This is a genomic window from Kitasatospora sp. NPDC058046, from assembly GCF_042885595.1.
GTDB lineage: Bacteria > Actinomycetota > Actinomycetes > Streptomycetales > Streptomycetaceae > Kitasatospora.
On record NZ_JBHVRS010000021.1, the window covers coordinates 50,343 to 104,180 of the forward strand.

Genomic DNA, 53,838 nt, shown 5'->3' on the forward strand with positions numbered 1-53,838 from the left:
CCCAAACTTTGTTGGTTTTTTGCCGGGGGGGTCGGGGGTTTTCCCCCGCGCCGGGCGGGGGGGGGGGGTGTGGTATGGGGGGGGGGCCGACTCCCCACTCCCCGGGGCTCCGCGGTGGCAGCCGTCAGCCGTCAGCCGTCAGCCGTCGGCTGTCCGCCGTGCGGCGGTCAGGGCCAGAGGCACTGCGACTGCGGGTCGAAGCAGGTGAGGCCCAGCGAGGACGCCACCTTCGCCACGTGGACGCCGGCCTCCTCCACCATGCTCCAGCGGATCGGGAAGTAGATCAGCGGGCCGCTCGCCTCCCCGATCAGCGGGCCGGTCGACCACGGCGAGGTGTCGTCCTCGTCCTCGGCGAGGTCGGGCCACCGCTCCAGCAGCGCGGCCACGAAGGCCGCGATCCGCTCGGTCGGCGGAAGGTTCTCCTCGTCCGTGCCGAGGTACCGCTCGTACAGGTCGTCGAAGCACCGGCCCGCCGCGGCGTCGTCCGCGGGGCGCTCGCCCTCCCAGACCGCAAGGTCGTAACTCATGGGCGCAGCCTGCCACCCGGCACCGACAACCGCCCCGGAGCCCGTACGCGCAGGCCCGGCCCGCCGGGGGCCGCCGCGACCGCCGTGGGGGAGTGGGAAGTCGGCGGGGCCGACTTTCCACTCCCGGCGGCTCCCCGGTTCCCCGGGGCGGCTGCTCCGTGTGGCCGTCAGCCGGCCGGCTGTGCCCGCTCCAGGGCTTCCCGCAGCCGCCTGACCTCGTCGACCAGTCGTGGCACGTCCTGGCGGGCGGCGGCGATGAAGTCGAGGTCCGCGTCCGTCGCGGGGTCCGGTCCCGTCCGGGTGCGGCCGTCGGTGGTCCGGGTCAGGTGGAACTCGTCGTCCCGCGGCGCGTCGGGGCGCAGTTGGACGAAGCTCGCGCCGCCGATCCCCTGGCGGGTCTCCAGCCGGGCGACCCACGGGCCCGGTGTCGCGGCGCCGGCGCGCAGCTCGATCGCGGACAGTTCTTCCTCGGACAACGGCTCGTCGGACGGCATGCCCGGATCCTGCCCCGGTCCTCCGGGCCTGTCCAGGGCCACCCGGGCTGCCTTGAGCGGGGTGGCCCCGTCCGTTCAGTCCCGCCGGTTCGCCGGTCCGGCCTCGACCCACTGCGGTATCCGCGCCGGTGCCAGGAACTTCTCGTTGAGCACCAGCATCCACGCCAGCGCGATCATGCAGACGATCGGGATCGCGAGCAGCAGCACGATGAAGAGGATCGGGTGCGCGTGGCTGAACGCGTCGCTGTTGATCCCGAAGAGCGTCACGGGACCGGCGATGACGAGGGGCGCCACCAGCCAGCAGAACAGGTAGGTGCGGATCACCTCGCTCATGCGCAGTTCGGCCCGGCCCAGGAACACGTACTGCGTGGTGCTCGTCGAGGAGCCGTGCCGTCCGGAGACGTCGACCGTCTCGCCCTCCTTGACGTAGTAGCGTCCCAGCGGCCGGATCGGCAGCATCAGCATGGTGAACCAGTGGGTGGCGAAGCAGGCCCCCTGGGCGTCCGGCCGCGTCTTGCCCAGCATCGTCCGCCCGAACCCGTTGACCGTGCCCAAGCGCGGTGCCGTGCGCATCGGCATGACCCTGTCCGACATCTGCCCCCCATCCCGGCGACAACCGTTGTGATCCGATCAGCATGCCAGCGCCGTACGACACCCTCCCGGCGGGGTCGCAACACCTCCATCGGATCTCCCCGGTGACGGACGGTCACCTCCCGCCGCCCGGTGGAGCGGGAAGTCGGCGGGGCCGACTTCCCGCGCGCGGGCGGCCCGCCGAAAGGGGCGGGCCAAGGGGGCGCGCAGCCAGTAGACGGGGCGCGCGGCCCGGGGAGGGGGCGCGGGCGGAGGGGGCTCCGCGCTCTCGACGGATAGCTCTTACTGAGAGCTAAAATGAGGGTATGACCGCGACAGGGCCCGAAACGCTCGACGTCGCGCTGGCGGACGAGTTCTCCACCCTCCTCGTCGGCATCCAGCGCCTGGTCCGCCGCCGCCTGCGGCAGGCGACGGACGAACCCCGCCTGCGCGGCGCCCAGGTCGAACTGCTGCGCCTGGTGATGGACAGCCCCGGACTGCGCGTCTCCGAGGCCGCCGAGGAGCTGTGCCTGGCCGGCAACTCCGTGTCCACCCTCGTCAACCAGCTCGTCGCCCGGAACCTGCTGCGCCGCGAGAGCGACCCCGCCGACCGGCGCGCCGCCCTCCTGCACGCCACCCCGGAGGCCGTCGAACGCATCGAGGCCTGGCGCCGGCGCCGCCGCGCGCTGATGGGCGACATCGTCGCCGGCCTGCCGCCGCGCGAGCGCGAGGCCCTGGCCGCCGCCCTGCCCGCCCTGCGGCAGGTCGCCGAGGGCCTGCGCACCCCGCCGGGGGAGGAGGAACGATGACCACCGAGGACACCCGGGGCACTGGGAACGCCGAGGACACCAGGGACACCGGGAACGCCGGGGAAACCAGGGAAGCCGCGGACGCGGTGGCCTGCCGGGGCCTGGAGTACACCTTCCGCCACGGCCGAGGGAAGGCCACCCGGGCCGTCGACCGGATCGACCTCACCGTCCGCACCGGCGAGGTGTTCGGCCTGCTCGGCCCCAACGGCGCGGGCAAGACCACCACCATCCGCGCGATCACCACCCTGCTGCCCGTCGGCGCCGGCATGGTCCGCGTCTTCGGCCACGACGCCACCCGCCACCCCATGCAGGTGCGCCGCCTGCTCGGCTACGTCCCCCAGCAGCTGTCCGCCGACGCCGGGCTGACCGGACGCGAGAACGTCGCCCTGTTCGCCCGCGTCTTCGACGTCCCGCGCCGCGAACGCGCCGCCCGCGTCGACCAGGCGCTGGCCGCCGTCGACCTCACCGAGGCCGCCGAACGCATGGCCGCCACCTACTCCGGCGGCATGGTGCGCCGCCTCGAACTCGCCCAGGCCCTGGTCAGCGCCCCGCGCCTGCTCGTCCTGGACGAACCCACCATCGGCCTGGACCCGATCGCCCGCACCGGCGTGTGGGAACGCGTCGACGCCGTACGCGCCGCCACCGGCATGACCGTCCTGGTCACCACCCACTACATGGACGAGGCCGACCGCCACTGCGACCGCATCGCCCTCATGGACCGCGGCCGCGTCCGCGCGCTCGGCACACCCGCCGAACTCAAGGACCAGGTACGGCGCACCGACCCGGCCCAGGCCGCGCCCAGCCTCGACGACGTCTTCCGCCACTTCGCCGGCCGGCAGCTGGCCGACGCCACCGAAGGAGACTTCAGCGATGTCCGCCGTACCCGCCGCACCGCAGGCCGCGTCGGCTGAACCCCCCGCCCCCCGCCCCGCCGTCGGCCCCGACCTCTCCCTGCTGCTGGTGCCCCCGCGCGCCCGCACCGGCTGGCGCCTGGTGCCCGCCCGCATCGGCGCGATGTGCGCCGTCGAACTGCAGAAGCTGCGCCACGACCGCACCGAGCTCTACACCCGGGCCGTCCAGCCCGCCCTGTGGCTGCTGATCTTCGGCGAGACCTTCACCCGCCTCAAGGCCATCCCCACCGGCGGCATCCCGTACCTGGACTACCTCGCGCCCGGCATCATCGCCCAGTCCGCGATGTTCATCGCGATCTTCTACGGCATCATGATCATCTGGGAGCGGGACTCCGGCGTCCTCACCAAACTGCTCGTCACCCCCACCCCGCGCGCCGCCCTCGTCACCGGCAAGGCCTTCGCCGCCGGGGTGAAGGCACTCCTGCAAGCCGTCGTGGTCGTACTGATCGCCGCCGCCCTCGGCGTCGCCATGACCTGGAACCCGCTGCGACTGCTCGGCGTCGTGGCCGTCGTCCTGCTCGGCTCGGCGTTCTTCTCCTGCCTGTCGATGGCCATCGCCGGCATCGTCCTCACCCGCGACCGCCTGATGGGCATCGGCCAGGCCATCACCATGCCGCTGTTCTTCGGCTCCAACGCCCTCTACCCCGTCGACCTGATGCCCGGCTGGCTCCAGGCCGTCAGCAAGGCCAACCCGCTCAGCTACCAGGTCGACGCCCTGCGCGGCCTGCTCATCGGCACCCCCTCCCACCTGCCCCTGGACTTCGCCGTCCTCGCCCTCGCCACCGTGGCCGGCATCGCCGCCGCCTCCGCCCTGCTCAGGCGCCTGGCACGCTAGCCGACGCCGTCACCACCCTGCGGAAAAACGCGGTGACAGGCGGGGCGCCGCCCCGGGAGACTGCCTTCCAGCAAGCCGACGGCCGGAGGGCGGGGTACCAGTGGCACTGGCGAGGAAGGGCGCGCGGCGCATCGTCGTCGACGGCGTGCAGTACCGCTGGCGCGTGACCCGCCAACACTGGTGCTGCGACTACGAGGGCACCACCCTCGGCTACGCCGCCGAGCACGCCACGCACCCCGGAACGACACTCGTCGTGGACACCGGCCGCCCCACCCTCCGCACCCCCGGGGCGGTGGCGACGGACCTCGTCCTGCCACGCGAAGTCGCCGCGGGCATCCGCACCGCCCGGGCGAACGGCTGGACACCCGCCACCCCCGGCCCGCCCCTCACCCTGCACCTGTCCGCCGCCTGACCGGGAAGGAACGACACGACCCCATGACCCACGCCTTCCCGCAGACGGTGCTCCACACCCCGCGCCTGACCCTGCGCCCCTTCACCGCCGACGACACCGACGACACCCGCGCCGCCTGCTCCGACGACCTCACCCAGCACTGGCTGCCGCTGCCCCGCCCCTACACCCGCGAGGACGCCCACACCTGGTGCACCCGCACCGCCCACGACCTGCGCACCACCGGCGACGGCATCCACTTCGCCGTCACCGAGCGCACGAACGGGCGCCTGGCCGCCACCGTCGGCCTGAAGAAGACCGACTGGCGCTCCCGCAGCTCCGAAGCCGGCTACTGGGTCGCCCCTCGGGGCCTGTCTTCGAACTCGCGTCTGCGGGCCGACGCCGGGGCACGCACCTCGCCGCGTTGTCGTCGGTCGCCAATGCTCCGCAGTGGCTCCCTCCTCCGCCTTGCGATGCACGCACCCCAACGCCGCCCCGCCCGCCCTCCGGGCGGACGACGGGAGTTCGAAGACAGGCCCCAGGCCCGAGGCCGGGGCATCGCCGCCGAAGCCACCCGCGCCCTGGCGCACTGGCTGCTCACCGAGCAGGCCTTCGAACGCCTGGAGCTCAAGGCCGCCACCGCCAACACCGCCTCCCGCCGCACCGCCCTGAACGCCGGCCTGCGCGAGGAGGGCGTGCTGCGCAACGCCGGCTTCACCCACCACGGCCGCACCGACCTCGTCCTGTACTCGCTGGTTCCCGGTGACCTGGGGTTGCCGCCGACGGCCTGACCGGGCCGGCGGCACCGGGTCGGGGCGTCAGGAGGCGGTGCGGCGCACCGGGTGACCGCCGGGGCCGGTGGTGAGCCAGGAGCCGTCGCCGAGCGGCCGCAGGTCGTACGGGTCCGCCGCGTGGGCGTCGAACTCGCCGTGGACGCGGCCGGTGCGGGCGTCGACGCGGTAGTGGCGGAACCAGTCCTCCTCGTCCTCGGTCTCGCCGACGAGGGTGGCCAGGAGGGTGTCCGGGGTGAGGTGGCCGCCGCCCCACTCCAGGAAGACCGTGTCCGGGTCGTGCCCGAAGTCGTCGACGGTGAGGGTGAACACCGTCTCGCCGCCGGGGAAGGCGTGGACGGCGAGGTCCCTCTGGGCGTGGTCGACGGTCAGGAAGCGGTGCCCGTCGGGGGACAGGTCGATGAGGCAGCGGTCGTCCCACGGGTAGCGGAGGAGTTCCAGCCGGCCGCCGGCCAGCGACGCGCGGTAGACGGCGGTGCCGTCCTGCCCCTCGCCCACGTTGAGGAGCATCCCGCCGCTCGCCGGGTGGGCCAGCTGCACGCCGCCGTGCCCGACCGTCTCCAGGTCGGCCCGGGCGAGGACCGCCCCGCTCGCGGCGTCCACGGCGACCCACTGGTCCGGCCGGTCGCGGCCCGCCATGGCGTCGGGCCGGTAGACCCACAACACCCGTCCGTCCGGGGATAGTTCGCAGTCGGGCAGGTGGCCGTGGGCGTTGTCCGCCGCCGGTTCGAAGGGCGTGCGCCAGACCTGCGTGCCGTCGGCCGTCACGCAGACGGCCGCGTGGAGCGTCGTGTAGTAGGCGTGCCGCAGGTCGGCGGCGACGGCGTGGGCGACCACCCCGTCCCCGGGAACCGGCCGGCAGGCCACCGCGGGCGACAGCACGCCCACGGCGCCGGCGGCCGGGGCGTAGGCGCAGACGAGTCCGTCGACGAGCCGGGTGGTGAGCCGGACGGGGTGCGGGGAGGCGGCCATCCCCGGAGGCTACCGAACCCGGGCGGGCGGCCGCCGTCGGCCCCGCCTCCGGCCGCTCCCGGCCGCCTCCGGCCGCTCCCGGCCGGTCAGGGGCGCCACTGCTCCCGGTAGCCGGGGTGGTCGTGGTAGGACTGCGCGAGGACGCGCAGCGCGTACGCGAGGCCGGCGGCGCGGGGGTCCGAAGGGTTCATCGCGATGCCCTCCTGGGCCAGCTGGTCGACCAGGTCGAGCATGGGCAGGTGGCTGTCGAGGAGGGCCTCGGGGCCGAAGACGTGGGCCACGTAGGCGTAGGCGTGGTTGTCTTCCTCGTTGCGTGCGCGCAGGAAGCGCAGGAGGTCGTCCATGGGCCCATCCTGGTGCGTCGCCCCGGCGGGCCGGGAGCCGGGGCCCTTCCGCCCGGAGGGCGCGGGGGCGGCTCGGTGCCGTGTGCCGCGGGCGGGCGGCGGGGCCTGGTCGGTGAACGGGGTTGGCGGCGCGCCGGGTTGCGCGCGTCCCCGGCCGGCCGGGGACGCGGCTGTTCGCGGTGGTCGGGTGGTCCGCGCCCGTCGTCCCGTCGCGGCCGAACTTCCGTTCGTCCTAGGGGAGTTCGTGCGGGAGGGCTGCCGCGCTCGGCGTCGTGGTGCCGTGTTCCACGGGGACGTTGCTTCCTCTCGTGGGGGCGCGCGCGGAGCCGGGCGCCGGCCGGGCTCCGCGCGCGCAGGGGGGAGGGGGTCAGGCGGCGGTGCCCTGCCGGCGGGCGCGGACGCTGGTGACCAGCTGGGCGCGGATGCGGGCGGGGACCTCGGGGGCGAAGCGGGCCAGATAGTGGTTCAGGTGGGTCTCGTCGCCGGTGAGGAACGGCAGGTCGAAGACCAGCAGTTTGCGCACCGCGAGCAGCGGGACGGGGGCGCGCAGCGGCCGGAAGGAGTGGTTCCACAGGCCGGGTTCCTCGCAGACCGGGTGGAACTGGCCGATCATCAGGCCCTGTTCGACGAACTCGTCCTTGGCCTTGCGCTGGAGCTCGTCCAGCACGGTGGAGTCCTCGCGGTCCAGCTGGGGCAGCACCAGCAGGACGGTCAGCAGTTCGCGGTCGGACTCCTCCGCCAGGTCGGCGAGCAACGCGTCGTAGTGGGCGCGCAGTTCGGCCACCAGCGCGGGCAGGTCCCCGCCGGGGGAGGCGCCGGGGGAGGTGTCGGCGACGGCGATGTGGAACAGGCCGCGGCGCAGCGAGGGCTGGGTGTAGGGGCAGACCGGGCCGCTGCGGCCGAGGTCGGGGTGGGCGGTGGTGAGGAAGGCGCGGGCCCAGGCGAGGGTCTCGGCGGCCTCGGGGCTCGCGGCGGCGCGGCCGGCGTCGATGTGCTCGGCGCTGTACACGCGCAGCGCCCCGGTGACGGCGGCGGGAGCGGTGGGGGCGACGGCGGCGGGGGCGGTCATCGGGGCCCCCGCCAGACCGGGGCCAGGCGGGGTCCGCCGCCGGGCAGGGCGAGGGCCTCGCCGAAGCGGGCGAAGCCGCCGCGGGCGAGCAGGCGGGCGCCGGACGGGGAGCTGGTCTCGGCGTAGGCGGCCTGGCCGGCGGTGTCGACCTCGGTGAGGAAGGCGTGCAGCAGGGCCCGCCCGGCGCGGGTGCCGCGGGCGCCGGGGCGTACCCCGACGAAGGCGAGGTAGTGGTGGGAGCGGTGGCGCGGGTGGCGCAGGGTCTGCAGGCGGGTGATGGCGGCCAGGCGGCGGGCCGGTTCGCCGTGGCCGGCGGCGTCGATCGCCTCGGCCAGGGCGGCGGTGGCGGCGCCGTCGCGCGGGCCCGGGGCCTCCCAGCGGCCGGGCGGCAGGAACAGCAGCGCCCCCAGCGGTTCGCCGTCCGCGGTGCCGCCGTCCGTGGCGCCGTCGCCGGCGGCCCGGTGGACGGCCAGCGCGCCCCCGTGGGCCAGGCACTGCTCGACGTGGACGCGGAAGAAGGCGGGCAGGACGCGGGCGCGGTGGTCGGGGTCGGGGAAGGCCCAGAGCATCAGCGCGTCGTCGGCGAAGGCGTCGGCGAGCGCGCGGGCCAGGGCGTCCTCCTCGCCCGGGCGGGCGGGGCGCACGACCGGCCGTACGGCCCTGTCGGCGGGGTCGGGCCCGGCGGGCGGTAAGGCGGTGCCCGCGGCGGCGGGCAGGGCGGTGGCGGTGGTCAACGGGCACTCTCCTCGAACGAGGGGGCGGACGAAGGGGAAGGAGCCGAAGGACTGGACGGAACAGAGGGAGCGGAAGGAGTCGAAGGAGCGGGAGGAGCGGTGGAACCGGTAGCCGAGGCGGCCAGCGCCGCCACCCGCGCGTGCAGCGGCGCCACCCACCCCTCCGCCTCCGGCTTGATCAGCACGCTGCGCAGCACCCGCGCCCCGTCCGCGTCCGCGCGCACGCCCGGGTGGCGGCGGGTGAAGTCGGCGGCGTCCACGCGCAGCACGCTCAGGTAGACGGGGTCGTGCTCGTCGGCCATGCCCTGGCGCAGGACCCGCTCGCTCGCGGCGTCGACCGCCGACAGCGCGGGCGGCCCGGCCGGGGTGGGGAAGTAGGTGACGATGTCCAGCTGCGGCCGCTGGTAGAGCGTCAGCTCCGCGCTGTCCTCGATCCGCCGCGCCCAGGCGAGGGCGGCGCGCCGGCTCGCGGCCAGCCCCGCGCCCAGCCCCCGCGCGGTGAGCGGCAGCAGCTGCAGGGTCAGCCACAGGGCGGCGGCCGAGGCCCCGGCGCGCGAGCACTCCAGGCTGATCTCGCCCAGGTGCAGCTCGGCGTCGGTGAAGTAGGTGTACGGGGAGTCGTGGGCGAAGTGCCGCCCGATGTCCGGGTCGGCGAACAGCACCGCCCCGCAGCCGTACGGCTGGAGGCCGTGCTTGTGCGGGTCGACGGTCACCGAGTCGCAGCCGGCGATCGCCCGCCACGGCGCCGTGTCCACGTCGAGGGCGGCGGCGAGCGCGTCGTCGGAGGCCAGCAGCGCGAAGAACCCGCCGTAGGCGGCGTCCACGTGCACCCGCGCCCCGTAGCGGCGGGCCAGCGGCAGGATCTCGTGCACCGGGTCGACGGCGCCCGCCCCGGTGGTGCCGCAGGTGACCACCACCGTGCCGACCCGCCCGGTGCGCAGCAGCTCCTCCAGCGCCCCGGTGTCCATCCGGCCCTCGGCGTCCGCCGCCACCGCGTGCCCCTGGACGCCCAGCACGTGGCACATCCGGCTGTGGGTGTAGTGGGCCTCGCGGCTGTACGCCACCCCCAGGCCCGGGTGGCTCTGGCGCGCCACGTACAGCGCCTCCAGGTTGGCGATGGTGCCGCTGCTGGTCAGGTGGCCCACGTGCGCGGGCAGCCCGAACATGGCGGCGAGCTGCGCGACGCACTCGCGTTCCATGTCGTTGGTGGCCGGTCCGCCCTCGTAGGCGTGGTTGTTGGGGTTGAAGCGCATCGCCGTCAGGTAGCCCACCACCGCCGCCGGGTGCGGCGGCTTGACCATCTGCCCGGCGTAGCGCGGATGGAAGAACGGGTAGTTGTGCTCCAGGCGCTCGGCGAAGCGCTCGAAGGCGGCCGCGAACGCCGCCTCGTCCACCAGGTGCGAGGGGTGCGGCTCCAGCGGCCCGAACCGCTCGCCCCACCGCTCGGCCACCTCGGCCGCCTTCGGCAGCCAGTACCGCAGGTCCACGCGCAGGCCCTTCCCCTCAAGTCCTTCGACAACGGGGGGCCGACGCGCGGGTGAGCAGCACGCCGGGCCCCTGGCGAGTACGAGCGTTCACCGCGTCCGAGTCCTTGAGCGTTCCTCGACCGCGTCCGCAGCCACCGTGGCCACCGCCCGCAAGGCGCCCGCAACACCCGCAGCTCACCCACCGCACCGCCCGACGGCCCCACCCGCACCGCCCCGGCCCCCGCCGCGGGCACCCCCGCACCGCCCCCCGCACCGCCCCGTACGGCCCCAGCCGGACCCCACCGGGACCCGAGCCGCCGCTGCTGCAATCACCCCCGGACAAGGCCGCCCCACCCCACCCGGGCGAGGCCGGGGGAGCTCACGCGGGAGGAACGACGCGATGGTGACCAGACGCAGGATGATCGGCGCCGCCCTGGCGACCGGGGGAGGAGTCCTGCTCGTGCGCACCACGCTGCGCCCGGCCCCCTCCGCCGCCACCACCGCGGCCGCCGCCGCCAAGGACGCCGGCCACGCCCATCCGGCCGGCGCCGCCGCCCCCGACCCCGGCCCCGACGCCGGCCCCGCGCTCGCGGAGAAGTTCACCACCGCCCTGCCGCTGCCCCCGGTGCTCAGCCCCGTCTCCACCGACGGCGGCGCCGACACCTACGCGGTGACCATGCTGCGCTCCTACGCCCGCGTCCTGCCCGGCCGCCGCACCGAGGTCCTCACCTACAACGGCGCCTTCCCCGGCCCCGTCATCCGCGCCCGCTCCGGGCGCCCGGTGGTCGTCCGCCAGACCAACCTGCTCGACGACCCGGTCTCCGTCCACCTGCACGGCTCCGCCGTCCCCGTCGACAGCGACGGCGGCCCGATGAACCTGCTGGGCGCCGGCGCCACCCGCACCTACACCTACCCCAACGACCAGCCCCACGCGAGCCTGTGGTTCCACGACCACGCCCACCACCTGGAGTCCGAGCACGTCTACCGCGGCCTGGCCGGCACCTACCTGCTCACCGACGCCACCGAGGCCGCCCTGCCGCTGCCCGCCGGCCGCTACGACCTGCCCATCGCCCTGCGCGACGCCCGCTTCGACACCGCCGGCAACCTCGTCTACCGGATGGACGACGCCGAGGGCCGCGCCACCGTCCTCGCCAACGGCCGCCCCTGGCCCAAGGTCGACGTCGCCGCCCGCCGCTACCGCATCCGCCTGCTCAACTCCTCCAACCTGCGCTTCTTCTCCCTGCGCCTGGCCGACGGCGGCCCCATCACCCAGATCGGCTCCGACGGCGGCCTGCTGGAACGCCCCCACACCACCGACACCGTCGACCTGTCACCCGGCGAGCGCGCCGACGTCGTCATCGACTTCTCCCGCTACCGCCCCGGCACCAGCGTCGTGCTCACCAACTCCATGCCGCCCGGCCCCGCCGAACACATCGGCCAGGTCCTGCGCTTCGACGTCGGCCGCCCCGCCCCCGACCCCTCCAGCGTCCCCGACCGGCTGCGCACCCTGCCCCCGCTGGGCCCGGTGGCCCGCGAGCGCACCATCGTGCTGAAGGTCGAGGAGGGCGGCGCGGGCGTGGCCCCGCTCGGCCTGATCGACGGCCGGCAGTACGACCCCGCCCGCGTCGACGCCGCCGTCGCCTTCGGCACCTCGGAGATCTGGACGGTCCACAACGCCAACACCGACATCCCGCACAACTTCCACCTGCACCTGGTGCAGTTCCGCGTCCTGCAGCGCAACGGCGCACCCCCCGGCCCCGAGGAGGGCGGCCTCAAGGACACCGTGCGCCTGATGCCCGGCGAGAGCGTGCGCCTGCAGGCCACCTTCGACTCCTACCGCGGCCGCTACCCCTACCACTGCCACCTGCTGGACCACTCCGCGATGGGCATGATGGCCCAGATGGAGATCGCCTGACACCCCGGTCCCGGGGCCGCCCGCCGACACCGCGCCGGGCACGGGCGGTCCCGGGACCGGGGGAGCGGTCAGGACGCGTGGATGCCCTGCCCCGGCGTCAGGATCCCCGCCGGGTCCCAGCGGCGCTTGGCCCGCGCCACCGTCTCCCACAGCCCCCCGTAGTGGCGCCGCCAGTCCGCCCCCGTCATCCCCGGCACCGCCCCGATCAGGTACCGCTTGCCGCCCAGCTCCACCGCCAGGTCGTACAGCCGCCGGTTGCGCTCCAGCATCGCCGCCGTGTCCGAGCCCGGCCCCGGGAACGCCAGCAGGTCGAAGTGCCAGCCCACCTCCTGCCCGGGCAGCACCGCCAGCGGCGCCCGCACCTTCGAGCGCTGGTACGGGTAGAACAGCAGCAGCCCCGCCCCCAGGTCGGCGGCGGTCAGCACCTCCGCCGCCCGCGCCATGAACGCCCGCGCCGCGGACGCCGGCAGGAACACGCTCAGCCACGGCTTGGGCAGCGCCCACAGCCCCGACGCGCGCAGGTACCCGGCGAAGCCGTCCACCCGGAACGCGTACTCCCGCCAGCTCTGCTCCACCACCTCGCTCGACACCGGGCGCAGCCCCGCCAGCAGCGCCGCCCGGTCCACCGCGCCCCCGGCGTCCGCGAACGCCACCAGCTCCGCCTTGTACCGCCAGCGCGCACCGTCCTCGCTGCGCACCACGTCGCCGACCTGGAGGTCGAAGCGGCGCTCGGCCATGACCTTCTGCTGGTCGGCGAGGTAGGCGTCCAGGTCGTCGTAGTACAGCGAGAAGACGTGGGCGCGTTCGCGGACCTTCACCAGGGCGAGGGTGGCGCGCACGATGACGGCGACCTGGCCGCCGCCGGCCAGCACGGCCTCGAACAGTTCCCGGTTGCGGGTGGGGGAGGCGGTGACCAGTTCGCCGGTGCCGGTGACGACGTCCAGTTCCAGCACGTTGTCGACCTGCATGCCGTGGCGCTGGACGCCGCCGCCGATGCCGCCGACGCTCAGCGTGCCGCCCACGGTCAGGTGCAGGTAGTCGGTGAGCACCGGCGGCACCCAGCCCGCGGCCAGGCCGGCCTCGGTGACCTGCGCCCAGGTGGCCCCGGCCTCGACGACGGCGCGCCCGGGGCGCACGGACAGGACCTTGGACAGGCCGCGGGCGTCGATGGCGACGCCGCCGCGGGGGTTGGCCTGGCCGTAGCTGGAGTGCGACTCCAGGCCGGCCTCGCCGAGCTGGGCGAGGTCGCCGCTCTGGCCGTTGACGGCCACCGGGATGCGGTGGCGGCGGGCGAAGGCGACCAGCTGCTGCACGTCGCGTACCGAGCCGGGGCGCAGGACGGCCCGGGGGGTGGCGGTGACGAGGTGGCCGAAGTCGGTGGCGAAGCGTTCCAGGCCGGCGCCCTGGAGGGTCACCGTGCCGTCCAGGGCGGGCAGTCGGGCGATGTCGGCGCCCGTGGCGGTCCCGGCGCCGGTGTCGGTTTCGGTGGCCCAGGCGGCGGTGGCGGTGTTCCAGCCGATGACGGCGCTGACGGCGCCGGCGCCGGCCGAGGCGAGGAGGGCGCGGCGTGACAGTCCTGACCTGCTCATATCAGAATTTCTCCGATCAGTCGTCAAATAGGGATTGTTGTACCGCAACCATCGGGTGATCACCTACTGCCCCGCACCGTCCAGCTGTTCGCGCAGGGCGGTGAGGCGGTGGAGCACGGCGTTGACGAGCATCGGCCGGTACGGGTCCCGGTCGTTGTCCATCCAGGCGGTGGCCGTCGCGGCCTCCTCCAGCAGGGCCAGCCGGGCCCGGGGCAGGTCGGCCACCAGCGGGGAGCGGACCGCGTCCAGCAGGGCGTGGACGAGCCGGTGGGCGTGGACGCGCGGGTTGACCGCGAACAGCGTGCGGTAGACCCACAGCGCGTCCTCGCCGGACAGGATCCAGTCGTCGTTCAGCAGCAGCCGCACCCGTGCCCTCAGCACCAGGTCCTCGTTCATGTCGCGTGTCCCCCTTCGCCGTTCGTGAGCTGCCTCCCGCCGCGTGCGGGCAGCACGCCGTGCGCGCCTCCCGCCCTGGGCAGGGCGGTGGGCGCGGGGTTCGCGGTGGGATGCGCACGAGTCTGCGGGCGCGGGGCGGGGTGCGGCAAGGCGGAAGAAGGGTGTGCTGCGTCCTACCGGAGCGTTGCCCTGAGCTGGCAGGATGGGGGTCGGCACCCTCCGGGCGCGGTGGCGGACGCTAGCCTGGGCGCCATGTTCGTACTGGAGTTGACGTACACCGCCGCCCTGGAGTCGATCGAGGAGGCGCTGCCGCGGCACATCGCGTGGCTCGAGGAGCACTACGCGGCGGGCACCTTCCTCGCCTCGGGGCGCAAGGTGCCGCGCGACGGCGGGGTGATCCTTGCGGTGGGCGGGGACCGGGCCGGGATCGAGGCGCTGGTGGCCACCGACCCGTTCGTGCGGGCCGGGTTGACGCAGTACCGGGTGACGGAGTTCCTCGCCACCACCACCGCCCCGGAGCTGGCGGCCCACCGCCAGCGGCTGCCCGGCTGAGGCCCTGCGCCCCCGTTGGTCCCCGTCCGTCCGTGGTGCCCCGGGCCGTTCGCGCGGTTCGGGGCACGGTCGCGTTCTGGCTACGATCGGTGAACACGGGGCGAGGACGTATCGCGAGTACCGACTTTCGGCGGGAGAAGACGGATGGCACACGCACGGGCCGGGCAGCCGGCGCAGCCCGGTGACCTGGTGGACGTGGCGCGGCTGGTGACGGCGTACTACGCGCTGAACCCGGATCCGCAGGAGCCCGGGCAGCGGGTGGCGTTCGGGACCTCGGGGCACCGGGGCTCGTCGCTGGACGGGGCCTTCAACGAGGACCACATCGCCGCGACCACGCAGGCGATCTGCGAGTACCGGGCCGAACAGGGCGTCGCGGGGCCGGTGTTCCTGGGCGCGGACACCCACGCCCTGTCCGAGCCGGCCAAGGCCACCGCCCTGGAGGTGCTGGCCGCCAACGGCGTGCACGTGCTGATCGACGCCGCCGACGGCTACACCCCCACCCCGGCGGTCTCGCACGCGATCCTCGCCCACAACCGGCGCAGCCCGCGCGCGCTCGCCGACGGCATCGTGGTCACCCCCTCGCACAACCCGCCGCGCGACGGCGGCTTCAAGTACAACCCGCCCAGCGGCGGGCCGGCCGGCTCGCAGGCCACCAACCGGATCCAGGACCGCGCCAACGAGCTGATCCGCGAGGGCATGCGCGGCGTCAGGAAGGTCCCCTACGCGCGGGCGCTGGCCGCCGCCACCACCGGGCGCCACGACTACCTCACCGCCTACGTCGAGGACCTGCCCTCCGTCCTGGACCTGGACGCGGTGCGGGAGGCGGGCCTGCGCATCGGCGCCGACCCGCTGGGCGGCGCGTCGGTGGCCTACTGGGCGCGCATCGCCGAGACCCACCGCCTGGACCTGACCGTCGTCAACCCGCGGACCGACCCGACCTGGCGGTTCATGACGCTGGACTGGGACGGGAAGATCCGCATGGACTGCTCCTCCCCGGCCGCGATGGCCTCCCTCATCGGCCGCAAGGACGAGTACGCCATCGCCACCGGCAACGACGCCGACGCCGACCGGCACGGCATCGTCACCCCCGACGGCGGCCTGATGAACCCCAACCACTACCTGGCGGTGGCCGTCGACTACCTCTACCGCCACCGCGCCGACTGGCCCGGCGACGCGGGCGTCGGCAAGACCCTGGTCTCCTCCTCGATGCTCGACCGCGTCGCCGCCGACCTCGGCCGCGCCCTGGTGGAGGTCCCGGTCGGCTTCAAGTGGTTCGTCGACGGCCTGCTGGAGGGCTCGATCGGCTTCGGCGGCGAGGAGAGCGCCGGCGCCTCCTTCCTGCGCCGCGACGGCGGGGTGTGGACCACCGACAAGGACGGCATCCTGCTCGCCCTGCTGGCCGCCGAGATCACCGCCGTCACCGGCGAGACCCCCAGCGCCCGCTACCGCGACCTGACCGAGCGCCACGGCGCCCCCTCCTACGCCCGGGTGGACGCCCCCGCCGACCGCGAGCAGAAGGCCCGCCTGGCCCGGCTCTCCCCGGAGCGGGTCGGCGCCGGCGAGATCGCCGGGGAGAAGATCACCGCCGTCCTCGCCAAGGCCCCCGGCAACGGCGCCCTGATCGGCGGCATCAAGGTCTGTACGGAGAACGCCTGGTTCGCGGCCCGGCCCTCGGGCACCGAGGACGTGTACAAGATCTACGCCGAGTCCTTCCACGGCGACGAGCACCTCGCCCGGGTGCAGGACGAGGCCCGCGCCCTGGTCGGCGAGGTCCTGCGGGGCTGAACCCGGTACGCCCGTGCCCCGGTCCGGCGGCCTGCCGGACCGGGGCACGGGCCTCTGCCCGGGCGCAGGTCGTCCCTCAGGCGCGGGACGGCTCCTGCCGCGGGGCCGGGGCCGACGCGCGGGCGGCCCGCTCGTCGCGGGTGGTCGCCGCCGCGACCGCGCACGCGGCCAGCGCCAGCGCCGCCGCCGCGAACGGGAACCAGCGCCCGCCCAGCACCGCGATCGCCGCCGAGCCGGCCACGCCGCCGACCGCCGTCCCCAGGTACAGGGCGCTGCTGTTCAGCGAGATCAGCAGCGGCGCGTTGGCCGGGTCGATCGACGCCAGCCGGTGCGGCAGCGCCACCGACACCGCCCACCCGGCCAGCGGCACCACCACCGCGTAGGCCAGCGCCCCCGGCATGGTGAGCCCCAGCCAGGGCAGCGCGGTGAACGCGGCCGCGGCCACCGCCGAGCCGGTCAGCAGCACCCGCCGCACCCCGAGGCGGTCCACCAGGCGCCCGCCCAGCCAGCTGCCGGCCACCGACATCACGCCGCTGGTCAGCAGGACCAGGCTCAGCCGGTCGGCGTCGCCGCCGGTGGCGCCGGACACCGCGGTGGACAGGTAGATGTAGACGCTCTGGAAGGCGAGGAAGAACACCAGCGTGGTGGCGGCGGCGCCCAGCACCCGGCGCCGGCCCAGCGGCGCCAGGCGCGCCGCGAGGGTGGGGGCGGCGGCGGGGGCGGGCAGGTCGCGCAGCAGCGCCGCCAGGCCGGTGAAGGCGGCCACGCCCAGGGCGGTGACCAGCCACATCGTCATCCGCCAGTCGGCGCGCCCGATCCAGGTGCCCAGCGGCACCCCGAGGGCGGTGGCCACCGTCATGCCGCCGAGCACGGTGGCCAGCGCCCGGCCGCGCCGCTCGGGGGCGACCAGCGTGGTGGCCACCGCGTTGGCGGTCGGCGTGTAGAGGGCGGCGCCGGCCGCCGCCAGCACCCGGGTGGCCAGCAGCAGTTCGTAGGTGGGGGCGAGCGCGCTGAGCGCGTTGGCCGCGCTGAACACGACGAGCGCGGTCAGCAGCAGGCGCCGGCGCGGCCAGCGGGCGGTGAGCGTGGCCAGCACCGGGGCCAGCAGCGCGTAGCCGAGGGCGAAGACGGTGACCAGCTGGCCGGCGGCCGGCACCGACACCCCCAGGTCGGCGGAGATCGGGCCGAGGATGCCGGCGAAGACCATCGAGTCGGTGCCCATGGCGAAGGTGCCGAGGGCGAGCAGGAGCAGACGAACGGGCACGGGAGGGCCCCCCGGGACACAGGAACGGATTGTTGGATAAGCATGCAACAGTTGGACGCTCGTCAAACACTCGGGGATTGGTGGATGATTGTCAAACCATCTGTGTCCCCCCGGCGGCCCGAGGAGCGTGCGCCATGACCGACGACGAGCGGCTTCCCCAGCCCGCCACCGCCGACATCGACCTCGTCACCGTCCTGCACGCCCTGGGCGACCCCGTGCGCATGACCCTGCTGCTCAGCTACGCCGACGACGCCGAGCACTCCTGCGGCCCGCGCGACCTGGGCCTGGACCACCTCCACAAGTCGACCGTCTCCCACCACATGCGGGTGCTGCGCGAGGCCGGCGTCACCACCACCCGCGTCGCCGGGCGCAACCGCTTCGTCAGCCTGCGCCGCGCCGACCTCGACAGCCGCTTCCCCGGGCTGCTCGACGCGCTCCTGGCGGCCCAGGCGGCCCCCGCGCGGTAGGGGCCCGGCTCTGGGGGAGTCGGCTGCCGCCGCGGGCCTATGCCCGCGGTCGTACGGCGCGGCGGGCGCTCCTGCCCCCGGCGGACGCGCCCGGGCGGGGCCCGGCGGCACGGTGGACGGGCACGCCGCCCGCCGACCCGATCGCCGCAGGAGCACGCCCGTGACCAGATCCCAGCCCGGCCTTCCGTCCGGCCGTCCGCTCAGCCGTCGGGGCGTGCTCGGGGCGCTCGCCCTGGGCGCCGCCGGCGCCGTCGCCGGCGGCGGGCCCGTGCGCGCCGACGCAGTACCGGCCGACGCCGCGGGGTGGCCCTGTCTGAGCCTGCCCGCGCCCACCGGCCCCCGCCCCGTGGGCACCGCCCTGCTGTACCTGGACGACCCGGCCCGCACCGACGCCTGGGCCCCCGCGCCGCGCCCGCGCGAACTGCGCGCCCGCCTCTGGTACCCCGCCGCGCCGGGCGCCCGGGGCCCGTACGCGCCGTGGATGAGCCCCGCCGAGACCGCCCACCTGCAGGCCGACTACTTCGCCGTCCCCGGCGCCCGCCTCGCCTGGCCCGCCACCCACGCCCGCCCGGACGCCCCCGCCGACCGCACCCGCCGCCACCCCGTGGTCCTCAACTCCCACGGCTCCGGCGCCGACAGCGCCTTCAACACCGCGCTGGCCGAGGAGCTCGCCTCCCACGGCCACGTCGTCGCCGCCGTCGACCACACCTACGACGCCGGGGAGGTCGAGTTCCCCGGCCACCGCCTGGAGGTGCGCGACAAGGCCCGCGTCCAGGCGATGACCGACGCCGCGATCGTCGCCTACCGCGCCGCCGACGTGCGCTGCCTGCTCGACCGCCTGGCGGCCGGCCCGCTGCCCGCCGGCCTGGACGGCGCCCTCGACCTCGGCGCCGTCGGCATGTTCGGCCACTCCATGGGCGGCGCCACCACCGCCCACGCCCTGCACGAGGACCCGCGCATCCGCGCCGGCGCGGTCCTGGACGGCCCCCTGTTCGGCCCCGCCGCCACCGCCGACCAGACCCGCCCCCTGCTGCTGATGGCCTCCGCCTGGGACAGCCCCGCCCGCGACGCCATGTGGGACACCCTGTGGCCGCACCTGACCGGCTGGCGCCGGCGCCTGACCCTCACCCGCTCCGGCCACCTGTCCTACTGCGACCTTCAACTGCTCGTCCCCCAGGGACAGTCCGTCTTCGCCTGGCCCGCCGACCGGCTGGAGCACTTCCTCGGCGCCGGCGACCCGCAGCGCGCCGTCGCCGCCCAACGCGCCTACCTCACCGCCTACTTCGGCCTCCACCTGCGCGGCATCCCCGCCCCGCTGCTGGACGCCCCCGCGCCGCAGTGGCCCGAGATCCGCTTCGACGCGTGAACCCCCGGTGCCCGCAAGCCCGTTCGGCCCGCTGTGCGCCGCCCCGAGGCCCGGGACCGTGGCGTCTCGCGCCGACACCGCCACCGTCGGGATCGACGGTGGCGGTGTCGGCGCGGGCGCGGGTGCGTCAGTACGGGAGCGGGCGGTTCTCCCGGGCCCACAGCTTCTCGGTCTCGCTCTGCTCCGGGGGCGGGGTGAGGCCGTCGATCATCCACAGGTTCCGCGGCGTCTCGTCGACGTGGAACTCGCAGTACAGGCCGCGGTCGGTGGTGTGGGGCGCGAGGAGGGCGGCGAGCGCCTCGCGGGTGCGCCTGCGCAGGTCCGGGTCCTCGGTGTGGCGGGCGATGTGCTCGACCACGACGCGTACGGCCGCGCCGTGCGGCTGGCCGCCGACGTGGAAGGAGTCGGCGGCGACCTCGTGGAAGATGACCACCACGTAGAACCTCGGCAGTCCGAAGCGGGTGTAGAAGCCCGTGATGTCGGTGGAGAGCTGCTTCTTCTGCCCGGGGTCGTAGGTGCCGGGCGGGTGGTAGACGTGCCACAGGGGCATGGCGGTTCCTCCTGGTCGTCGGTCGGGTCGGGGTTTTTCGTCGGTGGTCGGGCCGGTGGTCCTGCCGGGGTGTCAGCGGCGGCCGAGGACGGCCAGGTCGTCCACGGGGCCCGACAGGGCGGCCTTCAGGGCCCGGGTGGCGTCGTCGACCAGCACCTCGTGGTCGCCGCGCTCGACGCCGTCCAGGACGGCGCGGGCCACCTCGGCGGGCGGGATCTTGTCGACCGGGACGGCCGCGACCATCTCGGTGTCCGCGAAGCCCAGGTGCACGCCGACGACCTGCGTGCCCTGGGCGGCGAGCTCCAGGCGCAGCGAGTTGGTCAGGGACCACAGCGCGGCCTTGGAGGCCCCGTAGGCCCCGGCCCCGGCGCCCCAGGACAGCAGCGAGTGGATGTCGACCAGCGCGCCGCCGCCGCGGGCGGCCAGCACCGGGGCGAAGGCCTGGGCGATGCGCAGCGGGCCGAGCACGTTGGTCTCGAAGGTGTCCCGGATCAGCGCGAGGTCGGCGCTCAGCAGCGGCGCCGGGTACAGGACGCCGGCGTTGTTGAAGACGATGTCGACGTCGTCGGCGCGGGCCGCGAGGGCGGCCACCGAGGCGTCGTCGGTGACGTCCAGCGCGAGGACCTCCACGCGCGGGTCCTCGCTGGTGTCGGGGGTGCGGGCGGTGGCGTAGACCTTCTTCGCGCCGCGGGCCAGCAGCTCCGCGGTGAACGCCCGGCCCAGGCCCCGGCGGCCTCCGGTGACCAGGGCGGTGGAGCCTTCGATCACGGTCATGGTGCATCTCCTCGCTCTCGGGGCGGCACGGGCCGTCGCCGGCGGGTGCCGCAGCATTTAGATTATTACCATCATCTAAAGGGGATGGGAAAGTGGACGCACCAAGTGGAAGCACCGACCGGACGCACCACGCGTCGTACGAGAGGGAAGGAGCCGCGGCATGCCCCGCGTGTCCCGCGCCGAGGCCGAACGCACCCGCAGCCGGGTCGTCGACCACACCGCCCGCCTGATCCGCGAGAAGGGCGCCGACCAGGTCAGCGTCCCCGAGGCGATGGCCGCCGCCGGACTCACCCACGGCGGCTTCTACCGGCACTTCGCCTCCAAGGACGACCTCCTCGCCGAGGCCCTCACCGCCGCCTTCACCGAACGGCGCGACGCCATGGAACAACTCGCCGACCAGCCGCCCGCCCGGCGCACCCCCCGCGCCGAGTTCCTCCACCGCTACCTGTCCGAACTCCACCGCGACCACCCCGGCCACGGCTGCGCCGCCGCCGCCCTCGCCGCCGACGCCGCCCGCACCGAACCCGGCACCCCGCTGCGCACCGCCTACACCGCCGGACTGCGCGACCTCGTCGACGCCCTGGCGGCCCTGCCCGAACCCGCCGAACGGCAGGAGGCGCTCGCCGACCTGTCCACCATGGTCGGAGCACTGCTGCTCGCCCGGGCGAGCCAGGACCCCGACCTGTCCGGGGAGTTCCTGGCCGCCGCCCGCCACCGCCTGGCCGTCGACGACGGGGACGGGGACGGGGACGGAAACGGGGGCGGGGAGCCGGCGACCGCGTAGGGTCCGTACGTACGTGGACCTGGCGAAAGGACGGACCGTGCCGATCAGAGGTGTGCTCTTCGACGTCGACGACACCCTGTTCGACTACTCGGGCTCGGAACGGGCGGGCATCCTCGCCCACCTGCGCCACCTCGACCTGCTGCGCCGCGTCCCCGACCCGCAGACGGCGGTGGCGCTGTGGCGCGAGATCCTGGACGAGCAGTACGCCCGCTTCCTGGCCGGGGAACTCACCTTCACCGGCCAGCAGCGCGAACGCGTCCGCCGCTTCCTCGCCCGCCTCGGCGAGGACACCGCCGCCATGCCCGACGAGGCCGCCACCGCCTGGTTCGCCGGCTACACCGCCCACCGCGACGCCGCCTGGACCGCCTTCCCCGACGCCGCCCCCGTCCTCGCCGCCCTCGCCCCCACCCACCGGCTCGGCATCGTCTCCAACGCCCCGATGGACCAGCAGCGCCCCAAACTCCACGCCACCGGCCTGCTGCACCACTTCGCCGACACCGCCCTCGTCGGCTCCGACCGGCCCGGCGAGGCCAAACCCGCCCCCGCCATCTTCCTGACCGGCTGCGCCCGCCTGGGCCTGCCCCCGCACGAGGTCGCCTACGTCGGCGACAGGTACGACCTGGACGCCCTCGGCGCCCGGGGCGCCGGCCTGCGCCCCTTCTGGCTCGACCGCGCCGCCTCCCGCACCCCGGTCGACGACGGCATCCACGTCCTGCACACCCTGGCCGAACTGCCCGCCGCCCTGCGGACCTGAGCCGGGGCCGCCCGGTCGCGCGGGAAGTCGGCCCGGCCGACTTCCCGCGTCGCGGGGGAGCGGGCGCGCTGCGCCGCTCGCCCCGCGCGCGGGCGTCCCGGTCGGGTGCTCAGTCGCCGAGGCCGAACAGGGCGCGGCAGCCCTCGTCCAGCCCGGTGACGGTGACCGGGGTGCGGGCGTGCCCGGCCCAGGCCTCGGGGGTCAGGCGCAGGCGCTGGGAGACCACCACCCGCCCGTCCAGGACGTCGCGGTCGATGCCGTCGCCGCGGTAGCCGAGCCGGCGCGAGACGGCCAGGGAGGAGTGGTTGTCGGCGAAGGACAGCGACCTCGCCGACCGCGTCCCCAGCTCCGCGAAGGCCAGGTGGAGCATCGCGGCGCGCATCTCGGTGCCCAGGCCCTTGCCCTGGTGCTCCAGGCCGAGCCAGGAGCCCGAGACGATCTCGCGCCGCACGCCGAACTCCTTGGCGCGCATGTCCTGGATGCCCACCGGGCGCCCCTCGTGGAAGGCCACCAGGTTCAGCGCCCAGTCCTGCGCGCTCCAGCGCCCCAGCCGCCGCCAGTGCAACTGCACCACGTGCCGGGCCCGTTCGGCCGGCGGCAGCTCGCCCCACGGCGTCAGGAACGGGCGCTCCTCGGGCGGGTGGACGCCGCGGGCGGCGACGTCGGCCACCTCGGCGAGTTCGTCCTCGGTGGGCAGGCGCAGCTCCAGGCGGGGCGAGGACACGCGCAGCCCCCGCAGAGGCCAGTGGTCGATGATCATCGAGCCAGTGTGCCCAGCCCGCCCGCGCCGCGCACCGCCATTTCCACCTCGCCTTCACGTCCGCCTCCGCCCCGAATCCACCTCCCGGGGGACAGCGGCGGCGACCCGACTTGACGCACCGTCACCTACAGTCGTGCGATGAGCGCACGAAGTGATACTCGGCTGGTCGGAGGACCGCCACCCCCGCACCGCCTGCCCACCCTCACCTCCCTGCGCTTCGCCGCCGCCCTCGCCGTCTTCCTCTTCCACGCCTTCCTCGTCGCCGACCCGCTGCACCCCGGCGCCCCGCTCGGCTTCTTCGCCGACCCCCGCCTCGCCGCCACCCTCGCCCACGCCACCTCCAAGGCGGGCTACGCCGGGGTCTCGTTCTTCTTCGTCCTCAGCGGCTTCGTCCTGACCTGGTCCGCGCGCGAGCGCGAACGCCCCGCCGCGTTCTGGCGCCGGCGCCTGGCCCGGATCTACCCCAGCCACCTGGCGATGTGGGCGGCCGCCGCCCTCCTGTTCGCCTGGGCCGCCCCGGTGCGCACCTGGCTGCCCAACCTCCTGCTCGTCCACGCCTACTCGCCCGACCCGGACATCAACTCGGGGATGAACATGCCCAGTTGGTCGCTGTGCTGCGAGGCCCTGTTCTACCTGCTCTTCCCGCTCCTGCACCGCGCCGTACGGCGCCTGCCCGCACGCGCCCTGCTCCCGGCCCTGGCCGCCGCCCTGCTGGCCGTCGCGGCCGTCGCGGGAGCCGACGCGGTCCTGCTGTCCGACCGGCCCCGGATCCCCCAACTGCCCGTCTCCCTCGACCAGCTGTGGTTCGGCTACCTCTTCCCGCCGGCCCGGCTGCCGGAGTTCGTCCTCGGCATGCTGCTGGCCCGCGCCGTCGCCGCCGACCGCGCCCCGCGCGTCCCCCTGGCCGCCGCAGCCCTCCTGGTGGCGCCCGCCTACGCGCTCGCGCTCGCCGTCCCCTCGCCCTACGACTTCGTCCTGCCGATGGTCCTGCCGCTCGCGCTGGTCATCTGCGCCGCCGCCCAGCACGACCTGCGGCGCGGTGCCGGGGACCCGCCGCCGCGCCGCCCGGCCCAGTGGCTGGGCGCCGTCTCCTTCGGCTTCTACCTCTGCCAGGGCGTCGTCCTCTTCCACGGCCGCCCCCTGCTGTTCGGCGACCGCACCTACCCCGCGCCGCTCGCCGCCCTGCTGACCGTCGCCGCCTTCGGCGCGACCCTGGCCGCCGGCGCCCTCAGCCACGCCCTGGTCGAGCGCCCCGCGGTACGGCGCCTCGCCGGCCGGGCGGCGGGAGCCGGCTGACGGACGGGGGTGCGGGCGAGGGGCGCGCCGTTCAGTCCGTCGGCCAGGCCCGTAGGTCGGCCAGGGTGAGTGTCCGGAAGCGGCCTTCGCCGTCCCCCATGACGAGCAGTTGGAACTGCTCGGGGTCCGACCAGGGGAGCTGCGCGGCGATCCGGGCGAACTCGGCGAACGGCAGGTGGTTCAGGGCGCCGCCGTAGAGGTGGGGAGGCCGCTTCGTGCCGCCCCAGGCGTGCTCCTCGGTGGAGATGTTCCGCAGGCTCCAGCGGCCGGGCAGGTCGGGGCTCAGCGGGGCGAGGCGCGCGTTGAGCTCGGCGACGACGTCGTCGTCGTCCGCCCAGCCGCCGGGGCTGAGCAGGATGGTCGTGATCGCTGACATGCCCCCATGATCGCCGCGACCACGGCAGGCTCCGGCGGACGGGCCGTCAGCGGCCGGTGGCGGGGCGGTCGGGGGCGTCGAGGGCGGCGACCTCGCGCACCGCGTCGGCGATGGCGCGGAAGTCCTTCTTCAGGATCGCGCCGTGGTTGCTGGGCACCTTCGCGCTGATCAGGATGTGCGGGTTGCGCGCGGTGACCGCCGGCAGGGCCGCGCGGATCAGCTCCTGCTCGTCGCCCTTGCTGCCCAGCGAGGTCCCCGAGGCGATCACGTACCGGGTCGGGACGGTGATGGCGTCCAGCACCGGGCCCAGTGCGGCGGCGCTGCCGATCCTGCCGAGTTCGATGTTGGACTCCGACATCTGCCGGTGGGTCATCCGCGGGGTCAGGCCGGTGGGGCGGGCCAGTGCCATGAGCGGCGCCCACCGCCGGAACTGCGTGCGGATGCGCCGCTCCAGCTCCTCGGTCAGCCAGTCGTAGGGCAGCGCGCCGTCCACCAGGACCGCGCCGACGGCGCGGCCCGGGTTGCGCGAGGCCCAGTGCGCGGCGACGAACGCCCCGTAGGACCAGCCCACCAGCAGCGCCCGCCGCACGCCGCGGGCCGCGAGGACGGCGTCGACGTCCCGGACGGCGGCCTCGAAGGAGTAGTCCGCGGAGCGCTTCGACGTCCGGCCGCGGGCCCGCTCGTCGTAGGTGATGTGCCGTAGGCCGGGACCGAGGTCGGCGAGGACGCGCCGCCAGTAGCCCTGGGTGGCGAACTGGCCGTTGAGGTAGAGCACGGGCAGGCCGGGGCCGCCGGTGTCGGTGGCGGCCAGGGCGGTGTCGTCGACCGGCACCAGGCCGGTCCACGGGGTCGGGCCGGTCGCGGGCGCGGTGCTGTTCGTCATGGTGTCCCCCTTGGACGGGTGTCGGGCCCCGGGACGGGGTCAGAGGCTGCGGGCGGTGATGTCGCCGTGGGAGGTGGTGGCGCGGATGTCGAGCACGGTGGCGCCGTCGTTGCGCAGGGAGTTGGCGACGCGGCCGTGGCCGGTGCCGGCGTCCAGGGCGGCGCAGACCCCGGCGGCGGCGCCGACGGTGATGCTCCCGGACTGGGTGCTCAGCTCGACGGTGCCCCGGTGGGCCTCGGTGACGCGGATGTCGCCCCGGGTGGTGCTGATCCGGGCGGACCCGCCGAGGCGGCCGACCTCGACGTCGCCGTCGACGGCGCTCAGGTGCAGGCTCGCCGCCTCGTCGACCTTGGTGTGGCGGTACGCGCCGTCGAAGGCGACGTCGCCCAGGCGGCCGACGACGCGCAGTTCGGCGGCCGCGGCCTTGCCCCGTACGGCGGAGCCGGCCGGCAGCTGGACGGTGACCTCCAGGGAGCCGGTGGGGCCGAGCAGCTGGCCGCCGGACGCGGAGGTGACGATCCGCAGGACGCCGTCCTCGTAGGTGACGGCGGTCTGCTCGGCGGCCCGGACGTCGCGGCCCTTGCCGGGCTCGGCGGCCCGGACCTCGACGGTGGTGTCGACGCGCTCGGCGGCGATGAACCGCACGCGCCCGCCGGGGATGTCCAGGACGACGGTGACCGGGGCGGGGGTGGCGAACTTCTGCATGCTGCGCTCCTGTGCGGTTTCGTTCCATCGGTGTTTCCGATATTGGAAACGCTACGTTGCTTTCAAGATCTCGGCAACTAGTTCGTTGCGTCAAAGTAGCGTCATGGCAGGTGGATGGCGGGAAACTGTTGCAACGGACGCACGGGTAACGCAACGGACGCCACCCCGATCATTGCAATGGTCTGAAGGTGAACGCTAAGGTGGGGGCTGACCGGGAACCACACGGCCGACCGGGAACCACACGGCCACCACCACCGAGGAGAACGCGATGCCGGGAGGCAGGCTCACCCAGCAGGAACGCCGGCAGATCGCCCTGGGGCTGGCCGACAGCCTCCCCTACGCCGAGATCGCCCGACGCCTGGAACGCCCCACCTCGACCGTCACCCGCGAGGTCATGCGCAACGGCGGCCCCGTCGCCTACCGCGCCGACCTCGCCCACCGCGCCACCGAACACCGCGCCCAGCGCCGCCGCCCCGCCCCCACGGCCGGCCCACGGCCCGGCACCCACCCCCACGGCCGCGACGACGAGGCCGTGGCCGCCTACGAGGAACAGCTCACCACCGTCCTCATGGGCTCCGGCCTCAACCGGATGGGCGCCCGCGTGGTCACCTGCCTGTCCACCACCGACGCCGGCAGCCTCACCGCCGCCGAACTCGCCCAACGCCTCCAGGTCAGCCCCGCCTCCATCTCCAAGGCGATCGCCTTCCTGGAGAGCCAGAGCCTGGTACGCCGCGAACGCGACGAACGCCGCCGCGACCGCTACATCGTCGACGACGAGCTCTACTACCAGGCCGTCATCGCCAGCGCCCGCGCCAACGACAGGGTCATCGAGACCGCCCGCCAGGGCGTCGCCGTCCTCGGCCCCGGCACCCCCGCCGCCGTCCGCCTGGAGAACATCGCCCGCTTCCTCGACTTCATCAGCGAAAGCATCGTCCGCGCCGCCGAACAGGCCCGCGAAGTCCTCCACACCAAACCCGCGACGACCACCACCGGGGACGAGGCCCCGGAGTAGGACGTCGACCGCACTCCGGGGCCGTGAAGGGTCAGGCCGCCCGGCGCAGCGCGGCCTTCTCGATCGTCCGGACCCGCCGCCACGTGTACACCCACGCGTCGATGTCCCGCACCCCGCAGATCTGCAGGAAGTGCCGCACCTTCTCCATCTGGGGAAGGGACGTCGCGTTGAGCATGTCGGAGATCGTGCTGCGCCGCAGGACCTTGCCGTAGGTCGTATGCCGCTGCTGGTGCAGCCGCGCGCTGCGCTCCTCCAGCCGGCGCAGTGACGGCTCGCCGGCCCAGACCCTGACGTCCTCCAGGCCCGCGACGAACTCCTTCACGGTGGAGAACAGCACGGGATCGGGCTCGCCGGCGGCCGGGACCGGCACGCGCCAGTCAGGGGCGGGCGGCGTCCTGGTCGACGTCCGTGCACGGGCGTGGAGTTCCGCCATCGCCTCCCCGTGCAGGAGCAGCGCGCGCTGCTGGGCGCGAGCACCCGCGTCCATCGCGCTCAGCAGCGCCAACAGCTCCGCCTCCGAGCACAGAACACGCCCGCGGATGATCCCGTGCACGAGGGAGGCGTCCATGCCGGTCCTGTGTGCGAGCGCTTCCATGGACCGCACGGAAGCGGAGTGATGGTGTTTCTGCAGCTCGTGCGCGAGCTCCTCGCGCGCGCTCATCGCCGCCCCCGCACGGCCGTTCCGGAGGCCTCGACGGCGGCGGTGACGATGACGGTCACCAGCGCCTCGACGGCGTACCCGAGAACGATCAGGGCGATGACGCCGGCCAGCGCGACCGCGAGGAACGCGGCGGACAGCGCGGCCCGCCGCAGGCCGGAGCCCTCGGCGGGCGGGGCGGCGGACGGCGGCGTGCGCCGTACCGCGCATCGGAGTTCGAGCAGCACAGTGGTCCCTTCTGAACCCTCAACCCGGACGTGGGGATTGCCGTCCCCTGGGCCACCCGGCGGGTGGTTGGGCCAGATCATGCGCGGGCCGCGAGGCGCCGCGCAAGTTCCCGCCGTCAGCCGCAACCGGGCTTCGAAGACGGTGACTTGACCCGCTGTCGGGACGAGTTCGGACACGCGGGCGCCGGCAGTGCGGCGCGGTGTCCGAAGCCGTCCGAGACCGTCCGGGCGCCCTCGGGCGGGCTGCCGGGAGCACGCCTGCTCAGGGCGGTCCGGCGTCCGGGAGTGTCCGAAGTCGTCCGGACGGCTTGGTCGCGGCGCCGCCGGCTGCCACAGTGCAACCCGAGAGCCCTTCCCCTCAATCCGGACGGTCTCCCCGGGCGGAGCGCTGTTGCCGCAGCCCCGCCGTGACGCGGATCACATCGGAGAAGGCCTGCCCCCGTCCCGGGAGCAGGCCTTCTCCTCGTCCCCGCCCACCGGTCAGGGCGTCAGGGTGTCAGGAGCAGCCGCCCGCGCAGGCCTCCGGCCTCCAGGCGGCGGTGGGCGTCGGCGGCGCGGTCCAGGGGGAGGGTGTCGGCGACGCGCAGGGTGAGGCGGCCGTCGGCGGCGAGGTCGGACAGGCGGGCGAGGGCGGGGCCGTCGGCGGTGATCCACACGTTGGCGACCCGGATGCCGCGCAGGGGCACCGGGGCGCTGCCGGCCGCGACCGCGACGAAGGCGCCGCGGCCGCGTACCGCGCCCAGGGCCCGTACGCCCAGCAGGGCGGCGTCGACGGCGCCGTCGACCCCGCCGGGCACCGACTCCCGTACGGCGGCGGCCACATCGGGTGCCGTACGCGGCACGAACCACTCGGCGCCCAGGTCGCGCACCAGCGGCTCGTCGTCCTGCCCGGCGAGCGCGACCACCCGCAGGCCGCGCAGGGCGGCCAGTTCGACGGCGAAGCCGCCGACGCCGCCCGCCGCCCCGGTGACCAGGACGGTGGAGCCGGCCGGCAGGTCGAGCAGGTCCAGGGCCTGCAGCGCGGTGAGGCCGTTGAGCGGCAGGGTCGCGGCCTGGGCGAGGGTGGCGCCGGCCGGGGCGGGGGCGAGGGCGTCCGCGTCCAGGACGACGTGCTCGGCGTAGGTGCCGAGGTCGGTGTCCAGGCGGTCGCGCAGGCCCACCACCCGCTGGCCGAGCGAGAATCGGGTCACCTCAGGTCCCACCGCGTCCACCGTCCCGGCCACGTCCCAGCCGATGCCGGTCACCGCGCGCGGGGCCATCAGCCCGGCCCCGGCGAGCACCCCGGAGCGGGTGACCGCGTCCACCGGGTTGACCCCGGCCGCCGCCACCCGCACCCGCACCTGCCCGCGGCCCGGCCGCGGCAGCGCCACCTCCACCAGCTCCAGCACCTCGGGACCGCCGAACTCCCGCACCACCACGGCACGCATCACGACACCCACCCCTCACGAATCGGCAACTCCACCCAACCTAAGGAGAGTTACTCTCCATGGGGAAGGACGCACCCGAAGGTGCGTACCGCACGGAAAGGAGAGTGGGCCGATGCCCACCACGACCGCCGCCCGGCGCCGCGCCGCCGAGGCCGCCGCCTACGACGCCTACCTCGCCTGGTGCCCGGCCCGCCAACTCCTGGACCGGATCGGCGACAAGTGGGTCAGCCTGCTCGTCTCCGCCCTCGCCGACGGGCCGCTGCGCTACAGCGACCTGCGCCGGCGCCTGGCCGGGGTGAGCGAGAAGATGCTCACCCAGACCCTGCGCGCCCTGGAACGCGACGGCCTGGTCAGCCGCACCGTCACCGCCGGGGTGCCCGCCCGCGTCGACTACGAGCTCACCGGGCTCGGGCGCGACCTGCTGCCGCTCGTCCGGCAGATCAAGGACTGGGCGGAGAGCCACATGCCCCAGGTGCTGGCGGCCCGCGCCGCGTACGACGAGGACCACCGGACACCGGACTGACCCGGGGAGACCGGGGACGGTCCGGGCGCAACCTCCGGCGGGGCGGCTCGTTGGGCGTACGGGTCGAACCGACCGGCCGGGGGCGGCAGTACGCCCCGGCCCTGACGGATGGGGACGTTCATGACCGACACCGACACCGCCGCGGACTCCGCGGTCCGCAGCGGCAGCCCGGACTCCGCGGTGGACCGGGTCGCCGACTTCTTCGGCGCCTACGTCGATGCCGTCTCCGACGGCACCGACGACCTGGGCACCGAACTGCGCGCCCACTACCTCACCGAGGACTTCCGACAGCGGCTGGCGGCCTGGGAGGAGGCCAACCACGCCGACGGCGTGCTGCGCGCCCAGGACGTGCCCACCCGCTGGGAGGTGCGCTACCACGACTCCGGCGCCGGGCACCTGTTCACCACCGTCACGCTGACCTGGGGCACCGGCCCCGACGCCGGGCACACCCGGCTGGCGGTGCAGAGCGACCTGGGCACCAAGCTGATCTCGGACATCGAGGAGGGCTGACCCGCCGTCACGCCGCCCCCGGGGGTCACGCCAGGGCTGCGGCCAGGCGCTCGGGCAGGGTGGCGTACGGGCGGCACTCGACCACGGGCAGCGCGTGGGCGCGGGCCTGGTCGGCGAGCCAGGTGCTGTAGCGGGCGCTGACGGCGGCGCGCTCGGGCTGCGGGCCGCTGTCGGGCTCGCGGTCGGCGTAGTTGGCGCCGATGCTCCGCGGGTCGTCCTCGTGCAGGAAGACCGCGCGCACCCGCCGGCCCTGCTCGGCGGCCTCGGCGGCGGCGCGGGCGGCGGCGGCCGGGGTGAGGTAGTCGCCCTCCACGATCGCGGGCACGTCCACGGTGAGCCGGTTGCGCACGACGCCGAGCAGCGCGTCGTCCAGGGCGCGGGCGGTGGCGATCTGGAGTTCCAGGACGCGGTCGGCGCCCAGCGCGTCCGGGTCGGGCACGGCGGAGAAGTGGTGCAGGCCGGGGTGGCTGTCCGCGTTGGTGGCGGCCTGGAGGGCGGCCACGACGTCGTCGAACTCGACGACGAACGCGCCGTGTCGAACGCGCAGGAGGTCGGCGGCGCGGCTCTTGCCGAGGCCGGAGGCCCCGCCGATCAGCAGGACGTCCCACGGGATTTCGTCGGTATGCATACCGGCACGGTAAGCGGTTCGGGGTGCGGGTGGGCTCCGGGGGTGGGGGAGGCGGCCGAGGCGCGCCTCCCGGCCCGGCCCCCGGCGCCCGGAAGCCGGCCCCGGCCCGGTCCGTGGTCCGCCGCCCGCACCCCCGGTGCGGGCGGCGGCAGCGAACGGCCGGCAACGGACGGGCCCGTACGGCGGCGCCCGGGTCCGGTCAGGCCCCGTCGCGGCGGGCGGAGCGGCGCACCGCCCAGGGCAGGCCGAACCACAGCACGGCGAAGATCAGCGCGATGCCGCAGGTGATCGGCACCGCGAGCGCCGTGCCGAGGACGACGTCCAGGACCAGCAGCACGGCGCCGGTCAGCGCGGAGGCGAGCAGCAGCAGGCCCACCTGGGCGACGCGGATGGAGACGGCGACGATCCGCTCCTTGCCCGGGTGGCGGTACAGCCCGCGGTGCAGGGCGACGGGGGTGGCCAGGACGGCCGCGGCGACGACCGACAGCAGCAGGGTGGTGACGTAGACGTCCTGCTGGGCGTCGGTGAGCTGGGCGAAGCGCGGGGTGAAGGCGACGCCGAGCAGGAACGCGAAGACGATCTGCACGCCGGTCTGGAGCACCCGCAGCTCCTGCAGCATCGCCACCAGGCGCCGGTCGGCGCGCACGGCCGGGTTCCCCCAGCCGGGCGGGGGAGCGGAGTCGGACCGGTGGCCGGGCGAGGGGGAGTCCGGGGGAGGTGCACTGGTCATGCGTCAGCTTCCCACGGCCCGGCGTCAGGCCCCGCGCGTCGCACCGGGGTCCGCGCCCCCGGTGCCGTCCAGGCGCTGCTGCCAGACGGTGAGCAACCCCTGCAGGGCGCCCGCCTCCTCGGGGCTCAGGTGGGCCAGCAGCCGGTGCTCGTTGCGCATGTGCGCCGTGAACGCCTCGTCGATCAGGCGCCGGCCGGCCTCGGTGAGCGCGACCACGCGCCCGCGCCGGTCGTCGGCGGCCGGGCGCCGGGTGACCAGCCCGGCGCGCTCCAGGCGGTCGATCCGCTTGGTCATCGCCCCGGTGGTCACCATCGTGTGCGCGGCCAGCTCGCCCGGGGCCCGCTCGTACGGGGCGCCGGCCCGGCGCAGCGCGGCGAGCACGTCGAACTCGCCCTCGCCCAGGCCGTAGCGCTGGTAGACGAGGGTCAGCTCGGCGGTCAGGCGGGCGGCGAGGCGGTGCAGGCGCCCGATGACGGCCTGCGGGGAGACGTCCAGGTCGGGGCGTTCGCGCCGCCACTCGGCCTGGACCCGGGCGACGTGGTCCGCGGCGTCGGTGGGGTCCGCGTGGTCGGCGTGCTGTCCGTGTCCCTGTCCCTGTCCGTGCTCCATGGGCGCCATCCTACCCCCGATAGCTTCCTGGGAAGCTATATTGTCTTCCATGGAAGCCAATACGCGGTGGGTCCTGCTCACCGCCCTCGCCCCCGTCGCCTGGGGCGCCAACTACTGGGTCACCCACGCCCACCTGCCCGCCGACCACCCCCTGTGGGGCGCCGCCCTGCGCGCCCTGCCCGCCGGCCTGCTGCTCCTCGCCCTCGCCCGCCGCCGCCCGCACGGCGCCTGGTGGTGGCGCAGCGCGCTGCTCGGCCTGCTCAACACCGCCGTCTTCTTCGTCCTGCTCTACCTCGCCTCCCAACTGCTGCCCACCAGCGCCGCCGCCACCGTCATGGCCGCCTCCCCGCTGACCATGCTGCTCACCGCCTGGGCCCTGGCCGGCTCGCGCCCGCGCCGCGCGCACCTGGCGGGGGCGGTGGTGGGCCTGGCCGGCGTCGCGCTGGCCCTGGCCGGACCGGGGGAGGGCATCGGCTGGGCCGGGCTGGCCGCCTCGGCGGCCGCGATGCTGGTCTCCTCCGTCGGCTACGTGCTGGCCGCCCGCTGGCGCGAGGGCGCCGACCCGCTCGCCGCCACCGCCTGGCAGCTGACCGCGGGCGGCCTGGTGCTGCTGCCGCTCGCCGCCGCCGTCGAGGGCCCGCCCCCGCCGGTGGACGCGCCCACCCTGCTCGCCTTCGGCTACACCACCGTGATCGCCACCGCGCTCGCCTTCGCCTGCTGGTTCGCCGGACTGCGCCACCTGCCGGCCGGCACCGTGGGCCTGCTCGGACTGCTCAACCCGCTCACCGGCGTGCTGCTGGGCACGGCGCTGGACGGCGACGCCTTCGGGCCGCGCCAGGGCGCGGGGCTGGCGCTGGTCGTGGCGGGCATCCTGCTCGGGCGGCCGCGCGCCGAACCCGCTGTCCGTCCCGCCGCCGAGTCCGCTGCCGAGTCCGTCGCCGAGTCCGCTGCCGGGCGGGCCCGCCCGGCAGTGGACCGGGGCCTTGATCTCAAGTCGACTTGAGGTCCTAGCCTCCGTGGTGCGCGGCCGGACCGGGTCGCGCCGCGCACGGCGACCCCGAGGAGCCAGGGCCATGACCACCGACACCACCGCCACCGACACCATCGCCGCGAACCTCGCCGCGCTCGAACAGCGGGTCCGGGTCCTCACCGACCGCGCCGAGATCACCGGCCTCATCGACGGCTACCTGCTCAGCCTCGACACGGTGCCCCGCGACGGCGGGCGGTTCGACGAGGCCTGGGCGCGGCGCTACTTCACCCCCGACGTGCGGATCACCACGCCGGTGGGGGACCACGAGGGCATCGACGGGCTGGCCGAGTCCGAGCAGGTGACCCTCGGGAAGTTCGAGCGGACCCAGCACGTGGGCGCCAACCACATGATCGACCTGGACGGGGACCGGGCCGCGGTGCGCTGGAACGCCGTCATGGCGCACGTCCACCTCGCCTCCACCCAGCGGGCGCGCGGCGAGGAGCCCGGCGGCCACTTCGACGTCGGCGGCACGTTCACCGGCGAGGCGGTGCGCACCCCCGACGGCTGGCGCCTGCGGAGCCTGGACGTGCGGGCCGTGTGGACGAGCGGCAGGGGCCCGCTCGTCCTGACCCCGAAGGCCGGGGCGACCCTGCGCGACCTCGCCGGCGGAGCGTGACGGCGGCCCCGGGACACCGACCGGGGCGCCACTTGGGCCGGGGCCCCGCCGCTTGCCCGCCGGGCGGATCACGTGATCTGCTGGCGCGAGCATCGCGTGCCGGTGACGGACCGCGTCAGGCATGGAGGTGCGCGACCGAAGGGACCGCCACCCGTGGCCTCCCCCTCCACCGGCCGTACGGCCGCCCTCAGCCTGCAACTCTCCCGCGCGCACCAGGACTTGCGCCGCCGCCTCGCCGACCTGCGCGCGAACCTCGGCCGGCCCCGCCCGGACGGCGGCGACGACCGGCTCCTCGCCCACTGCCTGGCCTTCTGCACCGCCCTGACCAACCACCACCAGGGCGAGGACGACGGCCTGTTCGCCCAACTCCTGCGCGAACGCCCCGACCTGGCGCCGACCATCGCCAACCTCGTCGAGGACCACGGCTTCATCACCGGCATCCTCACCCGGGTGCGCGACCTCGCCGACCAGGCCGCCGGACGGCCCGACGCCGACCTGGAGGCGATCGGACGCGAACTCGACGGGCTCGCCGCCATCATGGACTCCCACTTCGGCTACGAGGAACGGGCCATCGGCGCCGCCCTGGACGCCGGGGTGCGCGACGACGGCTGGTCCGAACCGGTCCTGCGCTTCCGCGCGCCGCGGGACCCGGCACCGTAAGACCCGCGCACCGTAGAACCCCGCGCACCGTAAAACCCGTCGCACCGTCCGGCCCGCCTTCCCTACACTCGCCACGCGGCCGCGCCCCGACGCGCGGCCCGAACGCGACGACCGTGACGTACGAGACGGGGAGAGGGGGCGGGCGGCCATGCCGAAGCAGAGTGCCGCCGCCCCCTCTCCCGCGTCGCGGTACGAGGTGATCCTGGTGTCCCGCCTCTCCCGGTGCCCGCTGCGCGGCCGGCACCGGAGCAGTGCCGCCACCGTCTGACACCGGCCCGTCCGGCCGTAAGCCCACCCTGTGGCAACGAACCCGACGGTCCGTCGGCACCGCCGAATCGCGCGCCCACCCACCAGCAGGACCGCCTCGAAAGGCACCCGGGCCATGCGCACCCACACCACCACCGCGAGCACCACCACCACAAGCAGCATCGCCGCCGTCCGCAACCTCGGCATCCTCGCCCACGTCGACGCCGGCAAGACCACCGTCACCGAGCGGATCCTCTACCTCACCGGCACCACCCACAAGCGCGGCGAGGTCCACGACGGCACCACCGTCACCGACTTCGACCCCCAGGAACGCGACCGCGGCATCACCATCTTCGCCGCCGCCGTCAGCTGCGCCTGGGCCGGGCACCGGATCAACCTCATCGACACCCCCGGCCACGTCGACTTCGCCGACGAGGTCGAGCGCTCCCTGCGCGTCCTGGACGGCGCGGTGGCGGTGTTCGACGCGGTCGCCGGCGTCGAGCCGCAGAGCGAGTCGGTGTGGCGCCAGGCCGAACGACACGGCGTGCCGCGCATCGCCTTCGTCAACAAGCTCGACCGGGCCGGCGCCGACCTGGACGCCGCCGTCGACTCCATCCGCGAACGCCTCCACCCGCGCCCGCTGGCCGTCCAACTGCCCATCGGAGCCGAGGAGTCGTTCACCGGCGTCGTCGACCTCGTCCATCTGCGCGCCCTCACCTGGTACGAGGACGGCGCCATGGCGCACGGCCCGGTGCCCGCCCACCTCGAAGGCCCGGCCGCCGAACGCCGCCGCGCCCTGGAGGAGGCCGTCGCCGAACTGCACCCCCGGGCCCTGGAGGAGTTCTGCGCCCACGGAACCGTCGGCGCCGCCACCCTCACCGCAGCCCTGCGCGACCTCACCCGCACCGGCGAGGCCGTCGTGGTGCTGTGCGGCTCCGCCTACCGCAACCGCGGCATCGAACCGCTCCTGGACGCCGCCGTCGCCTACCTGCCCTCCCCGCTCGACGTCCCGCCCACCCGCTCCGCCGACCGTACCCAGCAGCGCGACCCCGACCCCGAACAGCCCCTGACCGCCCTGGCGTTCAAGGTCACGGCCGCCCCCACCGGGCGCCTCACCCACCTGCGCCTGTACGCCGGCACCCTCCACAAGGGAGCCACCGTGCTCGACACCGCCACCGGCCGCCGCGAACGCGTCGCCCGCATCCTCACCGTCCTGGCCGACCGCCACACCGAGACCGACCACGCCCGCGCCGGCGACATCGTCGCCGTCGTCGGCCCCAAGCACACCCGCGTCGGCGCCACCCTGTGCGACCCCGACCACCCGATCCTCCTGGAGGCCCCCGTGAGCGCCGAACCGGTCGTCACCGTCGCCGTCGAGGCCCGCCGCGCCACCGACACCGACAAGCTGGCCGCCGCCCTCGCCCGCCTCGCCGAGGAGGACCCCTCGCTGCGCGTGGCCACCGACCCCGAGACCGGCCAGCGCACCCTGTCCGGCCTGGGCGAACTGCACCTGGAGGTCGCGGTGGAGAAGGTCCGGCGCGACAGCGGGATCGAGGCGGTCGTCGGCCGCCCGCGCGTCGCCCTGCGCGAGGCCCTCGTCGAGGGCGTCACCGGCTTCGTCCACCGCCACGCCAAACAGGACGGCGGCGCCGGCCAGTTCGCCCACCTCGTCCTCGACGTCCACCCCCTGCCGGACGGCGCCGAAGCGGAGTTCGCCTTCGCCTCCACCGTCACCGGCGGCCGGGTGCCGCGCGAGTACGTGCAGGCCGTCGAGGCGGGCTGCCGCGACGCCCTGGCCGAAGGACCGCTCGGCGGACACCCGGTCACCGGCGTCGCCGTCACCCTCACCGACGGGGCCACCCACCCCAAGGACTCCTCCGAGCTCGCCTTCCGCACCGCCGCCCGCCTCGGCCTGCGCGAGGCCCTGCGCGCCTCGCGGATGCACCTGCTGGAACCGGTCGCGGAGGTGACGGTCACCGTGCCCGAGGACGCGCTGGGCACCGTCCTCGGCGACCTCGCCGCCCGCCGCGGCCACGTCCGCTCCACCGACCCCGGCCCCGTCGCCACCGCCCGGGTGGGCGCGCTGGTCCCGCTCGCCGAACTGTTCGGCTACGCGGGCCGCCTGCGCGGCCGCACCCAGGGCCGCGGCACCTTCACCACCCGCCCGGCCGGCTACGCCCCCGCGCCCACGCCCGCCGGCTGAGCCCGCCGCCCGGCCCCGCCGTCCCCGCGGCGGGGCCGGGCCCGCCTTCCCGCGGCGGGGCCGGCCCCGTTACAGCGCCCCGGCGTCGGCCGCCGCCCACGCCGACGGGTACAGCGGACGCCAGCCCAGCTCCCGGCGCGCCGCCGCCGTCGACACCTGCCCCTCCCACGGGTCGAACGGGGCGTCCGGCGAACCGCCGGGGTGGACCCGCCCGTTGAGCGCGTACAGGTCCCAGGCCGTCAGCGGCGCGTCGTCGCCGACGTTGTACGCGCGCCCCTCGACGCCGGGCACCGTCACCGCGCGCCACAGCGCCCGCGCCACGTCCGCGTGGTGCACCACCGCCAGGCGCTGGTGCGCGGGCCAGTGCGCCGCCCAGTTCAGCGACTGCGCCAGGTGCGGATCGCCGTCCCCGTACACGAACGCCAACCGGGCCACCACCAGCGGCAGTTCGTCCCCGAGCGCGCGCAGCCCCTCCTCCGCCCGCGCCTTGGACGCCGCGTACACCCCCCACGCCGGATCCGACGCCGTCCGGTCGCCCTCCACGGCGGGGCGGCCCAGCCCCCGCCCGTACACCAGGTTGGTACTGGTGTGGACGAACCGCGCGACCCCGGCCTTCGCCGCCTCCCTCCCCAGTGCCACCGCCGCGTCCCGGTTGACCGCCCACGCCGTCTCGTCCGGCACCCCGCGCAGCGCCGCCGCCACGTTCAGCACCACGTCGGCCCCGTCCAACGCCCGTGCCCGGTCGCCCTGTTCGCACAGGTCGCCGACCACCACCTCCACCCCGTCCAGGCCCCGCGCCCTCGCCGCGTCGCGCACCAGCACCCGCACCGAGGAGCCCTCCGCCCCCGCCCACCGCACCAGCCGCGGCACCAGCCGGCTGCCCACCGAACCCGTCGCGCCCGTCACCAGGATCTTCGCCATCGCCCGTCTCCTCCAGGGAGTCGCTTCCTCCGACGCCCACCACCCTGCCCGCGGCGCGAGGGGCGCGGCAGAGACCTCCCGATCCAGGGACCGCCGATCCCTGGCTGGGGCCACGGGGTGCCCGGGCGGGCTCCCGGCCGCCGACACCCGCCGACGCCCGCACCGACCGCCGACGCCCGCACCGACCGCCGACGCCCGCACCGACCGCCGGGAGCCAGGTCAGCGGACGGCGGGCTCCCGCGGGCCGGGGCGGCCGTCACCGTAGGCGCCGGCCATGGGGGAGGAGCCGGTGGTGAGGAAGTCGTGGATCGCCACCAGGTAGACGGCGCGCTCCACGGTGCCCTCGCCACCCGTGTCGAGGGCGTCGAACGCGGCGGCGGCCCCCTCCGGCGGGTTGCCGCTCGCCGCGCGCAGCCGGGCGAACTCCCCTCGGGTCACACGCCCGTCGCCGTCGCCGTCGGCGAGGTCGAACAGCGAGCCGAGCGCAGGCCGACAGGTCTCCTCGAAGGCCTCGTGACCGGCCCAGGCGCGGTACTCCTCGAAGGTGACGCCGCCGTCCCCGTCGCCGTCCATCTGCCGGAAGACCTCCTCGTGGGTCGCGCGGGCCGCGGCCACCAGCGGGTCGTGCGGGCCGCGCCCGAAGGCCGAGGCCGCCCGGTCGACCCGGGCGAGGTACTCGTCGTGGGAGATCACGCCGTCGCCGTCGGTGTCCAGCATCGCGAAGATACGGCGCTTCGCCTCGTCCGACATCCCGTCACCATCCGTTCTCACAGCGGAAGTTCTGCCGGTCCACGCTACCGGCGGGACGCGCGCGGGCCGGGAAGGCGCGGCACGGGAGCCCGGCGTCCCGGCAGCCGGGGACCGGCGATCCCTGGCTGCGCCGCGCCCCGGCGGGCCATGCTGGGGGCATGATCGACCGAACGGCGCTGGCCGACTTCCTCACCCGGGCCCGGGCCCGGCTCACCCCCGCCGACCTCGGGCTGCCACCCGGGGCGCGGCGCCGCACACCCGGACTGCGCAGGGAGGAGGTGGCACAGGTCGCCGGGCTGTCCGTCGACTACTACGCGCGCCTGGAACAGCGCCGCGGCCCCCAGCCCTCACCGCAGCTGCTCGCCGCCCTGGCCCGGGCCCTGCGGCTGAGCGAGGACGAACGCGACCACCTGTTCCGCCTCGCCGGACACGAGCCCCCGCGCCGGCACGGCCCGCTCGGCCACGTGCGCCCCGGACTGCTGCTCATCCTCGACCGGCTGCACGACACGCCCGCCCAGGTGGTCTCCGACCTCGGCGACGTCCTCGCGCAGAACGCCATGTCGGCCGCCCTGTTCGGGGACCACACCGCCCTGGCGCCCGAGCGCCGCAACCTCCTGCTGCGCTGGTTCACCGACCCCGGCACCCGCACGCTGTTCCCCGCCGAGGACCACGAGGACCTCGCCCGCGCCCACGTCGCCGCCCTGCGCGCCGCCCGCACCGCCCGCCCCGGCGACCGCCGCGCCGCCGAACTCCTCGACGAACTCCTCGCCGACAGCAGCGAGTTCACCGCCCACTGGGAACGCCACGAGGTCGCCCGGCGGCGCAGCGGCCGCAAACGGCTCCTGCACCCGGTGGTGGGGCCGCTGGACCTGGAGTGCGAGGTGCTGGCCGCCGGCGGCGAGGACCAGCTGCTGCTGGTGCACACCGCCGCGCCCGGCAGCGACTCCGCCTCCCGCCTGGAACTGCTGCGCGTCGTCGGAGCCCCCGCCCCCGCCTGACGCCCGCACCGGCATCGGAAGGCCCCGCTGCGCGACGAGGCGGGCCGGGGCCCGTAGGCTGGGCCGGGCCGTGACGGCACAGACCGTCACCAGAGCGCACAAAGCGACCGACCGACAGATCGACCGATCGCCAGAGACCGACAGAAGCGGGCAGGCAGGGGCACATGCAGTTCGACGACCAGGGCGACCTCGACACCTCGCAGGTGGACGACCGGCGCGGCATCCCGGGCGGGAAGGTCGCCATCGGCGGCGGGGCCGTGGGCCTGCTCGCGGTGCTGTTCGCGGTCGTCCTCGGCGTCGACCCGCAGCTGCTGGGCCTGTCCTCCGGCTCCGGCTCCTCCAACTCCTCCACCGGCACCCGCACCGCCGGCGAGGTGCAGCAGGCCTGCAAGACCGGCGCCGACGCCAACAAGCGCCAGGACTGCCGGATCGTGGCCGTCACCAACAGCCTCCAGGAGTTCTGGCGCACCGAGCTGCCGCGCGCCGCCAAGATCCCGTACAAGAACGCCGAGACGGTGCTGTTCACCGGCCAGGTCTCCACCGCCTGCGGGCCGGCGACCTCGGCGGTGGGCCCGTTCTACTGCCCCGGCGACAAGAAGGCCTACTTCGACCTGGGCTTCTTCAACGAGCTGTCCGCCCGCTTCGGCGCCAAGGGCGGCCCGTTCGCCGAGTCCTACGTCGTCGCCCACGAGTACGGCCACCACATCCAGACCCTCACCGGCGCCATGCAGAAGGTCGGCAACGACCGCCAGGGCGCCGCCAGCGGCTCGGTCCGCCTGGAGCTGCAGGCCGACTGCTACGCCGGGGTGTGGGCGCACCACGCCACCACCACCCCGCAGGCCTCCACCGGCCGTCCGCTGATCGCCTCGCTCACCGACCAGGACATCGCCCAGGGCCTGGACGCGGCCGCCGCGGTCGGCGACGACCGCATCCAGCAGCAGGCCACCGGCCGGATCAACCCGGAGGCCTGGACGCACGGCTCCGCCGAGCAGCGCAAGGCCTGGTTCACCACCGGCTACCGCGGCGGCGACTTCGCCCAGTGCGACACCTTCTCGGCCGCCAAGCTGTAGCACCACCGCCCGCGAGGACCGGCCGCGACGTCCGCCCGCGGGGCCCGTCGTCAGAAGCCCCGCTGCGCCTGCCCGCTCCGCGCCCAGTCCCAGCCCGCGATCGCCTCGCGCAGCCGGCGGGCGCCGGCGGGCAGGCGCGTGTCCGAGGCCCAGAACAGGGTCAGGGAGCGCCGGCAGTCGGGGTCGTCGACGCCGACCCACACCAGCGGCAGGCGGGTGGCGGTGCGCCGGGAGAGCGCGGGCACCAGGCCGATGCCCAGGCCCGCGCTGATCAGCTCGGCGATGGCGCCGGCCTCGTCGCTCTCGCAGACGATCCGCGGCTCCAGGCCGCGGGCGGCGAACAGCCGCTCCAGCAGGCGGCGCTGCCAGTGCCCGGGGCGGGCGGCGATGAACGGCTGGTCGGCGAGGTCGTCGACGCCGACCGCGGTGCGCCCGGCCAGCGGGTGGCCGGGGGCGACGGCCAGCCCCACCTCCTCGTCCAGCAGCAGCACCGACTCCAGGCCCTCGGCGGTGATCGGCTGGGAGACGACGGCGAGGTCGACGTCCTGGGCCCGCAGCCGCCGGGCCGTCTCCCGCGCGGGCAGCTGGTGCAGTTCGACCTCCACCCCCGGGTGGCCGCGCTTGAACGCGGCCAGCGGCCCGCTGAAGGCCAGGAAGGTCTCCGAGGCCAGCCGCACCGTGCCCAGCCCCTGCCCGGCGGCCTCCGCCACCGCCCGCCGGCCCGCCTCCAGCTCGCCGAGCGAACGCTCGACGTAGCCGCGGAACAGCTGCCCGGCCGCGTTCAGCCGCAGCCGCCCGCCGCGCTCGAACAGCGGGGTGCCCAGCTCGGCCTCCAGCCGGGCGATGGAGCGGCTCAACGACGGCTGGGCGACGCGCAGTTCCTCCGCCGCCCGGCTCAGGTGCTCCAGCCGCGCCACCGCCAGGAACTGCGCGAGCGTGTTCAGGTCCACGAAAGCCCCCATGCCCCAGCGGTCATAACGCCATAGCGATATTGATCTTAGACAGGATAGCCGGGCAGACATAGCGTCAGGGACGGGCCGCACGCCGCCCGCAGCGGTGCGCCGGCCCGGACGCCCTGTACGAGGAAGGACCCCGCGCCATGGCCACCGCCGCCCACCAGACCCCACCGGAGCCCGAGGCCCGGCCCGCCACAGGGGAGCGGACCGGGCCTCGGGCGGGGACCGACCCGGGGGAGCGGACCGGGCCCGCCGGACGGACCCTGCGCACCGTGGCCGCCGTCCACACCGCCGCCGCCTTCGGCCAGCCCGTCTTCGCCGGCGTCTACCTCAGCGGCGACTACGACGCCCTGGGCTGGCACACCGTCGGCGCCAACGCCGTCACCGCCCTCGGCTACCTGCAGCTGGTCGCCGCCCTCGTGGTGTGGATCCGGCTGCGCCGCTCCTGGCCGGCGGCCGCCACCCTCGCCGCGGTCGCGGCCGAGACCGCGCAGTACGTCGCCGGAACGGAAGGCGCCCTGTGGCTGCACCTGCCGCTGGGCGTGGCGACCATCGCCGGCCTCGCCGTGCTCACCATCGCCCTGTGGCGCACCCCGCTGCCCCCGCGCCGGCCCCTCCGCCGGGAGGACGACGACCGTGCCTGAACCCCACGTCAACCTGACGCGCCGTCAAATCCTCGGCATCGGCGGAGCGTTCGGCCTGCTCACCACCGCCTCGCTGGCCGGCGCCGCCACCCTCGCCCGCCGCCCCGCCACCACCGGCGCCGAACTGCGCACCGCCGCCGCCCTGCCGCCCCCCTACCAGGTGCCGCTGCCGCTGCCCGCCGTCGCCAGGCCCGTCTCCACCGACGGCGGCACCGACCGCTACGAGATCGTCCAGCGCGAGACCAGCGCCGAGATCCTGCCCGGCCTGCGCACCCCGCTGTGGACGTACGGCGGCTCCTTCCCCGGCCCCACCATCGAGGCCCGCCGCGGCCGGCCCGTCACCGTCACCCACCGCAACGAACTGCCGGTGCCCACCGTCGTCCACCTGCACGGCGGCCGCACCCCCGCGGACTCCGACGGCTACCCCACCGACCTCGTCCTGCCCGCCGCCTGGCCCCAGACCCCCCAGACCATGCCCGGCATGCCCGGCATGGACGGCGCGGGCGGCCACGGCGGCGGCACGGGTACGGGCATGGCCGACCCCCGCGCCGTCACCAGCCGCCTGCGACGCGACTACACCTTCCCCAACGACCAGCGCCCCACCCTGCTCTGGTACCACGACCACCGCATGGACTTCACCGCCCCCGCCCTCTGGCGCGGCCTCGCCGGCCTGCACATCGTGCGCGACGACGCCGAGGACGCCCTCGGCCTGCCCGCCGGCCCCCACGAGATCCCCCTGATGATCACCGACCGCGCCTTCACCGCCGACGGCGCCCTGACCTACCCCTCCCTCGACCCCGCCCTGCGCGACCGCCCCGGCGTCACCGAACCCCACCTCGCCGGCGTCCTCGGCGACGTCGTCCTCGTCAACGGCGCCCCCTGGCCCGTCCACGAGACCGACGCCGCCCGCCACCGCCTGCGCCTGCTCAACGCCTCCAACGCCCGCCACTACGAACTCGAAGCCCGCACCGAGGACGGCCGCCGCCTCGACCTCGTCCAGATCGGCGCCGACCAGGGCCTGCTCACCGCCCCCGTCACCCACCGGAGCCTGCCCGTCGCCCCCGCCGAACGCTACGACCTCGTCGTCGACTTCGCCGCCGCCCCCGTCGGCTCCCTGGTCCGGATCGTCAACCGCCTCGGCACCGGCCGCACCCGCGACGTCATGGCCTTCCGCATCGCCCGCCCCGCCCCCGCCGACGACAGCCGCATCCCGCCCCGCCTCGCCACCGACCTGCCCGACTGGCGGCGCGAAGACGCCGTCCGCACACGGGACTTCGCCTTCCGCGCCGGCCGCATGAACGGCGGCCACGGCTGGCTCATCGGCGGCCGCCCCTTCGACCCCGCCCGCACCGACGTCACCGTCCCCCTCGGCGACACCGAGATCTGGCGCCTGATCGCCGACGTCCACCACCCCGTCCACCTCCACCTCGTGGGCTTCCGCGTCCTCACCCGCGGCGGCCGACCCCCACTGCCCCACGACGCCGGCCTCAAGGACACCGTCTCGCTGCGCCCGGGGGAGTCCGCGGAGATCATCACCCGCTTCGACGGCTACCGCGGCCGCTACCTCTTCCACTGCCACAACGCCGAGCACGAGGACATGGGAATGATGGCCAACCTGGAAGTCGTCTGATCCCTTTCACCCCTGTTCGAGGGGATCCGCCGGAACTGCCGGACCTTCACGGCTCTCGCACCGGATGATCACTCTGCTGCCGGAATCCCGACCCCCGCCGTACCGGGCGGTCCACTCCAATTCCCTTCGCACACCCCCCGAGCAGCGAAAGGCCACCACCCCCATGACCCGCCCCGACGACCACCCCACGCCCGACCGGATGCTGCGCGAGGCCGCCTCCCGCCTGGACCGGCGCCGCTTCCTCACCGTCACCTCGGCCGCCGCCGCGCTCGCCTTCAGCGTCAACCTGCCCTCCGCGCACGCCGCCGACAACGAGATCGCCCCGCGCGCCATCGGCGACGATCCCTTTACCCTCGGCGTGGCCTCCGGCGACGCCACCTCCGACGCCGTCGTGCTCTGGACCCGCCTGGCCCCCCGCCCGCTGGAGCCCGGCGCCGGCCTGCCGCCCACCGGCTCCGTCCGGGTCGGCTGGGAGATCGCCCGCGACGAGAAGTTCCGCCGCGTCGAGCGCCGCGGCACCGCCCGCGCCCACGCCGAGTTCAACTACGCCGTCCACGTCGACGTCGACGGCCTCGACGCCGCCCGCACCTACTGGTACCGCTTCACCGTCGGCACCTGGGCCAGCCCCGTCGGACGCACCCGCACCGCCCCGCCGCGCGGCCGCAAGCTCGACAGCGCCCGCATCGCCTTCGTCTCCTGCCAGGCCTACGAGGACGGCTACTTCACCGCCTTCCGCCACCTCGCGGGCGAGGACCTGGACGCCGTCTTCCACGTCGGCGACTACATCTACGAGTACGGCATCGACGCCGCCGGCGGCGACCGCAAGTACACCGACCGCACCCTCGCCGCCCACTTCAACCACGAGACCACCACCCTCGAGGACTACCGGCTGCGCTACTCCCTCTACAAGAACGACCCCGACCTCCAGGCCGCCCACGCCGCCCACCCCTGGTACGTCACCTGGGACGACCACGAGGTCGAGAACAACTACGCCGCCGGCATCCCCGAGAAGAACCAGGACCCGGCCCCCTTCGTCGCCCGCCGCGCCGCCGCCTACCGCGCCTACTGGGAGAACCAGCCGCTGCGCATGCCCCAGCCCCGCGGCACCGAACTGACCCTCTACCGGCGCGTCCACTACGGCCAGCTGGCCCAGTTCGACATCCTCGACACCCGCCAGTACCGCGACGACCAGGCCAACGGCGACGGCTGGCAGTACCCCACCCCCGAGTCCGACGACCCCAAGCGCACCCTCATGGGCGCCACCCAGGAACGCTGGTTCGCCGACGGCCTGCGCCACTCCAAGGCCACCTGGAACGTCATCCCCCAGCAGGTCGTCTTCTCCCGCCGCAAGAACACCACCGCCGAGCGCTCCAAGCTCTCCATGGACGCCTGGGACGGCTACCCCGCCGCCCGCGAGCGCTTCCTGAAGGCCGTCGACCAGTCCGGCGTCAAGAACCTGGTGCTGCTTACCGGCGACGTTCACGTGGCCTACGCCCTGGACGTCAAGCGCGACTTCAACGACCCCAACTCCCGCACGGTGGGCGTGGAGTTCGTCGGCACCTCGATCAGCAGCGACGGCGACGGCGAGGAGAAGCCGTCCAACTGGGGCAACCTCATGGCGGCCAACCCGCACATGAAGTTCTACGACGGGCGCCGCGGCTACACCGTGCTCACCCTGGACCGCCACCGGGCCCGCGCCGACTACCGCGTCGTCTCCCACATCACCCGCCCCGGCGGCACCCTGTCCACCGCCGCCTCCTTCACCACCGAGGCCGGCAACCCGGGCATCCGCCCGGCCTGACAGGGTCCTTGGCCTCCCGGTCCCGCCGCCTTGAGGGAGGCGGCGGGGCCGGGTGCCGCTCAGGCGGCCGGGGCCGTGCAGGCGGGCCGGGTGCTGCTCAGGCGCCCCGGACGAGGCGTTCGACGACGGCCGCGGCCTGCTGCGGGTGCTCCTCCAGCCAGGCGTCCAGGTGGCGTCGGACGGCCTCGGCGACGCAGGCGCGCACGGCGGTGTTGCCGAGCACGTCCAGAGTGGAGCCGTGGAACTCGGGCTCGTCGAGCTTCACCGACACGACCGCCGTCAGGCCCGCCCAGGCCTGCCCGGCACTCAGGCCGGGTTCCGCCGGGGCCGGCCGGAGCCGCTTGCGCGCGTACGCGTCGAGCGCGGCCGCCACCCCGTCGCGGAAGCCGAGTTCATGGGTGCCGCCGCGCGGGGTGGGCCGGCTGTTGGCGAAGCTCCGGACCCGCTCCTCGCCGCCGGCGCGCCAGCGCAGGGCCACCTCCACCGTCCCCGCCATCCGCGGGTCCTCGCCCTCGAAGGCGAGGGTGCCCGTGGCGGCGGGCGCCGCGTCCCGGTTGTCGAGGAATGCGACGAAGTCCCGTACCCCGCCGGGGGAGTGGAACCGCTCGGACCTGGGCTCGCCGGGCCCGCGCCGGTCGGTCAGTGAGATGTCCAACTCGCGGTTGAGGAAGGCCAGTTCACGGAATCGGTCCGCCAGGTCGTCGAAGGAGAACTCCGTCGTCCCGAAGACCTCGGCATCCGGCCAGAAGGTGAGGACGGTCCCGCTGCCGGTCGCCGGGACCGCGTCGGTGAGCGGGGTGACGGCCGTGCCGCGCGCGTACTCCCGTTCCCAGCGCACCCCCTCGCGCCGCACCTCGGCCGTCATCCGGCCCGACAGGGCGTTGACGGCGGCCGGGCCCGCGGCCCAGTGCCCGAGCGCCAGGTCGCTGCGGCCGCGACCGGGCCCCGCTCCGGCGTTCAGACGGGTCAGCAGGGTGTCGAGGTCGGGCTCACCGGTGCCCTCCGCCCCGCGGACGGGGACGCCCGGGCCGTCGTCGGCGACGCGCACGCCACCGTCGGAGGTGAGGGTGATGTCGACGCGGCCGGCGCGCCCGGCCAGGACCTCCCTCACCGCCCGGTCGGCGACCTCGAACACCAGCTGGCGCAGGCCGCGCTCACCGGTCGAGCCGATGTACATCCCCGGCCGTTTCCGCACGGCTTCCAGGCCCTCCCACACCTGGATGCGGGCGGCCTCGTACCCGGTCTTCTCCTCGTTCACGATGTCCCCTCCGAAGGTGTCCGGCAGAGCTCCACAGCCTAGGCGAATTTCGGCATAACGCCAGGTCAGAGCCTGTTTGCCGAGGCCGCAGGCGGGCGTGTGAGCGCCTGCCCGCGGGCGCCCGCCGCAGGGGTCCCGGACGCCCGCCGGAGCGCGGCCCCGCCCCCGCCGGGGCCGCGTACGGGGCCGTTCCAAGCGCTCCCGAGGTCCCCTGATCCAAGTTTTTCGCGCCCTGTCCGCCGGCGCGCCCCGCCCGCCGGCGGACCCCGGCAAGCCGGTGTACCTGCGGCCCGCCATCGTCGGCCTGCTCGTCCCGGCGGTCCTGATCCCGCTGATCGTCGTCATGGCCAAGCGCGACCCCGAGTTCGCCAAGGCCGGCGACTGCATCCACAACAACAACCCGATCGCCGCCGCCCTGCCCGGCGTCGTCGACAGCAACCCCGACATCGACGTGGTCCCCTGCTCCGACCCGAAGGCCGAGGCCCGCGTCGTCGGCCGCGAGAACGACACCACCGACGGCGAGAACGCCTGCCGCAAGTACCCCACCGCCGACGGCTACTTCACCTCCAAGCACGGCAGCGACAAGTACACCCTCTGCCTGCAGAGCCTGGAGACCCCCAAGCAGCCGAAGCCGACCACCATCTTCGGCCCCGTCAACCCGTAGCGAGGCCCGCCCCGGGTCCCTCGCCGTACTCGGCCGGCCGATCCTTCGCCGAACGGCCCGGCGCCGGGCCGTTCGCTGTCACCGGGGGCGGTGGGCAGGGGAGTCGGGGGTGTATGTTCGCACCCAGCCGTCCAGAAGGGCGAAGGCCATGGGGATCTCCACGCACGCGATGGTGCCGCCGCTCCTGCTGGCCGCACTGGTCCTGCTCGCCGTCAGACTGGCCCGACGGCACCGCGCCGGTGCGCCCGTAGCGCTGCTGCCGCGCTCGCTGCCGGCCCGCGCCGTCGCAGCGGCCGTCATCGCCCTGGTGATGCTCTCCGGAGCGCTGACCGGAGACCCCTGGCCGGCGGTCGTCCCCGCCCTCACGCTCGGCGGCCTGACCGGCGCCCTCGTGGACCTCCGCTACGGCTCCCCGCGCTGACGCCCGCCCGCGGCGCTGCCCGGGCGGTTCGTCAGGAGGCGGACGGCTCGATCTCCCCGGCGAAGACGATGACCTGGTCGATGAGGCTCCGCCGCAGGTGGACGACGTCCGTCCCCGCCAGGCGGGGGCCTCCGTCCGGCGTGGTGAAGACCCACTGGTAGCGGGCCCACTCGCCGGGCATGTCCACCGCCGAGCAGCGCGTCATCGTGCCGGTTCCCGCCGGGTGGCGCCGGATGTCCAGCACGAACTGCTCGACCGCCGCGATTCCCTCGCTGCGGCCCAACGGCCCCCAGAAGACCACGTCGGAGGTCAGGGCCTGGGAGAGCAGGGCCGTCACATAGGTGTCGTCCGAGGCGTTGAACGCGGAGATGAACGTGTCGATCGCGGAGCGTGCCGTCTCTTCCTGCATACCCCAGTAATACCAGCCGCTGCGCGTACGGATCAGGAAGAGGGCGAGCGCCAAGGACGGCAGCACCCACGCGGCACCCCGTGCCGCCCGGGCTTCCGCCCTCGATCCGCACGCCGCCGCCCCGGTGTCGAAACCGGGGTGGCGCTGGACCCAGTGGGTGACCAACCGGCTTTCCGCGGAGGACTCGGCGGTCCGTCCCGTGATGGGACCGCATGCGCCGCACGCCCGCCGGAACCGCGCCACCGGGCTCCCCGCCCGCGCAAATCCCCGGTGGGGAGCGGTACATGGCCTCCAGGGTGTTCGCCGAGGGGTTCCGGCACGGGGCGGAGCGGCACACGCCTCCGGGCTCAGCGGCAGGTGGCAAGGCCGCCCGGGTGCGGGCCGGCCGCCCGGGCGGCCCGCAGCGCCGCCCTGGCACGGGCCGCGCCGGGGCGGGTGGCCGCCTCGCCGCCGCCGACCGCGACGGGGCGGGGGGCGAGGCCCGCGCAGGGGCCGCAGATGCCGGGTTCGGGCACCGGGTCGTGGCACGCCGCGCACTCGGCGTACCGAAGTGCCCCGGTCCGTACGGTGCTTGGGGCGGGCGGCAGCTTGTGCTCCAGGCGGTGGCGGAGGACGGCGACCGCCGAGTGCATCGGGGCGGGCAGGCCCGGCAGCAGGGCCTGGGCGAGGTCGGCGGCGGTGCTGCCGCGTTCCAGCCACCGGGCGACGAGGGGAGCGAGTGCGCGGGCTTCGGCCTCGCCCAGGCGCAGGCGCGGTTCGGGGCGGATCACCCGGAACAGCGTGGCGACCGCCTCGCGGAGCTGCTCGTCGGACTGCCCGTCCGCCCGCCCGTCGGGCGGTTCGACGGGCGGTTCGGCGGGGAGGGTGGGTTCTTGGTGCCGGTCCTTTGAAAGGGTGTCAGCGCGGCCGGTGCTCGCTTCACCGGGGACCGGGCGGGTGGTACTCGGCGCTGCGGCCCGAGGGACGTCGTAGACGTGGGTCTCGGTGATGATCGTGCCGTCGGGCAGGCGGATCTTCTCGACCCGGTAGTACCCGGCGTCGGCCAGCTCCTTCAGGGCCCTGCGGATCGCGCCGCGCCCCTGGGGGCTGGTGTCGGCCATGTGTCGGCCGTCCTCGCGCCAGCCGTCGGGCCGGGAGAGGAGGTCCGCGAGCAGGCCGCGGGCGGTGTAGGAGAGCCGTCGGTACTGGAGTACGGCGTTGGGCAGCACGGTGAAGTCGCGCACGTGGGCGCTACGATGGACGCGCATCGGGAGTGTCAGCTCCTGTTGCCGGACCCCGGGGTGTTAGCGCACCGCCGGGGTCGCCTGTTTTCGGTTGGATTACGGAACGTACCACAACGGTCACGCACAGAACGGGCGTTCGCGACAACTGCCCTGACGGGGGCCCTTCGTCACCCGGCGTCAGCCGGGGGTGCCCGGGCGGTGGACGGTGAGGTCGCCGTAGGAGCGCAGGGCGCCGGCCGGGTCGCCGGGCTTGTCCCGCAGGACGACGTCCAGGAAGGCGAGGGTGGCCGCGGCGACGGTGCGCGGGCCCCCGGTGCGGCCCAGGGTGCCGACGAGCGAGGGCACGGGCGGCAGGTACAGGGGGCCGTCCATGAAGGTGAGGTGGGCGGCGCCGGGGACGGTGAGCCGGTAGCTCGGCGCGGTGCTGGAGTCGAGCGCCTCGGTGAGGCGGGGCAGGTAGCGCGGGTCGCTGTCCGGGGTGATGGCCTGGGTGAGCGCGAGCGTCGGCCGGTCGAGGGCGGGCGCGGTGGGGCCGTGGGGGTAGCCGTCCAGGTCGACGACGGCGGCGAAGCGGCGGTCCTGCCGGGCCGCCTGCAGGGCGGCGGCGCCGCCCATGGAGTGGCCGGTCACCGCGACCCGGCCGGTGTCCAGGCGTCCGGTCAGCGGGTCGGCGATCCCGCCGCGCTCCAGCGCGTCCAGCTGGGTGAGGACGAAGCCGAGGTCGCCGGCCCGGACGGCCGTCCAGCCGGCCGCCAGCTCGTCGTCCCTGTCCCGGTCGCCGCTGGAGGCGGTCTCGGTGCCGATCGTCCGGCCGTCGGCGAGGACGACGGCGGCGGAGTCGTACGGGTGGTCGAGGGCGGCCACCACGTAGCCGTGGCTGGCCAGTTCCTCCGCCCACGCGGTGTTCTGGGTGCGCACCCCGCCCGACCCGGGGGAGAACAGCACGACCGGGAACCGCTCGCCGCCGCCGGCCACCGGGGCGTCGAAGACCGAACGGCTGCGGGCGCGCGGGACACCGTCGACCAGGAAGCCCGGCAGGCCGACGCCCCGGGCGAGGGCCCCGGAGACGGTGCGCGCCTCCTGCGCGGTGCGTCCGAGGTACTGGGCCCGCTGCGCGCCCGCGGGGATCTCCCCTGCGGGGTACCAGAGTTGGACCACGACGGTGCGCAGGTCGTTCGGGTCGGCGGTGAAGGTCTCGGGGCGGTGCGGGTCGGTCCACTGCACCACGCGGGTGCCGACCGCGAAGCCGCCCAACGGCTCGGGGAACACGGGGACGGGAAAGGCCCAGGCGGCCACCGGGCCCGTGGCGATCAGGCCGACGCAGGCCGCCGACCCCGGCAGCGCCAGCCACCAGCGGGCCCGCCACGCCGGCCGTCCGGTACGGCGGCGCAGCGGTCGCAGCAGGGGAGCGAGGGCGAACGGCGAGGCGAGGGCGGCGCCCGCCAGGACCGGCAGCAGCTGCCAGCGGACGCCCGCCGCGCCCAGCGCGATCGCGCACGGCACGAGGACCGCCCCCGCCGCGATCGTGGCGCGCGGGCGGGCGGCGGGGGGAAGCCAGCGTGCCGTCACCAGCGCGAGGGCGGCCAGCAGGGCGAGGATTTCCAGGGGGGACATGGGCAGTCCCGGGATGATCTCGGTCACCTGGCCATGCTCGGCGCCGGGCGCGCGCCGCCGCATCGGCCACCGGTCGCCGCCGCGTGCCACCAGGGGTGCGGTCCGCGGCGGTCCGGGTACGACCGCGGTGGCAGCCGGGCGGGCCGGAGCGGCGGGCGCGCTGCGACCACGGGAGGTGGCGGGACTCCTCCTGCGGTCGTATGCCGGCGCGGGGCGATCAGACGGTGGGCTCATGCGCCGCGCGGGGCCGGCGGCCTACCGTGACAGGGCCGCGGTACGTGCCGGGGCGGCGGCACGCACCCGGGGCCGCGCAGGCGTACGGTCCCCGTGCCCGACGTGCCCGACGTGCCGGACGTGCCGGACGTGCCGGACGTGCCGGACCCGGGGCCGCCTTGACGCCGAATCGACAGGGACGTGCGATGACCGAGGCGGCCGCCGAACCCGGCCACGCCCACCGGAACCAGGCGCCGGTGCGCGTCCGCGTGCGGGCCCGGTGGGCGAGGACAGCCGCACGGCTGACCGGCTACGCCGACCTCGCCTGCGCACGAGCCGCACGAGCCGCACGAGCCGCGCGACCGCTGAGAGTCGCCGCGCGCTGGCGCTCCCGGCTGCCGCCCACCGCGTGGGACGCCCTGCTGGCGACGCTCCTGCTCCTCAACGTCGCGACCACCCGCGCGCCGCACGAGCTGTCGGTGGCCGCGGCCCTCACCGCCGCCCTCACGCTGCCCCTGCTGTGGCGGCGCCGGGCCCCGCGCACGGTGTTCGCCGCCGTGGCGGCCGCGGCCCTCGTCCAATGGCTGGCCGATGTCCAACTGCCCGCCGACGTCGCCCTGTTGGTGGCCCTCTACACGGTGGCGGCGAACTCGGGCCGGCGCGGCACGCTCGTCGCCGGCGCCGCCGTGGAGGCCGGGGCAGTGCTGGCCTGCCTGCGCTGGTCGACGGACGGCGCGTTCCTGACCCCCTTCGTCGCGGTCACCGCGCTGGCCGTCGCCGCCGCCGTCCTCGGCGTGAACGTGCGCACCACGCGCGCCTACCTCGCCGCCCTGGAGGAGCGGGCCGCACGCCTGGAACACGAACAGGAACAGCAGGCGCGACTGGCCGTCGCCGAGGAACGGGCGCGCATCACCCGGGAGATGCACGACATCGTCACCCACAACCTGTCCGTCATGGTCGCGCTCACCGACGCCGCCGTCTACGCCCAGCACCGGTCGCCCGACAAGGCCACCACCGCGATGCTCCAGATCTCCGAGACCGGCCGGCAGGCCCTGACCGACATGCGCCGCTCGCTGGGCGTCCTGCGCACCGACGAACCCGACGCGCGGCGCCACCCGTTGCCCGGCATCGCCCAACTGGCCGCCCTCGCCGACCAGATGGGCGCCGCCGGGCTGCCCACCGGCCTCGACGTCCACGGCGGCCACGCCCACATCCCCGCCACCGCCCAACTCACCGTCTACCGCCTGGTACAGGAAGCCTTGACCAACACCCTCAAGCACGCACCCGCCGGCACCCGCGCGACGGTCCGGATCCACTGCGCGGCCGCGACCGTCACCGTGGACGTCACCGACACCGGCCCCCACCCGCCCCAGCCCGCCGCCGCCACCGCTGCCGTCGTCGTGCCGCCCGGCCACGGCATCCCCGGCATGCGCGAACGCTCGGCCGCCTACGGGGGCACACTGCACGCCGGACCGCTTCCCGACGGCGGCTGGCGGGTCCACACCCGCCTCCACCTCGACAGCGCCGGAGCGCCGCCCGCATGACGATCCGCATCCTGATCGCCGACGACGAAGCACTCCTCCGGATGGCCTTCAGCACCGTCCTGGAAGCCCAGCCCGACATGGCACCGGTCGGCGAAGCCGCCGACGGCGCCCAGGCCGTACGCCTCGCCCGCGAACTGCGCCCCGACGTCGTCCTCATGGACGTCCGGATGCCCGGAACCGACGGCATCGAGGCGACCGGGCAGCTCATCGCGGCCTCCCCGCAGAGCAGAGTGCTCATCCTCACCACCTTCGACCTGGACGAGTACGCCTTCGCCGGACTCAACGCCGGAGCCTCCGGCTTCCTGCTGAAGAACGCCCGCCCCGAGGAACTCCTCACCGCGATCCGCAACGTCGCCGCGGGCGACGCCGTACTCTCCCCGCGGATCACCCGCCGCCTCCTGGACAACCTCCGCCCGCACATCCCCGACGGCCGCGACCCCGACCACGACGAGCGGCTGAACCGGCTCAGCACCCGCGAACGCGAGGTACTCGTCCAGGTCGGCCGCGGCCTGTCCAA

At 75.4% G+C, this 53,838-nt stretch carries 59 protein-coding genes (1 of these 59 cut by a window edge); 29 read left to right on the plus strand and 30 right to left on the minus strand.

The genetic code is table 11. The features are described from left to right. Positions 1-167 precede the first annotated feature (167 nt). From ACFVU7_RS33405 to ACFVU7_RS33415, 3 genes are all read right to left on the minus strand, one after another. Complete coding sequence (locus ACFVU7_RS33405) at positions 168-527, minus strand: hypothetical protein (protein WP_388048807.1); 360 nt, start codon at positions 525-527, stop codon at positions 168-170. A 167-nt stretch (positions 528-694) separates the two neighbouring features. Beyond that, positions 695-1,021 (minus strand): hypothetical protein, encoded by a 327-nt coding sequence (locus ACFVU7_RS33410; RefSeq protein WP_117485396.1) that lies wholly within the window; start codon positions 1,019-1,021, stop codon positions 695-697. Between the two features lie 75 nt (positions 1,022-1,096). Next, positions 1,097-1,594 (minus strand): hypothetical protein, encoded by a 498-nt coding sequence (locus tag ACFVU7_RS33415; protein ID WP_388048809.1) that lies wholly within the window; start codon positions 1,592-1,594, stop codon positions 1,097-1,099. 323 nt (positions 1,595-1,917) lie between these two features. Here ACFVU7_RS33415 and ACFVU7_RS33420 point away from each other — a divergent pair, with 323 nt between their 5' ends. The 5 genes from ACFVU7_RS33420 (at position 1,918) to ACFVU7_RS33440 (ending at position 5,325) form a co-directional block, all read left to right on the plus strand. Then, positions 1,918-2,400 (plus strand): MarR family winged helix-turn-helix transcriptional regulator, encoded by a 483-nt coding sequence (locus ACFVU7_RS33420; protein ID WP_049656635.1) that lies wholly within the window; start codon positions 1,918-1,920, stop codon positions 2,398-2,400. Then, positions 2,397-3,311, plus strand: coding sequence for an ABC transporter ATP-binding protein (locus ACFVU7_RS33425; protein ID WP_388048810.1), 915 nt, complete (start codon positions 2,397-2,399; stop codon positions 3,309-3,311). The genes ACFVU7_RS33420 and ACFVU7_RS33425 overlap by 4 nt, the downstream gene beginning before the upstream one ends. Next, positions 3,271-4,146, plus strand: a complete 876-nt coding sequence (locus ACFVU7_RS33430; RefSeq protein WP_388048812.1) for an ABC transporter permease — start codon at positions 3,271-3,273, stop codon at positions 4,144-4,146. The genes ACFVU7_RS33425 and ACFVU7_RS33430 overlap by 41 nt, the downstream gene beginning before the upstream one ends. Before the next feature lie 100 nt (positions 4,147-4,246). After that, positions 4,247-4,558, plus strand: a complete 312-nt coding sequence (locus ACFVU7_RS33435; protein ID WP_049656642.1) for a hypothetical protein — start codon at positions 4,247-4,249, stop codon at positions 4,556-4,558. A 23-nt stretch (positions 4,559-4,581) separates the two neighbouring features. Beyond that, entirely contained in the window at positions 4,582-5,325 is a 744-nt protein-coding gene (locus ACFVU7_RS33440) for a GNAT family N-acetyltransferase (RefSeq protein ID WP_388048814.1), read from the plus strand. Positions 5,326-5,352: 27 nt separating this feature from the next. Here ACFVU7_RS33440 and ACFVU7_RS33445 read toward each other — a convergent pair whose 3' ends face one another. The 5 genes from ACFVU7_RS33445 to ACFVU7_RS33465 all read right to left on the minus strand — a co-directional run bounded on the left by ACFVU7_RS33445 (position 5,353) and on the right by ACFVU7_RS33465 (position 9,931). Beyond that, positions 5,353-6,297, minus strand: coding sequence for a hypothetical protein (locus ACFVU7_RS33445; RefSeq protein WP_388048816.1), 945 nt, complete (start codon positions 6,295-6,297; stop codon positions 5,353-5,355). An 86-nt stretch (positions 6,298-6,383) separates the two neighbouring features. Beyond that, entirely contained in the window at positions 6,384-6,641 is a 258-nt protein-coding gene (locus ACFVU7_RS33450; RefSeq protein ID WP_049656647.1) for a DUF6221 family protein, read from the minus strand. Positions 6,642-7,008: 367 nt separating this feature from the next. After that, positions 7,009-7,710: a DUF6875 domain-containing protein gene (locus ACFVU7_RS33455; protein ID WP_074006289.1), complete on the minus strand. Its 702-nt coding sequence runs from the start codon at positions 7,708-7,710 to the stop codon at positions 7,009-7,011. Continuing rightward, positions 7,707-8,444, minus strand: coding sequence for a hypothetical protein (locus tag ACFVU7_RS33460; protein WP_388048818.1), 738 nt, complete (start codon positions 8,442-8,444; stop codon positions 7,707-7,709). The genes ACFVU7_RS33455 and ACFVU7_RS33460 overlap by 4 nt, the downstream gene beginning before the upstream one ends. Next, entirely contained in the window at positions 8,441-9,931 is a 1,491-nt protein-coding gene (locus ACFVU7_RS33465; RefSeq protein ID WP_388048819.1) for a pyridoxal phosphate-dependent decarboxylase family protein, read from the minus strand. Before ACFVU7_RS33465 ends, ACFVU7_RS33460 begins: the two co-directional genes overlap by 4 nt. Positions 9,932-10,310: 379 nt before the next feature. Between ACFVU7_RS33465 and ACFVU7_RS33470 the strand changes: the two genes are divergently transcribed. Beyond that, positions 10,311-11,825, plus strand: coding sequence for a multicopper oxidase family protein (locus ACFVU7_RS33470; RefSeq protein ID WP_388048821.1), 1,515 nt, complete (start codon positions 10,311-10,313; stop codon positions 11,823-11,825). Between the two features lie 68 nt (positions 11,826-11,893). Here ACFVU7_RS33470 and ACFVU7_RS33475 read toward each other — a convergent pair whose 3' ends face one another. Then, positions 11,894-13,414, minus strand: a complete 1,521-nt coding sequence (locus ACFVU7_RS33475) for an FAD-binding protein (RefSeq protein WP_375874235.1) — start codon at positions 13,412-13,414, stop codon at positions 11,894-11,896. 63 nt (positions 13,415-13,477) lie between these two features. After that, positions 13,478-13,810, minus strand: coding sequence for a hypothetical protein (locus ACFVU7_RS33480; protein WP_074006292.1), 333 nt, complete (start codon positions 13,808-13,810; stop codon positions 13,478-13,480). 252 nt (positions 13,811-14,062) lie between these two features. On the opposite strand from ACFVU7_RS33480, the gene ACFVU7_RS33485 reads away from it, so the two are divergent. Both ACFVU7_RS33485 and pgm read left to right on the plus strand, forming a co-directional pair. Further along, complete coding sequence (locus tag ACFVU7_RS33485) at positions 14,063-14,362, plus strand: YciI family protein (protein ID WP_388048823.1); 300 nt, start codon at positions 14,063-14,065, stop codon at positions 14,360-14,362. Positions 14,363-14,506: 144 nt separating this feature from the next. After that, positions 14,507-16,147, plus strand: coding sequence for a phosphoglucomutase (alpha-D-glucose-1,6-bisphosphate-dependent) (pgm, locus tag ACFVU7_RS33490; protein ID WP_049656775.1), 1,641 nt, complete (start codon positions 14,507-14,509; stop codon positions 16,145-16,147). A 76-nt stretch (positions 16,148-16,223) separates the two neighbouring features. On the opposite strand, the gene ACFVU7_RS33495 is transcribed toward pgm, so the two are convergent. Beyond that, positions 16,224-17,411: an MFS transporter gene (locus ACFVU7_RS33495; protein ID WP_388048824.1), complete on the minus strand. Its 1,188-nt coding sequence runs from the start codon at positions 17,409-17,411 to the stop codon at positions 16,224-16,226. 134 nt (positions 17,412-17,545) lie between these two features. Between ACFVU7_RS33495 and ACFVU7_RS33500 the strand changes: the two genes are divergently transcribed. Both ACFVU7_RS33500 and ACFVU7_RS33505 read left to right on the plus strand, forming a co-directional pair. Beyond that, on the plus strand, positions 17,546-17,878 hold the full coding sequence (locus ACFVU7_RS33500) for a helix-turn-helix transcriptional regulator (RefSeq protein WP_049661305.1): 333 nt from the start codon (positions 17,546-17,548) through the stop codon (positions 17,876-17,878). Positions 17,879-18,038: 160 nt separating this feature from the next. After that, positions 18,039-19,244 (plus strand): alpha/beta hydrolase family protein, encoded by a 1,206-nt coding sequence (locus ACFVU7_RS33505; protein WP_388048825.1) that lies wholly within the window; start codon positions 18,039-18,041, stop codon positions 19,242-19,244. 127 nt (positions 19,245-19,371) lie between these two features. On the opposite strand, the gene ACFVU7_RS33510 is transcribed toward ACFVU7_RS33505, so the two are convergent. Both ACFVU7_RS33510 and ACFVU7_RS33515 read right to left on the minus strand, forming a co-directional pair. Continuing rightward, on the minus strand, positions 19,372-19,794 hold the full coding sequence (locus ACFVU7_RS33510) for a tautomerase family protein (RefSeq protein ID WP_388048827.1): 423 nt from the start codon (positions 19,792-19,794) through the stop codon (positions 19,372-19,374). Between the two features lie 72 nt (positions 19,795-19,866). Continuing rightward, complete coding sequence (locus ACFVU7_RS33515) at positions 19,867-20,568, minus strand: SDR family oxidoreductase (protein ID WP_388048829.1); 702 nt, start codon at positions 20,566-20,568, stop codon at positions 19,867-19,869. 160 nt (positions 20,569-20,728) lie between these two features. Between ACFVU7_RS33515 and ACFVU7_RS33520 the strand changes: the two genes are divergently transcribed. Beyond that, on the plus strand, positions 20,729-21,352 hold the full coding sequence (locus ACFVU7_RS33520; protein WP_380744477.1) for a TetR/AcrR family transcriptional regulator: 624 nt from the start codon (positions 20,729-20,731) through the stop codon (positions 21,350-21,352). Positions 21,353-21,389: 37 nt separating this feature from the next. After that, positions 21,390-22,106: an HAD family hydrolase gene (locus tag ACFVU7_RS33525; RefSeq protein ID WP_074006296.1), complete on the plus strand. Its 717-nt coding sequence runs from the start codon at positions 21,390-21,392 to the stop codon at positions 22,104-22,106. 109 nt (positions 22,107-22,215) lie between these two features. Here ACFVU7_RS33525 and ACFVU7_RS33530 read toward each other — a convergent pair whose 3' ends face one another. Beyond that, the gene (locus tag ACFVU7_RS33530) at positions 22,216-22,866 is read right to left on the minus strand and encodes a GNAT family N-acetyltransferase (protein ID WP_388048831.1); all 651 of its coding nucleotides are present in this window, start codon (positions 22,864-22,866) and stop codon (positions 22,216-22,218) included. 138 nt (positions 22,867-23,004) lie between these two features. Between ACFVU7_RS33530 and ACFVU7_RS33535 the strand changes: the two genes are divergently transcribed. Beyond that, positions 23,005-24,162 carry an acyltransferase family protein gene (locus tag ACFVU7_RS33535; protein ID WP_388048833.1) on the plus strand — a complete coding sequence of 386 codons (1,158 nt, stop codon included), beginning with the start codon at positions 23,005-23,007 and terminating at the stop codon, positions 24,160-24,162. 31 nt (positions 24,163-24,193) lie between these two features. On the opposite strand, the gene ACFVU7_RS33540 is transcribed toward ACFVU7_RS33535, so the two are convergent. The 3 genes from ACFVU7_RS33540 to ACFVU7_RS33550 are packed head-to-tail and all read right to left on the minus strand — an operon-like array spanning position 24,194 to position 26,126. Further along, complete coding sequence (locus tag ACFVU7_RS33540) at positions 24,194-24,538, minus strand: hypothetical protein (RefSeq protein ID WP_388048834.1); 345 nt, start codon at positions 24,536-24,538, stop codon at positions 24,194-24,196. Between the two features lie 46 nt (positions 24,539-24,584). Next, complete coding sequence (locus ACFVU7_RS33545; RefSeq protein ID WP_388048836.1) at positions 24,585-25,421, minus strand: alpha/beta fold hydrolase; 837 nt, start codon at positions 25,419-25,421, stop codon at positions 24,585-24,587. A gap of 39 nt (positions 25,422-25,460) precedes the next feature. Then, the gene (locus ACFVU7_RS33550; RefSeq protein WP_388048838.1) at positions 25,461-26,126 is read right to left on the minus strand and encodes a DUF4097 family beta strand repeat-containing protein; all 666 of its coding nucleotides are present in this window, start codon (positions 26,124-26,126) and stop codon (positions 25,461-25,463) included. 268 nt (positions 26,127-26,394) lie between these two features. On the opposite strand from ACFVU7_RS33550, the gene ACFVU7_RS33555 reads away from it, so the two are divergent. Continuing rightward, positions 26,395-27,138: a helix-turn-helix domain-containing protein gene (locus tag ACFVU7_RS33555; protein ID WP_074006302.1), complete on the plus strand. Its 744-nt coding sequence runs from the start codon at positions 26,395-26,397 to the stop codon at positions 27,136-27,138. Between the two features lie 31 nt (positions 27,139-27,169). Here the strand turns inward: ACFVU7_RS33555 and ACFVU7_RS33560 are convergent, their stop codons facing one another. The 3 genes from ACFVU7_RS33560 to ACFVU7_RS33570 form a co-directional block, all read right to left on the minus strand. Further along, the gene (locus tag ACFVU7_RS33560; RefSeq protein ID WP_388048839.1) at positions 27,170-27,733 is read right to left on the minus strand and encodes a hypothetical protein; all 564 of its coding nucleotides are present in this window, start codon (positions 27,731-27,733) and stop codon (positions 27,170-27,172) included. Between the two features lie 62 nt (positions 27,734-27,795). Further along, positions 27,796-28,023 carry a hypothetical protein gene (locus tag ACFVU7_RS33565; RefSeq protein ID WP_388048841.1) on the minus strand — a complete coding sequence of 76 codons (228 nt, stop codon included), beginning with the start codon at positions 28,021-28,023 and terminating at the stop codon, positions 27,796-27,798. A gap of 488 nt (positions 28,024-28,511) precedes the next feature. Further along, a complete protein-coding gene (locus ACFVU7_RS33570) occupies positions 28,512-29,450 on the minus strand; it encodes an NADP-dependent oxidoreductase (protein WP_388049026.1) in 939 nt (312 codons plus the stop codon). A 112-nt stretch (positions 29,451-29,562) separates the two neighbouring features. Here ACFVU7_RS33570 and ACFVU7_RS33575 point away from each other — a divergent pair, with 112 nt between their 5' ends. Together ACFVU7_RS33575 and ACFVU7_RS33580 are read left to right on the plus strand one after the other, a co-directional pair. Continuing rightward, positions 29,563-29,973: a helix-turn-helix domain-containing protein gene (locus tag ACFVU7_RS33575; protein ID WP_049660434.1), complete on the plus strand. Its 411-nt coding sequence runs from the start codon at positions 29,563-29,565 to the stop codon at positions 29,971-29,973. Between the two features lie 120 nt (positions 29,974-30,093). Next, positions 30,094-30,483, plus strand: a complete 390-nt coding sequence (locus tag ACFVU7_RS33580) for a hypothetical protein (RefSeq protein ID WP_117485352.1) — start codon at positions 30,094-30,096, stop codon at positions 30,481-30,483. Positions 30,484-30,508: 25 nt separating this feature from the next. Here the strand turns inward: ACFVU7_RS33580 and ACFVU7_RS33585 are convergent, their stop codons facing one another. The 3 genes from ACFVU7_RS33585 to ACFVU7_RS33595 form a co-directional block, all read right to left on the minus strand. Further along, entirely contained in the window at positions 30,509-31,111 is a 603-nt protein-coding gene (locus ACFVU7_RS33585; protein WP_388048843.1) for an AAA family ATPase, read from the minus strand. A 199-nt stretch (positions 31,112-31,310) separates the two neighbouring features. Further along, positions 31,311-31,841, minus strand: a complete 531-nt coding sequence (locus ACFVU7_RS33590) for a DUF6328 family protein (protein WP_198959520.1) — start codon at positions 31,839-31,841, stop codon at positions 31,311-31,313. A gap of 24 nt (positions 31,842-31,865) precedes the next feature. Continuing rightward, complete coding sequence (locus tag ACFVU7_RS33595) at positions 31,866-32,450, minus strand: MarR family winged helix-turn-helix transcriptional regulator (RefSeq protein ID WP_079272912.1); 585 nt, start codon at positions 32,448-32,450, stop codon at positions 31,866-31,868. A 49-nt stretch (positions 32,451-32,499) separates the two neighbouring features. On the opposite strand from ACFVU7_RS33595, the gene ACFVU7_RS33600 reads away from it, so the two are divergent. The 4 genes from ACFVU7_RS33600 to fusA all read left to right on the plus strand — a co-directional run bounded on the left by ACFVU7_RS33600 (position 32,500) and on the right by fusA (position 37,205). Then, complete coding sequence (locus ACFVU7_RS33600; RefSeq protein ID WP_388048845.1) at positions 32,500-33,453, plus strand: DMT family transporter; 954 nt, start codon at positions 32,500-32,502, stop codon at positions 33,451-33,453. A 70-nt stretch (positions 33,454-33,523) separates the two neighbouring features. Beyond that, a complete protein-coding gene (locus ACFVU7_RS33605; RefSeq protein WP_388048847.1) occupies positions 33,524-34,096 on the plus strand; it encodes a nuclear transport factor 2 family protein in 573 nt (190 codons plus the stop codon). A gap of 153 nt (positions 34,097-34,249) precedes the next feature. Continuing rightward, on the plus strand, positions 34,250-34,756 hold the full coding sequence (locus ACFVU7_RS33610) for a hemerythrin domain-containing protein (protein WP_388048848.1): 507 nt from the start codon (positions 34,250-34,252) through the stop codon (positions 34,754-34,756). A 382-nt stretch (positions 34,757-35,138) separates the two neighbouring features. Further along, positions 35,139-37,205 (plus strand): elongation factor G, encoded by a 2,067-nt coding sequence (gene fusA / locus ACFVU7_RS33615; protein WP_388048850.1) that lies wholly within the window; start codon positions 35,139-35,141, stop codon positions 37,203-37,205. A 69-nt stretch (positions 37,206-37,274) separates the two neighbouring features. Here the strand turns inward: fusA and ACFVU7_RS33620 are convergent, their stop codons facing one another. Further along, complete coding sequence (locus ACFVU7_RS33620; RefSeq protein ID WP_388048852.1) at positions 37,275-38,126, minus strand: NAD-dependent epimerase/dehydratase family protein; 852 nt, start codon at positions 38,124-38,126, stop codon at positions 37,275-37,277. Between the two features lie 219 nt (positions 38,127-38,345). Beyond that, positions 38,346-38,876 carry an EF-hand domain-containing protein gene (locus tag ACFVU7_RS33625; RefSeq protein ID WP_375874256.1) on the minus strand — a complete coding sequence of 177 codons (531 nt, stop codon included), beginning with the start codon at positions 38,874-38,876 and terminating at the stop codon, positions 38,346-38,348. A 161-nt stretch (positions 38,877-39,037) separates the two neighbouring features. On the opposite strand from ACFVU7_RS33625, the gene ACFVU7_RS33630 reads away from it, so the two are divergent. Further along, positions 39,038-39,874 carry a helix-turn-helix transcriptional regulator gene (locus ACFVU7_RS33630; RefSeq protein WP_388049029.1) on the plus strand — a complete coding sequence of 279 codons (837 nt, stop codon included), beginning with the start codon at positions 39,038-39,040 and terminating at the stop codon, positions 39,872-39,874. A gap of 164 nt (positions 39,875-40,038) precedes the next feature. Continuing rightward, the gene (locus tag ACFVU7_RS33635; protein ID WP_049655538.1) at positions 40,039-40,944 is read left to right on the plus strand and encodes a neutral zinc metallopeptidase; all 906 of its coding nucleotides are present in this window, start codon (positions 40,039-40,041) and stop codon (positions 40,942-40,944) included. A gap of 50 nt (positions 40,945-40,994) precedes the next feature. Here the strand turns inward: ACFVU7_RS33635 and ACFVU7_RS33640 are convergent, their stop codons facing one another. Continuing rightward, positions 40,995-41,894 (minus strand): LysR family transcriptional regulator, encoded by a 900-nt coding sequence (locus tag ACFVU7_RS33640; protein ID WP_049655544.1) that lies wholly within the window; start codon positions 41,892-41,894, stop codon positions 40,995-40,997. Positions 41,895-42,043: 149 nt separating this feature from the next. Here ACFVU7_RS33640 and ACFVU7_RS33645 point away from each other — a divergent pair, with 149 nt between their 5' ends. From ACFVU7_RS33645 to ACFVU7_RS33655, 3 genes are all read left to right on the plus strand, one after another. Beyond that, the gene (locus tag ACFVU7_RS33645) at positions 42,044-42,544 is read left to right on the plus strand and encodes a hypothetical protein (RefSeq protein WP_388048854.1); all 501 of its coding nucleotides are present in this window, start codon (positions 42,044-42,046) and stop codon (positions 42,542-42,544) included. Beyond that, a complete protein-coding gene (locus tag ACFVU7_RS33650; RefSeq protein ID WP_388048856.1) occupies positions 42,537-44,174 on the plus strand; it encodes a multicopper oxidase family protein in 1,638 nt (545 codons plus the stop codon). Before ACFVU7_RS33645 ends, ACFVU7_RS33650 begins: the two co-directional genes overlap by 8 nt. A gap of 163 nt (positions 44,175-44,337) precedes the next feature. Beyond that, positions 44,338-45,975 (plus strand): alkaline phosphatase D family protein, encoded by a 1,638-nt coding sequence (locus ACFVU7_RS33655; protein WP_375874260.1) that lies wholly within the window; start codon positions 44,338-44,340, stop codon positions 45,973-45,975. Between the two features lie 97 nt (positions 45,976-46,072). Here ACFVU7_RS33655 and ACFVU7_RS33660 read toward each other — a convergent pair whose 3' ends face one another. Then, positions 46,073-47,233 carry a DNA gyrase subunit B gene (locus tag ACFVU7_RS33660; RefSeq protein ID WP_380779643.1) on the minus strand — a complete coding sequence of 387 codons (1,161 nt, stop codon included), beginning with the start codon at positions 47,231-47,233 and terminating at the stop codon, positions 46,073-46,075. A gap of 277 nt (positions 47,234-47,510) precedes the next feature. Here ACFVU7_RS33660 and ACFVU7_RS33665 point away from each other — a divergent pair, with 277 nt between their 5' ends. Further along, positions 47,511-47,897 (plus strand): hypothetical protein, encoded by a 387-nt coding sequence (locus ACFVU7_RS33665; RefSeq protein ID WP_388048858.1) that lies wholly within the window; start codon positions 47,511-47,513, stop codon positions 47,895-47,897. Between the two features lie 148 nt (positions 47,898-48,045). After that, complete coding sequence (locus ACFVU7_RS33670) at positions 48,046-48,318, plus strand: hypothetical protein (protein WP_388048860.1); 273 nt, start codon at positions 48,046-48,048, stop codon at positions 48,316-48,318. Positions 48,319-48,349: 31 nt separating this feature from the next. Here the strand turns inward: ACFVU7_RS33670 and ACFVU7_RS33675 are convergent, their stop codons facing one another. The 3 genes from ACFVU7_RS33675 to ACFVU7_RS33685 all read right to left on the minus strand — a co-directional run bounded on the left by ACFVU7_RS33675 (position 48,350) and on the right by ACFVU7_RS33685 (position 51,627). Then, positions 48,350-48,727 (minus strand): nuclear transport factor 2 family protein, encoded by a 378-nt coding sequence (locus ACFVU7_RS33675; protein ID WP_049660939.1) that lies wholly within the window; start codon positions 48,725-48,727, stop codon positions 48,350-48,352. 347 nt (positions 48,728-49,074) lie between these two features. Then, positions 49,075-49,974 carry a hypothetical protein gene (locus ACFVU7_RS33680; protein WP_388048862.1) on the minus strand — a complete coding sequence of 300 codons (900 nt, stop codon included), beginning with the start codon at positions 49,972-49,974 and terminating at the stop codon, positions 49,075-49,077. 153 nt (positions 49,975-50,127) lie between these two features. Beyond that, on the minus strand, positions 50,128-51,627 hold the full coding sequence (locus tag ACFVU7_RS33685; RefSeq protein ID WP_388049032.1) for an alpha/beta hydrolase family protein: 1,500 nt from the start codon (positions 51,625-51,627) through the stop codon (positions 50,128-50,130). Positions 51,628-51,983: 356 nt separating this feature from the next. On the opposite strand from ACFVU7_RS33685, the gene ACFVU7_RS33690 reads away from it, so the two are divergent. After that, a complete protein-coding gene (locus ACFVU7_RS33690) occupies positions 51,984-53,321 on the plus strand; it encodes a sensor histidine kinase (protein WP_388048864.1) in 1,338 nt (445 codons plus the stop codon). Beyond that, positions 53,318-53,838, plus strand: the 5' portion of a protein-coding gene (locus ACFVU7_RS33695) for a response regulator (RefSeq protein WP_375874266.1). It continues 142 nt past the right edge of the window; only the first 521 of its 663 coding nucleotides appear in the window; its start codon is at positions 53,318-53,320; its stop codon lies beyond the right edge, outside the window. The genes ACFVU7_RS33690 and ACFVU7_RS33695 overlap by 4 nt, the downstream gene beginning before the upstream one ends.

Coding starts and splice junctions, on each gene's coding strand:
- ACFVU7_RS33685 (WP_388049032.1), bottom strand. CDS start 51,627: ATGCGGCGGCGCGCGCCCGGCGCCGAGCATGGCCAGGTGACCGAGATC.
- ACFVU7_RS33605 (WP_388048847.1), top strand. CDS start 33,524: ATGACCACCGACACCACCGCCACCGACACCATCGCCGCGAACCTCGCC.
- ACFVU7_RS33535 (WP_388048833.1), top strand. CDS start 23,005: ATGAGCGCACGAAGTGATACTCGGCTGGTCGGAGGACCGCCACCCCCG.
- ACFVU7_RS33485 (WP_388048823.1), top strand. CDS start 14,063: ATGTTCGTACTGGAGTTGACGTACACCGCCGCCCTGGAGTCGATCGAG.
- ACFVU7_RS33500 (WP_049661305.1), top strand. CDS start 17,546: ATGACCGACGACGAGCGGCTTCCCCAGCCCGCCACCGCCGACATCGAC.
- ACFVU7_RS33675 (WP_049660939.1), bottom strand. CDS start 48,727: ATGCAGGAAGAGACGGCACGCTCCGCGATCGACACGTTCATCTCCGCG.
- ACFVU7_RS33425 (WP_388048810.1), top strand. CDS start 2,397: ATGACCACCGAGGACACCCGGGGCACTGGGAACGCCGAGGACACCAGG.
- ACFVU7_RS33645 (WP_388048854.1), top strand. CDS start 42,044: ATGGCCACCGCCGCCCACCAGACCCCACCGGAGCCCGAGGCCCGGCCC.
- ACFVU7_RS33635 (WP_049655538.1), top strand. CDS start 40,039: ATGCAGTTCGACGACCAGGGCGACCTCGACACCTCGCAGGTGGACGAC.
- ACFVU7_RS33415 (WP_388048809.1), bottom strand. CDS start 1,594: ATGCGCACGGCACCGCGCTTGGGCACGGTCAACGGGTTCGGGCGGACG.
- ACFVU7_RS33520 (WP_380744477.1), top strand. CDS start 20,729: ATGCCCCGCGTGTCCCGCGCCGAGGCCGAACGCACCCGCAGCCGGGTC.
- ACFVU7_RS33580 (WP_117485352.1), top strand. CDS start 30,094: ATGACCGACACCGACACCGCCGCGGACTCCGCGGTCCGCAGCGGCAGC.
- ACFVU7_RS33670 (WP_388048860.1), top strand. CDS start 48,046: ATGGGGATCTCCACGCACGCGATGGTGCCGCCGCTCCTGCTGGCCGCA.
- ACFVU7_RS33550 (WP_388048838.1), bottom strand. CDS start 26,126: ATGCAGAAGTTCGCCACCCCCGCCCCGGTCACCGTCGTCCTGGACATC.
- ACFVU7_RS33515 (WP_388048829.1), bottom strand. CDS start 20,568: ATGACCGTGATCGAAGGCTCCACCGCCCTGGTCACCGGAGGCCGCCGG.
- ACFVU7_RS33455 (WP_074006289.1), bottom strand. CDS start 7,710: ATGACCGCCCCCGCCGCCGTCGCCCCCACCGCTCCCGCCGCCGTCACC.
- ACFVU7_RS33625 (WP_375874256.1), bottom strand. CDS start 38,876: ATGTCGGACGAGGCGAAGCGCCGTATCTTCGCGATGCTGGACACCGAC.
- ACFVU7_RS33440 (WP_388048814.1), top strand. CDS start 4,582: ATGACCCACGCCTTCCCGCAGACGGTGCTCCACACCCCGCGCCTGACC.
- ACFVU7_RS33555 (WP_074006302.1), top strand. CDS start 26,395: ATGCCGGGAGGCAGGCTCACCCAGCAGGAACGCCGGCAGATCGCCCTG.
- ACFVU7_RS33570 (WP_388049026.1), bottom strand. CDS start 29,450: ATGCGTGCCGTGGTGGTGCGGGAGTTCGGCGGTCCCGAGGTGCTGGAG.
- ACFVU7_RS33430 (WP_388048812.1), top strand. CDS start 3,271: ATGTCCGCCGTACCCGCCGCACCGCAGGCCGCGTCGGCTGAACCCCCC.
- ACFVU7_RS33620 (WP_388048852.1), bottom strand. CDS start 38,126: ATGGCGAAGATCCTGGTGACGGGCGCGACGGGTTCGGTGGGCAGCCGG.
- ACFVU7_RS33590 (WP_198959520.1), bottom strand. CDS start 31,841: ATGACCAGTGCACCTCCCCCGGACTCCCCCTCGCCCGGCCACCGGTCC.
- ACFVU7_RS33600 (WP_388048845.1), top strand. CDS start 32,500: ATGGAAGCCAATACGCGGTGGGTCCTGCTCACCGCCCTCGCCCCCGTC.
- ACFVU7_RS33475 (WP_375874235.1), bottom strand. CDS start 13,414: ATGAGCAGGTCAGGACTGTCACGCCGCGCCCTCCTCGCCTCGGCCGGC.
- ACFVU7_RS33680 (WP_388048862.1), bottom strand. CDS start 49,974: ATGCGCGTCCATCGTAGCGCCCACGTGCGCGACTTCACCGTGCTGCCC.
- ACFVU7_RS33450 (WP_049656647.1), bottom strand. CDS start 6,641: ATGGACGACCTCCTGCGCTTCCTGCGCGCACGCAACGAGGAAGACAAC.
- ACFVU7_RS33585 (WP_388048843.1), bottom strand. CDS start 31,111: ATGCATACCGACGAAATCCCGTGGGACGTCCTGCTGATCGGCGGGGCC.
- ACFVU7_RS33560 (WP_388048839.1), bottom strand. CDS start 27,733: ATGGAAGCGCTCGCACACAGGACCGGCATGGACGCCTCCCTCGTGCAC.
- ACFVU7_RS33420 (WP_049656635.1), top strand. CDS start 1,918: ATGACCGCGACAGGGCCCGAAACGCTCGACGTCGCGCTGGCGGACGAG.
- ACFVU7_RS33480 (WP_074006292.1), bottom strand. CDS start 13,810: ATGAACGAGGACCTGGTGCTGAGGGCACGGGTGCGGCTGCTGCTGAAC.
- ACFVU7_RS33470 (WP_388048821.1), top strand. CDS start 10,311: ATGGTGACCAGACGCAGGATGATCGGCGCCGCCCTGGCGACCGGGGGA.
- ACFVU7_RS33655 (WP_375874260.1), top strand. CDS start 44,338: ATGACCCGCCCCGACGACCACCCCACGCCCGACCGGATGCTGCGCGAG.
- ACFVU7_RS33690 (WP_388048864.1), top strand. CDS start 51,984: ATGACCGAGGCGGCCGCCGAACCCGGCCACGCCCACCGGAACCAGGCG.
- ACFVU7_RS33530 (WP_388048831.1), bottom strand. CDS start 22,866: ATGATCATCGACCACTGGCCTCTGCGGGGGCTGCGCGTGTCCTCGCCC.
- fusA (WP_388048850.1), top strand. CDS start 35,139: ATGCGCACCCACACCACCACCGCGAGCACCACCACCACAAGCAGCATC.
- ACFVU7_RS33410 (WP_117485396.1), bottom strand. CDS start 1,021: ATGCCGTCCGACGAGCCGTTGTCCGAGGAAGAACTGTCCGCGATCGAG.
- ACFVU7_RS33545 (WP_388048836.1), bottom strand. CDS start 25,421: ATGACGAACAGCACCGCGCCCGCGACCGGCCCGACCCCGTGGACCGGC.
- ACFVU7_RS33575 (WP_049660434.1), top strand. CDS start 29,563: ATGCCCACCACGACCGCCGCCCGGCGCCGCGCCGCCGAGGCCGCCGCC.
- ACFVU7_RS33595 (WP_079272912.1), bottom strand. CDS start 32,450: ATGGAGCACGGACAGGGACAGGGACACGGACAGCACGCCGACCACGCG.
- ACFVU7_RS33510 (WP_388048827.1), bottom strand. CDS start 19,794: ATGCCCCTGTGGCACGTCTACCACCCGCCCGGCACCTACGACCCCGGG.
- ACFVU7_RS33540 (WP_388048834.1), bottom strand. CDS start 24,538: ATGTCAGCGATCACGACCATCCTGCTCAGCCCCGGCGGCTGGGCGGAC.
- ACFVU7_RS33405 (WP_388048807.1), bottom strand. CDS start 527: ATGAGTTACGACCTTGCGGTCTGGGAGGGCGAGCGCCCCGCGGACGAC.
- pgm (WP_049656775.1), top strand. CDS start 14,507: ATGGCACACGCACGGGCCGGGCAGCCGGCGCAGCCCGGTGACCTGGTG.
- ACFVU7_RS33445 (WP_388048816.1), bottom strand. CDS start 6,297: ATGGCCGCCTCCCCGCACCCCGTCCGGCTCACCACCCGGCTCGTCGAC.